Raw genomic sequence first — 55211 nt, 5'->3', positions numbered from 1 at the left:
TCTTCAAATAGACGATGAGGCGGAAGCGGCCGGTTGCACCGCCGATCTCCTCCAGTGCGGTATCGGTGATCCGGACGCCAGGTCTGCTGTTGATGAGAAAGAGCTGGCGTTCCAGCGTTGCCAGACGCGACGGTTGCTCCGCCAGAACCGGCCCAAGCATCGGTCTCACGCCGAACTGCTCGGCGCCGTCGCCTTTCAGCTTCGCCTGCACGATGGCGCCTTCGATCACCTGGATCCGGAGCAGGCCGTCCGCAATATCCTGCGGCGGCACGATCGCACGGCTCAAGTGAAAACCATCGGCACGGTAGAGATCGCTGATGGCGCCGGCGATCGCGGCGAGATCGGCCTGCGAAACCTTCTTGCCGACATAGGGCTGGTAGACCGCGGCGATGCGATCGGGGGAAACGGCCCGGGCTCCGCTGACATCGACGCCGCGCAGCACGAATTGAGGCTTGGTATCGCCGCCGGTGTTGGGCTGGCCGATCGTCGGTAGTCTGACTGGAGGACGCCTCAGCGATTCCCGCTCGGTTTGGTTTTCAAAATATTTCTCTGGTTGGCGCGGATCGAAGCCCGGCTGGTTCGCCTGTTGTGCGAAAGCCTGGGAAACTCCGGCGAAAAAAGGCGCCAACAGCACCATTGTGGTAATGAGATGCCGCTTCCCGACGCGCGCAACGCGCCGGTCCCCGTAGTTTGACGGAGATGTGCCCGTGAAGCGGTAAGGGTTCGTTAGCCACATGATTTTTCATAGTTTTTTATGGTCAATGAACCGTTAACGCGACCACTCCGCTGGTCGCTTCCCGCTAATCTCATGTTGAGTGATTTCGGATACCCCTCAAGGCCGGCTGTAACGCGGACTGAGGATCGTCATGCTGAACAATATTGGAATGCGGTGCGCCTTCGCGGCTGCGCTGATCCTGGGAACGGCTTCCGGCGCATCCGCCGCGGACGAGGGCGTCTGGTCGGTCGGCAAAGCCACTGGCGAGGTCTGGGTCGCCACCACTGGCGCGCAGCAGGTGTCCTTGAGCCAGCAGGAGGCACTCAAGCCCGGCGACACCATTCGCACCGGGCGTAACGGGCGCGTGCTGCTCGTCCGTGGCGAGGAAACGATCCTGATCTCTCCCAACTCGGTGGTCGGCTTGCCGACCGAGAGCAAGGAGGGCCTTTCGACCACCATCATCCAGCAGGCAGGTTCGATCCTGCTCGAGGTCGAGAAGCGCAACGTCAAGCACTTCGAGGTCGAGACGCCCTATCTCGCCGCCGTGGTCAAGGGCACCCAGTTCAGCGTCACCGTGAATGCGGGCAGCACCAAGGTCGGCGTGCTCCGCGGCCAGGTCGAGGTCTCCGACTTCAAGACCGGACAGATCGCCCAGGTCCTGCCGGGGCAGGCCGCCACCGTCTTCGAGCATGGCAAGTCTGGTCTCTCTCTGAGCGGCTCTGGAACGTTCAATCCGATCGAGCACGGCAAGCCGCGCGCCTCGAGCATCGAGCGCGTCCCCGTGCCGAAATCGGGCCTGTCGGCCCCGCGCAATGCCGCGAACGGCCGTGCGATCCATGCGCTCGGTCCGATCGACAAGGGCACCAAGGCGGCCGGCGCGCTCAAGCCATCGCAACAGGGGGCCGGAGCTCACGCGTCCAAGGGCGGTGCTGCCAAGTCTGATGCTGCAAAGCCTGGCGTCGTGCGCATCTCGAACTCGCTCGGCGAGGTCAAGCTGAACGTCCACAAGGTCACGCACGGGCTAGCCCACGGAGGCGGTGCCCCCGGACAGGTGCGCAACGCGCACGCTAGCACCGAGACGGTCTGGAGCGACTCGAAAGCGAGCACGACTGCGTCCAACAGCACCGTCCAGACTGCGGTCACGACGAGCAGCGGCGTGACGGCTGGCAGCAGCAGTTCGTCAAATCCCGGCGCCGCGATCGCCGCAGCGGCCGCCAACGGAAACGCTGGTGGCAACGGCAACTCCGGCAACGGCAACTCCGGCAATGGCAACTCCGGCAACGGCAACTCCGGCAATGGCAACTCCGGTAACGGCAATTCCGGCAATGGGAATTCCGGCAACGGCAATGGTAATGGCAACAACGGCGCCACCGGCAACGGCAGGGGCAACAACGGTAACGGCAATGGCAATGGCGGCGGCAACGGCAGCAATGGCCACGGCAATGCCTTTGGCCACAACAAGCACTGAGGCGATTTCCAGGGGATGAGGGGGCGTACCCGCAGAAGCGGGTGCGCGGGAGGATCGGAGTGAAGCGCTATCGTCCGCATATTCTAGTCGTGACCGCACTGGCGATCGTGCTGTCCACGGGGTGGCATGGTGCGCTTCGCAACGCGCTGACCGACCTGCGGTTCACATGGCAATCGCGCCCCGCGAGCGGCAACGTCGTCGTGGTGGCCATCGATGCGCCCTCGATCGACCAGATCGGCGTATGGCCTTGGCCGCGCCGGCTGCACGGCGAATTGTTGCGCAAGCTCGAGGCCGCGGGGGCGCGGGACGTCGCTTTCGACGTCGATTTCAGCTCGCCATCCGATCCGGCCTCCGACGAGGCTTTCGTCAACGCGCTGCGTGAGGCCGGCGGCTCGACCATCCTGCCGTCCTTCAAGCAGCCGACGCCGAATGGCGGCGCAGCTCACATCAATCGCCCCCTGAAGCCGTTCAGCAATCAGTCGTGGCCGGCGCTGGTCAATGTCGCGATCGAATCCGACGGGCTGGTTCGCCGCTATCCATTCGGCGAGAAGCTCGGTGATGCCCTGATGCCGTCAATGGCCGTCGTGCTGGCCGGACAGGACGCCAATCGGCGGCCTCCTTTCCTGATCGATTTCAGCATTCGGGCGGGCTCCGTTCCGAGTGTCTCGTATGTCGACGTGCTCCGCGGCAACACGGCAACTCTCGACAAGCTCAGAGACAAGAAGGTCATCATTGGTGCGACGGCGCTCGAACTGGGCGACCGCTTCAGCGTTCCAAATGGCCGCATCATCTCCGGACCCATCCTCCAGGCGCTGGCAGCGGAATCGATCCTCCAGAGCCGGATGCTGCGCTGGACCTCCGATACCGGCATGATCCTGGGTCTCGCTGTGATCTGCCTGCTGATGGTGTTTTCGTGGCGCCGCTTCGGACCGGGAATTCGCGTCGCGATCCTGATCTCGGCCGGGGCAGCCTTCGAGCTGGTTGCGGTCCTCGTGCAGGCAAGATGGCCCTTCATCATCGACACATCACTGTTCCACATCGCGATTGTGGCTTATCTGACGGCGATCGCACTCGACGAAATCGACTTCCGCGGTCTGTTGGGGCGCATCGCCGAAAGCCGCTTTCATCGTATTGCGATGTCGCTCGGCGATGGCCTCGTCTGCACCGACGAAGATCAGCTGATCACCGTGTGGAATCCCGGCGCTAGTGCGATCTTCGGCTATATGCCCGCCGAGATCATCGGCCGTCCGTTCGAAACGCTGTGCGCCGTGTCGGTGGACGGTGACGCGAGGCCGTCCATGCGCGACGCCGCGCGCCAGGCACTCCTGGTCCCCGGCGGAGCGGTCGTCGTTGAATTCGAAGGGCGGCGGAAGAACGGTGAAACTTTCCCGGTCGAGGCAAGCTTCTCGGGCTGGCAGGGAACGGACGGCTTCCAGTACGGAGCGATCCTGCGCGATATCTCGGTCCGCAAGCGCGAGGCCGAACGCGTCAGATATCTCGCCGAGTACGACGCGCTGACCGGTCTTGCCAACCGCAACACGCTGCATGCAGGACTGGTCGGCATGATCGCGGATGCGGCGCAGCGCCCTTGCGAGGTCGCGCTGCTCGTGATCGGGCTCGACGGCTTCCAGAGCATCAACGACATGCTGGGTCATTCGGCCGGAGATCTCGTGCTTCAGGCGGTCGCTGGTCGCCTGAAAGCCGAGGCGCGCGACGGCGCTGTCGTTGCCCGGCTTAGCGGAGACGAATTCGCCATTGCGCGCAAAGGCGCCGATGGCGACCCGCCAATCGCAGAGTTCGCCGAGCGCATCGCGCGCGCATTCGAAGCGCCGCTTGCGACCGGCACGCGGCAGCACCGCGTCAGAATCAGCATCGGCGTCGCCGTCCATCCGGAAGGCGGACACAGCGCCGACGATCTCCTGAGCAATGGCCATCTTGCGCTGACCAAGGCAAAGCTGACGCGGCGCGGCGGTTATGTGGTCTTCGAGAGCGCGATCCGGCAGGAGCTGGAGAACCGGCTGACGCTGGAGAGTGAACTAGCGCTTGCCGCGGATCGCGGCGAGTTCGAGCTGTTCTACCAGCCCCAGGTTCGCCTGATCGACGCGAGCCTGGTCGGGGCCGAAGCTCTCATCCGCTGGCGGCATCCCGTGCGCGGCTACGTTTCGCCGGGAGAGTTCATGCCGGTGGTCAACAGCTCAGCCCTATCCGAGCGGATCGGAAACTGGGTGATGGAGACCGCCTGCCGGCAGGCACGCGCCTGGGAATTGTCCGGCGACAGAGTGCGGGTCGCGATCAATTTGTCTCCCTCGCAGATCCACTCCGGCGACCTCGCGCATTCGGTTGCGGAAATGCTCGAAGCGACGGGGCTCACCCCGTCGCTGCTCGAACTCGAGGTTACCGAAGACATCCTGCTTCACGACGAAGCCCGCGTGCTCGACATGTTCAAACGCATCCAGCAGCTCGGCGTCCGCGTCCTGTTCGACGATTTCGGCACTGGCTATGCGAGCCTGAGCTATTTGAAGAAGTTTCCGCTCGATGGGCTCAAGATCGACCGGTCGTTCGTGCTCGGTCTGCTCGCGAACTCCGATGATGCCGCGATCGTCGGGTCGACCGTCGGCCTCAGCAAGCAGCTCGGACTGACGGTCGTGGCCGAGGGCATCGAGAACCGCGCTACGGCCGATTTCCTGGTGAGCATGGGATGCGAAGAAGGCCAGGGCTATTTCTTCGGCCGCCCGATGCCGTCGGAAGCATTCGAGCGGCAATTCCTCGCAGCCGAGCGCGACGCCGTCAGTGCCGCCTGAACATCCGCTGGTCTACCGCCGACGCGCAACTGCGACGCCGAACAGGAAAGCAACGAACAGGCTGGCAAGCGGTGCTTCGCGCGTAATCGCGGCGACGGTCGCGAGGGGCCGGCCCGGCTTTCGCGCTTCGTCGATAGCGGAGGTCATGCGATCGACAGCTGCATGCAGGCCACCTGCGACTTCACCGATGGTGCGGGATACGTCCGTCGCGGCATCGATGGCGCGCTCGGCCATGCCGGGATGTGAGGTGGACTGCGGGATCTCCGTGCTCAAGTGCGCGACCTCCGGGCTGATCATGTGACGGAGGCCGATACCTTTGGCTATCCGCGCGAGCGCTCGTTCTGAACAGCGGGTCGCATGACCTTTGGCTATCCGCGACAGGCGCCGTGGTTTTACGGCGGGTACCGGCCTTGCATGAGCAATTCGGCGCGCGGGCTTTTGTTCCGAGACGATGCGCCCCCGCGCGGACCGCCCCCGTGAAACGACGGATGCGAATCTCTGTTAGGCTGGCTCAATCTTGCGGATCTCAGGAGACAGCTGTGACCGACCAGACTACGACGGATCGAGCCCGGCGCATCGCCTTGCTCGGCGCTCCCATCGACATGGGGGCTTCGCAACGCGGTACCCTGATGGGCCCTGCGGCGCTCCGCACCGCCGGCCTTGCGACACTGCTCGAGAGCCTGGATTTCGAGGTCGTCGATTACGGCGATCTCTCGGTGGCCGAGCTCCGGGACCTCGCAGACAGGCCCCCGGAGAATGCCAATCACTACCGCGAAATCCAGCGCTGGACCCGCGTGCTGAGCCGCAGAGGCTACGAGATCGCGAAAACCGGCGCGCTGCCGATTTTTCTCGGCGGCGATCACACGTTGTCGATGGGATCGGTGAATGCCATGGCCCGACACTGGCAGGAGCGCGGACGCGAGCTGTTCGTGCTCTGGCTCGATGCACATGCCGACTACAACACGCCGGAGACGACGATCACGGCGAATATGCATGGCATGTCGGCGGCATTCCTGTGCGGCGAACCCGGCCTCGACGGATTGCTTGGCGATGATCCGCGTGCCCCGATCGGTCCCGACCGGCTCGACCTGTTCGGGGCGCGCTCAGTTGACAAGCTCGAAAAGGAGCTGATGCGCACGCGCCGGATCAGGGTTGTCGACATGCGCCAGATCGACGAGTTTGGCGTCGCCGTGCTGATCCGCCGCGTCATCGAGCGCGTCAGGGCCAGCAACGGCGTACTGCATGTCAGCTTCGATGTCGATTTTCTCGACCCCTGCGTTGCACCCGGCGTGGGCACGACAGTGCCGGGCGGCGCGACCTATCGTGAGGCGCATCTGATCATGGAGCTTCTGCACGATTCCGGCGTAGTCGGATCAGTCGACATCGTCGAGCTCAATCCCTTCCTCGACGAGCGTGGCCGCACGGCGCGCACCGCGGTCGAACTGATCGGCAGCCTGTTCGGCCAGCAGATCGCCGACCGGCCGACCCCGAGCAATGCGATCGCGCCGGGCGAGTGATGGACGAGCCGTTTGTGCATTGCGAAGAAGAGAACTGCCGCCGCGGCCGTCGGATTTAGATCAGTCGCGGTCGAAATGGCTCATTTTTGAAACAGCTGCGAATTGCAAATGCTCGTCGCAGAATGTTTCATGCGGTCGCGCTTCATCCGAGGGTCCGCACATGAGCAGCACGAGCGACGCCGACGACAAATCCGCGGGGACGACTCGCCGTCACTTTCTGCGCGCCGGCGCGGCGGCTGCGGGTGGCACTGTCCTGGGCGCCGGCGCATCGGCTGCCGCCGGGACCGACAACCTTCCACCCAACATTCCCGAATGGATGAAGGCGCCGGGCGAGCCGACGGGGGGCCAGCTCTATGGCGCGCCATCGCCGTTCGAGAACGGAGTCGTGAAGAACATCTCGAAGACTCTCAAGCAGTACATCTCGGCCTCCAGCCGGACTCCGTTGCAGGAGCTCGATGGCATCATCACGCCGAACGGCCTGTTCTACGAGCGTCATCATGGCGGCGTTCCGACCATCGATCCGGCCCAGCACCGGTTGATGCTGCACGGACTGGTCGAGCGCCCGCTGATCTTCACAATGGATGATCTCAGGCGTTTCCCGTCGGAATCGCGCGTCCACTTTCTCGAATGCTCCGGCAATCCCGGCTACACCAAGCCTTACGGCAAGACCGCGTCGGACCTAGTGGGTCTGGTGAGTTGTGCAGAATGGACCGGCGTCAGCCTCAAGCTGGTGCTCCAGGAGGCCGGGTTGAAACCAGATGCCAAATGGGTCGTGGCCGAGGGTGCCGACGCGGCTGCGCTGACCCGCAGCATCCCGATCGAGAAATGCCTCGAGGACGCCATGGTGGTCTACAGCCAGAACGGGGAGCGGCTGCGCCCGCAGCAGGGCTATCCGCTGCGGCTCCTCCTGCCGGGCTTCGAGGGCAATATGAGTGTGAAGTGGCTGCGGCGCCTGCATGTGACTGCGGAGCCGGTTTATTCGCGCGAGGAGACCTCGAAATACACCGACCTGCTGCCGGATGGCACCGCGCGTGAATTTTCGTTCTACATGGAGGCGAAGTCGATCATCACGCGGCCCTCGGGTGGCCAACGTCTGAGCGCGCCCGGCTTCCACGAGATCACCGGCATCGCCTGGAGCGGGCATGGCAAGATCGCGCGCGTCGAAGTGTCGGTGGACGAGGGAAAGAGTTGGCAAAGCGCCCAATTGCAGGAGCCGGTGCTGACGCGTGCGCTGACACGCTTTCGCCTGCCCTGGCGATGGGACGGCAAACCTGCCGTGATCCAGAGCCGTGCCGTCGATGAGACCGGCTATGTGCAGCCGACTCTGGCCGAACTGCTCGCGGTGCGCGGCGAGAACTATTTCTACCACAACAATGCGATCTGGCCTTGGCGCATCGCAGCTGACGGCGAGGTGACCAATGCGCTGGCGTGAGACTTGCGGCATTGCTGTCGTCATCTTGCTGTGTGCGTTTGCGAGCGGAGCGCAAGCACAAAGCCTGTACGGCTTCGGACGTGCCGCGACGGCTGCGGAGATTGCGGGCTGGAATATCGATATCGGGCGCGACGGCAGCAATCTGCCGAAGGGAAGCGGCTCGGTCAGCCACGGGCGCGAGGTGTTCGCCCAGCAATGTGCATCATGCCATGGCGACAAGGGCGAGGGCGGGCTGGGTGACCGGCTCGTTGGTGGGCAGGGCACGATCGCAACGCCAAAGCCGATCCGCACGGTCGGCAGCTATTGGCCGTATGCGCCGACGCTGTTCGACTACATCCGCCGCGCGATGCCGCAGAACGCGCCGCAATCGTTGAGCGATGAGGAGGTTTATGCAGTGTCCGCGTACATCCTGAACCTGAATGGACTGGTCGGAGCGGATGCGACGCTCGATGCCAAATCGCTTACAGCGGTCAAGATGCCAAACCGCGACCGGTTCGTCGGCGACGCGCGGCCAGATGTGAAACGCTGAGTGCTTATGGCGATCAGGTTCCACGCATTGACTTGGAACTTGCCTGGGCCTGGGGCGGAACTCGCGAGACCGGATTGAATTAACCTGCGATAGGAAAAACGTATGGGTTCCTCGATGGCAACGGATCGCTTCGCAAATTCCATATCCTCGGCGCTTCGCCATCCCGGCGTGATCGCGTTGATCGTGGCCGCGGTGACGATTGCTGCGATGCTCATCGTCGATCACGGACCATGGAATCGGGCCAAGACACAACCCGCCCACGTTGCGATGTACGCAACCACGGGTGAAGCCGCGCGCGCCGCAGGCGCCAAAATTCTCCCGACCGAACCGAAATCACCGATCGAGCCGGCGCGGCCGGGGCCAAAGACGTCGCCGACCGTCAATCCAGTGACGCCGTAAGACGCCCTAGCCCTTGCGGCCGTAGTTGAGCAATCCGCCGCTGGTCTTCGGCGGATGCGCGCGAAGGGCTTCCTCGTTCGGATCGGTGCCCCAGCCGGGCCGGTCCGGAATGACCAGATGGCCGTTCTGAATATCCGGCTCATGCGTGAACAGCTCACGGTCCCAAGCCAGGCGATCGATGTCGATCTCCATGATGCGCAGGTTCGGCACGGCGGCGCAGAAATGCGCGTTCATCATCGAACAGAGATGGCCGTAGAAATTGTGCGGGGCAACGTTGACTTCGAACGCTTCCGCGGCGGCTGCGATCTTCATCGACTGCCAGACGCCATTCCAGGGCGTGTCGATGATCGCGACGTCCATGGCCTGCTCGCGGAAATAGGGCAGGAATTCCCGCAAGCCCAATAGCGTCTCGCAGGACGAGATGGGATGCGGGCTTTGCCTGCGGATGTAACCGAGGGCTTCCGGATTGAAACTGTCGATCTCGATCCAGAACATGTCGAGGTCCGCAATGGTGCGCAGGATCTCCAGATAGCCCTCGGTCTTGGCGTTGAAGTTGCAGTCAAGCAGGATGTCGACGTCGGGGCCTGCACCGTCGCGGATCGCTTCCAGGTGCATGCGCAGGTCGCGCAGGATTTTGCGATCGACGTTGATCTCGGGGGTGAAGGGAGAGCCGAAGCCCGGTCGCCAACCGGTCGGCTTGCCGTCGTCGTAAGAGAAGATGTTAGTCTTGAGCGCGGTGAACTTCTTCTCGCGGACCTCGCGTCCTATCGCCTTGACGCCATCGAGGTCCTCGATCGGCGGCTTGTACCAGGACGGGTGATTGATCCGCCACGTCGCGCAATGCGACCAATAAACCCTGACACGGTCGCGGATCTTGCCGCCGAGCAGTTCGTAGCAGGGCACACCGAGACACTTCGCCTTGGCATCGAGCAGCGCATTCTCGATCGCGCCGAGCGCCTGCGCCACCACGCCGCCGGCGGCGGGACGTGTGGCCGCGAACAGTTCGGCGTAGATGCGCTCGTGCCGGAAAACGTTCTGCCCGACGACGCGGGCGGACAGGCGCTGGATCGCAGCACCGACACCGGGCGAGCCGAAGCCCTCGTCGAACTCGCTCCATCCGACGATGCCGTCCTCGGTCGTCAGCTTGACGAAGTGGTAGTTTCTCCAACCGGCATCGCAGGCGAGAATCTCGAGACTTGTTGCCTTTGATGATCTGGTCATGTCGCTCCCTGTGACCCGGCTGGGTCCCTTTTTTCATTGGCCGGCTCGCAAGCCCGGCTCCAGCTGCAACTGTTAGGCTAAGAGCCCTGCGCAGTGAAGCCCGGGGAGCTGCGCCGCGGCCGCTTTGCCGCCTTCTGCGGCGGAAAAGTCTGTGGAATCCGGTGGGGACAGCCATGATCTTGCCTGGGATCGTCCTGAAAAGGCACCACGCTCTGACGTTTTTGGCCACAATCGGGATCGACCTTCCGGCCATGAAATTTCTGGCTGTGATTTCGATCCTGGCGCTGCTCACGATGGGCGGAGCCGCCATTTCCGATCAGTTTCTGACGGCCGATCAGCACGCCGCGCACGGGGTGGAATAGCGCGGCGGGCTTATACGTTTTTTTGTCTTGGGGGAGACAGCGATGCTTTCGATCGACCAATTCCTGCGCTTCATCAGCGTGCCGGCCGTGTTCGCGGCCCTCGTCATCGCCTCGCAGATATCGGCAGCCTTGTCGCAAGGCTAGTCAGCCGATCGCGGACGAGCCGAGCAGAGCGAGCACGGCCAGCGCCATCAACGCGGTGCCGAGCCAGCCCAGCGCGACGAGCCATGACCGGCCCTTGAAGCGACCCATGATCGCCTTGCTCGAGACGATCAGCATCATCATGGCCATGATCGGAACGGCGACGATGCCGTTGAGCACGGCGCTCCAGACCAGCATATGGATCGAATCGATGCCGGTGAACCCCAGACCGAAGCCGATGATGGTGGCGGCCGCGATGATGGTGTAGAAGCCGACCGCCTCGTCGGGCTTCGCCTCCAGCGTCGCGCGCCAGCCGAAGATCTCCGCCACGCCGTAAGCGGCCGAGCCCGCCAGCACCGGAATTGCGAGCAGTCCGGTGCCGATGATGCCGGTCGCGAACAGGGCGAAGGTGAAGTCGCCGGCGAGCGGCCGCAGCGCCTCGGCGGCCTCCGTCGCCGAATTGATGTTGGTGACGCCGTTCGCGTGCAGCACCGACGCGGTGGTGAGGATGATGAAGAAGGCGATGCCGTTGGAGAGCAGCATGCCGGAGATGGTGTCGGCCCGGATGCGCGCGAGCTCCGGACTGCCGCCGCGCTTCAGCTCGCGCAGCGGCTTGTCGCGCTTGCCCTGGTTCATCTCTTCGACCTCCTGCGAGGCCTGCCAGAAGAACAGATACGGGCTGATCGTGGTGCCGAGCACGGCGACGACCATCATGAAATAGTCGGCGCTGACATTCGTCTTCGGCCACACCGCCGCGAGCAGCGCCGTGCTCCACGGGATCTTGACGGTGAAGGCGGTCGCGACATAGGCGAACAGCGCCAGGGTGAGAAATTTCAGCACCGGCGAATAGCGCCGATAGGGCAGGAAAACCTGCAGCAGGGTCGAGCCCGCCGCGAAGATCAGCGCGTGCTCGTGGTTGAGGCCGCCGATCACGAGCGAGAGCGCCTCCGCCATCGCGGCGATGTCGGCGGCGATGTTGAAGGTGTTGGCGGCGACGAGCATGGCGACGAGCGACAGCACCGCCCAGCGCGGCGCGATCTGCCTGACGTTGGCGGCCAGCCCCTTGCCGGTGACGCGGCCGATCCGGGCGCTGACGAGCTGGATGGCGATCATGAACGGCGTGGTCAGAAACACCGTCCAGAGCAGTCCGTAGCCGAATTGCGCGCCGGCCTGCGAATAGGTGGCGATGCCGGACGGATCGTCGTCGGCCGCCCCGGTGACCAGACCCGGCCCCAGCCTCTGCAACAGCGACGGCGCGGATTTCGTGGGGGTGAGGGCGCTGTCGGTCATCGCAGGAGGGACCTCGGTCGGGGCGCGTCCTTCACAAATGCTAACGAGGGAACAAGGTTCCCGAGCGCGGCGTAACGGGCTCCTCGCTTATTTTCTGATAAAGCGAATCTTCGTTTGACTCGTCGGGCAAAACACCTGTATAACTGCATCATCCAAGAACCCGGTGCAGCCTTTGCGCGCATCCCAAGCGCGACCGGCCCGCCATGGCCGGCAGTCCGCAACCCGTGTCCGCACCGGCGAGACGTATGTCCCCTGAGCGCGTGCGGTCGGACTATTTGATGCTGACGAACATGCCCCAGGCGCCGGCCAGCGCGGCGCCGGAAAAGACGATCAGCGGGTTGTCGCAGAATGCACTGCCATAGGTGCACATGGTGACGCCGAACGAGCCGATCTCGTGATGGCTCGCGGAGTAGAACAGTCCCGACAGCACCAGCAACGCGGCGGCGACGACATACATCGACGATCTCTCCGAGCTATCCCCGTTGCGTCTGTCGCAAGGGACGTGTTCCAGCATGGCGCGAACCCATTGCATCCTGCCGAATCCGCCCTGCTGCATTTGAACTAAAGTCGATCTTTCCCGCGAGATGCTGTCGTCGTCAGCTGCGATCCGTGCGCAATCTGCACGTGTGATCGCAGCCGGAACGTCTGCGCGGGAACGCCTGGACGGGCTCTTCATTAAGGCATGAACGGTTGGACCAACTGAGGGGAGTGGCCCATGGGAGCCGAGCGGATGCACCCTCCGCGGTACTGGCGGATGCGGGCGGAAGAATTCCGCACCAAGGCGGACAATTGCGAATATCCCGAGACGCGGGACGTGCTGCGCAAGGTGGCGGAAAATTACGACGAGCTGGCGCGCCGCGCCGCGCGCATCATCACCGTCGAGAGCCTGGACGAACGAGCGGGGGGGGGGGAGCCCGCCAACAGGAAGCGCGCTAGACCGCTCCAGATAATGCCGATGACGGCGCGCGACCATGGAGAGTCTGGCCCTCGCATGGGTTAGACGCGCCGCCCGCGCCATTTGGAACGAATGTCCACTTTGGCACTTAGGAACTCAGTCCTCCAATGAGGGATGACATGAGCAGCGAACAGCAAAGCCCGGCAACGAGGCCGGATCAGTATTTCAAGCCGGGGCCGGCCTGCCCCAAATGCGAGAGGGGCACGCGCTACCTGACGTCGATCTTAGACGTGAGGCGCGACTGCTCGGTCCTGATCTATCGCTGCGACTCGTGCCGCGAGGACGTCTGGATCTGAGCGAGGCCTTGTCCTCGGCGTCGGCCGACTTGCGGGATGGTGCGCCCCACATCGCACAGCAACGTCGCATAGGAACTTCCCCTGTTTCGGTTTATTGTCGGCTGCATCGACCACGCGGGCTGGGCAGCTTCCAACCATGCAATCACGCTACCCGTTGTTGAAGAAGTGGACAGCGGAAGAGCACGAGCGGCTGAAGGCGTTGGCCGAAGCCGGCTGGCGGCCGGACGAGATCGCCGCCGAGCTTGGTCGCAGCGAAGCCGCGGTGAGGGTACGGGCCTGGCAGCACGGCATCTCGCTGCGCCTTGTCACCCAGAAGCGCGGATCCTGAAAAGCAGCCCCGCGGATTTCGTCAACCGGCGATCGAGACATCCATCTGCTGAAATCCGCGGACCTGCGGCAGCGACATGAAGCCTGGTTTGGCGAAATAGTAACCCTGGAACAGCGCGATGCCGGCGGCCCGCAAGGACGTGAGCTCGGCCTCGCTCTCGACGCCTTCGGCCAGCACGGTGATGTCGAGCTCGCGCGCGATCGCGGCCACCGCGGAGACGATCACCTGCTTGGGATGGCTGAGCTGGATGTCTCGCACGAGCTCCATGTCGATCTTGATCAGGTTCGGCTGCAACCGGGCCAGCAGGCTGAGGCCGGCATAACCCGCGCCGAAATCGTCCAGTGCGGTCCAGAACCCGAAGGCCTTGTAGGCGCGGACGATGTTTTCGATATGCGCCGGATCGGACATCCGCTCGTTCTCGGTGAACTCGAACATCAGCTTCGAGGTCGGAAAGCTCGCGCGCCGCGCGGCCTCCAGCGATTTCTGGATGCAGGCGCGCGGCTCGTACACTGCATTCGGCAGGAAGTTGATCGAGAGCCGCGCCTCCGGGTCGTCGAACAGCGCGCCCGCGGTTTCGATCGCCATCACGCGGGCGGCCTGGTCGAAGCGGTAGAGCTGCTGGTCGGTGAGCTGGCTGAGGACGCTGTGCGCGCTTTCGCCGTTCGGACCGCGCACCAGGGCCTCATAGCCCCAGACGCGGTGTTCGACGACGTTGACGATCGGCTGAAACGCCATCTTGAACTGGAACGGGAGCTCGGTCCCGTCGGCACATCCCGCACACTTCACAGCCATCGCGCGAACCCTAAGCCCTCTCAAACCCGCGAAAAAAATAGGTGTCAGGCGTTAAGGAACAGCGAAGAGCAATAGAAACCTATCCCGCTGTGCCGCGTTTGCGCGCATGGCGAACCGAGACACCAGGTCGCGGCCGATGTGTGCCGCGTGCAACCAACCGATGACATTCATCGACGCGGTCAGTTCACCCGAGGGCGCGATTGCCATCTTCCGGTGTTCCGGCTGCAACAAGCTGTCCTGGGAGAAGCCCATGCGAGACCGGAACGCGCGCGCGCGTTGAATTTGCGCGGGGGCAAAAACGGCCCCAGCCCGGGGGGGGCGGGCTGAGGCCGTGGGGGGGGTGCCGGTCGTGCATCCGGACCGACGCCCCGATAACCCATTGACCCCAGGAGCTGTTCCTATTCAGGCGACCATGAACATCGCGCGCCACGATGAAACACGCCTGAAACAGTGCTGAAACCAGATTGTCTCGAACGCCCCGCCCGCTGTGCCCGACCAACCTAGCGAAAAGGAGATCATCATGATCCAGGTTGGTTCGAAGGAAGAAGTCGCGTTTTTGCTGGCGCTGTTCGGCTGCCACACCCAGCCGGTCAAGCGGCCGGCGAAATCGCGGCAGGCGTGAGGCGCTGATCCCATGCCAGGCTTGGCCGAATGCCAGAGCCTCTTGCGGCTTCTGATCGCAAGGGGTGACCCGAAGGCCATCCCGCTCGCAAAGGGCGCCATCGACCAATATCTGAACACGGCGCCGGCCTGCATGCGCGGCCGCGGCCTGCGCGTGCTCCAGCGCGACGCGCTCGACCAGCATGGGACTGCGGTCGGCGTGCAGCGCTCGTTCGCCGAAACGGTGGATGCCTATATCGTCGGGAAGCTTGCGGAGGAATGAAGGGCGCCGAATGTCGTGTCGCCCTGTCGCTTTCGCTCCCTGAAAGAGACCGCCACGCACGCGACAACTGCTGCTTCCGCGTCGCGCCAGCGGACGTCGGAGTTCCCGGAACCCGTTGATTCCACCAGATTTTTTCGCTGCCTTGGAAACCCTTTGGCCGCTTCGGACCTATTACGGGCAAAGGATGCCGCAATGCCCCGATATTATTTCGACCTGCGCGACGACACCGGTGTAGCGCTCGACGAGGAAGGGCTGGAGCTGGCCAGCTGGCGCGCCGTTCAGGCGGAGGCCGCCAAGTCGGTCGCGGACATGGCGCGCGATGCCATCCTCTCCGCGCCTGCCGCGGGCGGCAGGCAGACCATGGCGATCGACGTTCGTGATGCCAAAGGTCCGGTGATGCAGGTCAAGTTCTCGTTCGCATTCGAGACCTTCCGGACACCCTCCGCATCACGCGATCATTGACGCGTGAGAAATTCCGTCGGGGATGACTCGGGCTCGAGCACGGCGATCTTGCGGCCGAGCTGCCAGACCTCGACCTTGCCGTGCCGCGTGAACTGCTGCGCGAAGATGAGGGCGATCGCATCCGACGCGGCCTCGAAAGCTTCGGCGGAGCGGAACACGCCGTTGTCGCCGACCAGGTAGGCGCGATATTGCAGGGTCATGACGGTGCCCTCAGCCCTGGCGATTGCAGCCAGGCGTCGATGTGCATGGCGGTCTCGTCCTGCCGCGCGCGGCGCAGCAGCATTTCGCGGCGATGCCCGGGCGCGAGCGTGCGCGCTTCCTCGCGAAGCCGCGCGGCCTCCTCGGCGAGCCGCTGGGTGAGTGTCCTGGTCTGCTTGAAACGTCGTCGTGTCGGCATGCACATCTCCCTCGTTCGTGGGCGGGAGCGCTGTTGGGCGTTCTCATCACCGGCAGATGCCAATTGCCTTGCGGTGATGGATAAAGCTTAACTCCCCCGTCTGAGGGAGAGACATATCCTATGATATGTCGGCGGATTAAATTGCGGGAGCGGGTTGAGCCAGTTGAGGGACTTGCTCAGCTTGAGTGCTTGCGATTGCAATGTTCACTTTTGGACAGAAGCCAGCTCAGCTCGCGCGGGCAGGGACGCGCCGGATGATCAGCACGGGGTGTGAGATCTCTGCACCGGCTCGAGCGCTGCCGAGCTCAGCGCAGCAAAGCCGATGACGATCACGCGCGGGGGATCGCTCTAAGAACAACGTGCGCGTGGCCCGCCAACCGACGCGGGCGAGAGGATGAGTTGACACTGTTCGTGTTTTGTTCTAAAAATTAAAAATTCAACCTTTGGGCGAAGAGCAAGTGCATCTGGTCTCGCTCCCAAAATTTCTGTGGGGTAGCCGATGAGCAATTCACTGCTCGCTTTGGTCCTGTTGGACACGCCGGCAACGCCGGACATGTCGGCACTTGCGAAGGCCCTCCGCGCTCGACATCCTGAGCTGGCAACTGAGGTTGCGGAGAACGGAGACGCGCAACAGACTCAGGCAAACTCGCCGCTCATTCGCTGTGGCAACGAGCTTGTTGCCGTCATGTCGATGCCCGCGCGCATTCCTGACGATCCCGGTTTGTGGTCGCGCGCCGCCAGGATATGGCCAGAGAGTAAGTCGGTTGCGGCGCGGCATCGAGGGCACCTGATCGTCTCTGTGCTTGGCCAAAATCAGCGTCCGTTGCCCGCCGCTCGTCTAACGACGGCTGTTATCGGCGCATTGATCGCGACCGTGCCGGAATGTTGCGCTGTTGTATGGAATGGCAAGGTCGCACGTTCCGCCGATCTATGGTTGGACATGTCCAGCCAATCGTTTGCGCCGTATCCAGAGTATCCTTCTTCACTGTGGGTGGACATATTGCCGTTCCGATCAAAGACAGGCATCGGAGCAGTAACGATGGGATTGTCAGCATTTGCTGAGCGTGAAATCGAGTTCGAGACCCACAAGCTGACACTTCCAACGCTGATCAATAAGGTGGACGGTCTTGCCGTCTATCTGGTTGAGCACGGGCTTGTGGTCAAAGACGGCGACACGTTTGGTCGCGACTCGCGCGAGCGCTTCTCGGCTCGCTACCAGGCCTCCGATCGATTCGAAGGCTTGCCCGTTCTTTTCTGTACCGATGGTTCGGCATAATTGACTGTCACGATACGCGAAGAGAGTTGCGCGCGTCTCATTCATGATACGTCATTTGACACGTCGGGCAAAACACTGGCAGATTGGCATCATCGAGATGAATTTGGATCGAGCCCGCGGGGGTGCCGCGGGCTTTTTTATTGGCAGTTGATGGCAGTTCTTCGTCATGCCCCGATGGGCATGATGTTCAATGGGACGTAGTCATGGGCCAGGAAAGGGCAGTTTCTATTGCGAAACGACCCAGAGCGCGAAAGCATGATCTTTCTCGCAGAACATAGAGCACCAAGATCAACGGAGCCGCAGGTGACGCCCGCAATCCGGCAGGCCCAGTCCTCGCTGATCTAACGATGTTACTCTTGCCACCGTCAAAGTCGAGCAGACCATCATGAATGACAACGAGAAGGTTGGACCCCGTCGCCGAAGCGTACCGAAGGGGCAGTACTATGAAATGGCCATCGATTTCCGCCCCGCTCGCCCTCGTATGACCTGGGAGAACGCTGATGCTCTTGCTCCTGGCACGCAACTCCTTGCGCCGCCACCGGGCCGGCGGGGATTTCCGGAATACTTCGAGCCGCCGCGCTTCCTGTTTAAGAAGAAGCGAGTGCGACGACCTTTGGACATCAGGCACTTTCACTCCTTTTGGCTGGTGTCTGACCGAGCGAAGATGGTCTTTCAAGCTGTCGATCATGCCGGATTCGAATTCGCAGCATGCGACGTGAGTGTTTCGCGGGGGACCTACGATGGCCCGCGATACTGGTTGTGCGATGCCATTCGCGTCCTGGACGCACTGGACGAAGAGCAGTCACGGCTCGAGATAGGTATCCAAGACGACCCAAAGTACGAGGATTTCGGCAAGAAATATTACAACTTCCGGAGTGGCGCCAAACTCGTCTTCAACGAAGACGCGGTCGGGGGCGCGCATGTATTCCGAATGGCCTTCTGCTACAGGACGGTTATTTGCGATCAGGCGCTCAAGGATGCCTGCAAGGAAGCCGGCCTTCTCGGAATCCAATTCAATAATGCTTTGGACATTTGACGGCTCAAGCGGCCGCTGAACCCTCCTGAGGGACATCATGCGAAGTTCGATTCTATGGGGTCACCATATTATTCCGGAGCAATGTGCGCCCAACGAAGCCTTGCGTGGAGTAGATTTGGATGCGCCTGCAAATATCGTTTATCTCCCGAGAGATCGGCTGCTCGCTGCCGAAATGGGGATATCTCCTCATCCCGGTGGGCATCTCGAATCATACTACGCGGCTTGCAAAGAACTTGACGCGATTGCCAAGATCCCTGACGCTATTCTACGCTTGAAGGCCGTCGAGCGTCTGCAAGATGCGATGAGAATTGCGCTTGCAAATGGAGACCTTTACACGAACACGCCGAGTTCCGGCGCTGATGTAAATCCTGGCAATGGGAGCTTTCTTGCCGGTCGTGAAAAATATCTTGCCGATTACCCCGAAGAGCAGAACAGAATCCGTGAGCTCAGGCGGACTGGAAGTCATCTCATCAAATTCTCGCCGTACTTGGGCAATCTCGATAGGGAAAAGCAGCTCAGTAAGGCAATCGACGATAATCCTGGCGTTAACCTAACGCCCGGCAACAAAGACTTGAAGGAGACGCCTTGGTCCAAGTTCACACCCCTTGATCCCTCCTCAAGCATCTTTCGCATACCCGGCTCGACACCAGTCAACCCGAGCGAGTTTCCACCGCTGCCAGGCTACAGTTCGCCTTCTCTCGCAGGTCTGAACGCAACGGAAGGGTTTGCGCGGAGCGATCCACGCTTCGCAGGCGGAGTGCCGGCATTTCCGCTGCCTAGTCCAGATGAGCAGCGGCTCGGCAAACTGCCTCCCAGCACGGCTATGCCGCCGCCTCCGCAGGTTCTGCAATTCAATCCGGAGACTAGCGATCTGCTCAGGCGCTCGGACGGATCGCTATTGATGGGACCCGACCCGCATAATCTCCCCTACGATCCTGCCGACCGTCCGGCTGTTTTGCGCGGACTCGCGATTTTCGGGGGCGCGATGGTCGCACCCGAATTGTTGCCGCTCTTACAGGCTTGGCTGCCTATCGCAGGGGCTCTTGGGCTGACGGGGGCGGCGAGTTCTGCCGCTGGCGCCGAGCCCGCCAGCGGGAAAGAGAGCGGAGTATCTGCCGTATCGACGTCACACTCTGGTGCGCAGCAACCATCGGACAACTCGCTCGACCAAAATTCCGCGCGGGCGAGCACCTTTACCGATCGTTTCGGTCAATGGACCGAAGCGGCAGACGGTGCAACGCCCGCTCAGTCTTCGAGCGGAATTGAAGCGCCAGTTGCCCCTGGTGCTGGGGCTATCGCGCCCGAAGAGGTCCGCCGTCTCACCCGTGTCAATGAGTCGAATGCGGGCAGCGTTTTCAGGTCGGGAAGTGCGCCAGTCCCTTATCTGCCTTCCACGGAATTCAACGATCGGTTCGGCAACTGGACCATGCCGACCGCTAACGGCCAACAGTCGGAGCCGAGCCGGCCGATCGGCCCATTTGCGAATGAGCCAAGCTATTTCATTCCGCTACCGATCTTTGGAGTGGATGGCGCAGGAAGTCCGCACAACGACGCTGAGGAGTGGTACGCGCGCTGGATACGGCCGTTGCGTGGGCCGGAGTGAAATGCGGGTTATAGCGACGAGCGAATGTTGTTCGAGATCTGTCGTTTGACACGTCGGGCAAAACACTGGCAGAATAGCATCATCGAAAAGGTGCCTGGTTCAAGCCCGCGGAATTCCGCGGGCTTCTTTGTTTCGACGGAGTGTCGAACGTTCATGCCTCACGCCGCAGCAGGTCCGAACCACCTCGCCATCGCGTCCGCCAGTCCGCGTTGGCTCTCGTCTCCCACCCAGGCCACGTGCCCGTCGGGCCGCACCAGCACGGCGGCTGGTGCCGCGACTTGTCCGATCGCCGGAAGCTGCCACGGGCCGTCGCACTCGGCGTCGATGCGATCGACGCGATCTGCCCAGGGCGCGATGTCGGGGCCGCCTGTCTTGCCAAAATCGAGCAGCAAGCCGCGCGCGCCGTGCAGCAGCGTGAACAGTCGCAGCGGACGCCGGTCGACCGTCAAATCGAGATCGGGCATGCGGCGCCCGAGCAGCGCGTGGCCTTGGCCGAGATCGTAGTGCACGTCGAGCCCGCTCATCATCGCGCCAAAGCGCTTTCGCGCCGCGTCCATCGCGAGCAGCTCGGCGACGATTTCGCGCGCGGCCTTGAGGCCGTCCTCGCCGCGGCGGAGCAGGGCGATTTGCGCCATTGTGTTGCGCAAGGTCCGCGCGCCGACGGGGTGGCGCTCGGCGTGGTAGGTGTCGAGCAGGTTTTCGGGCGACAGGCCCTTGACCACCTGCGCGAGCTTCCAGCCGAGATTGACGGCGTCCTGCACGCCAATGTTGAGGCCCTGGCCGCCGACGGAGTGATGGATATGCGCGGCATCGCCGGCGAGCAGCACGCGACGCTTGCGATAGGACACGGCCTGCCGTGCCGCATCGGTGAAGCGGGAGATCCAGGACGGGTTGTGGAGCCCGAAGTCGGTGCCGTAGACGGCGACGAGGGCTTCGCTGAGATCTCGCGGACCGGGCGCGCCCGTGCGATCGAGCGTCGCTTCCGTCACGACCACCAGCACGCGTCCGCTCTCGGTCTTGCTGAGACCGTGAAAGCCGAGCGCGTCATGGCGCAGGCCCCATTCGGGCTCGTCTCGCATGTCGACTTCGGCCATCAGATTGCTCAGCGTCGGCTCGGAGCCTGCGAATTCGATGCCGGCGGCCTTGCGCACCAGGCTGCGGCCGCCGTCGCAGCCGACCAGATAATTCGCGCGCAAGGTTTCGCGACCGGAGAGCGTCACGTCGATGCCGGTTTCGTCCTGCGTGAATCCCGTGACCCCGCGGTTGCGATAGAGCGGCACCCCGAGCTCGCTGACCCAGTCGGCCAGGATGCGCTCGATGTGGCTCTGCCGCAGGGCGAGCCCGTAAGCGTGCCGGGTGGGGAGATCGCTGATGTCGAGCCTGGTCCAGGCGAAGCCCGCGAGCTGGGTGATCTGTCCTTCGCGCAGGAAACGATCCGCGACGCCGCGCTGGTCGAGGATCTCGATGCTGCGCGCGTGCAAGCCACCGGCGCGGGTGCCGACCAGTTCCTGATCGGCGCGCCGTTCGACCACGGCGACGTCGACATCCGCCAGCGCGAGCTCCGCGGCCAGCATCAGGCCGGTCGGTCCGCCGCCGGCGATGACGACGGCATGGTCTGTCATCGCCGGATTGTTCAGGGTGGCCTGTTGTTTCCGGCTGCGCGCCCGGGACGTCGGAAGCAATACGGACATGTCGTGACCCTCGACTTGTTGGCTGGGCCGAGGGTTCTACGCGATCACCGGGGACTTGAAGCAAGCCCGTTGCGCACCACATATCAGAATGGGAGGAAGAGCCTCGTCATTCGGGCTCGCTGGGCTAGTCGTCTTTCGAGAGATCGCCGGGCCTGGTGGGACAATCGATGGTTCGGCCCTCGCCGTGAACGAGATCGCGGTTCTGGTCCCCGGTTTCGTCAGCATCCGGGATGATGGCCTCTCGCGTGTCGCGCTCCCCGTCGATGCGCGGCTTCTGGCCCGGCAGATCTCGCGATGTTTTCGGTGTCGTGTTCAGCGTCATTGTCGATCCTCCTGACCGGCTAACGCGGGCAGGGACGGTTCGTTCGTCGACACGTCGGGCGAAACGCCGGCAGCCTGAATGGAATTGGCTTCCCGAAGGTTTCCGTCGGCTTTAATTCGCAAAAATCGAAATAGAGCTTGACCCGTCGGGCAAAACACCGGCATAGTGGCATTATCGAAGAGCTTGGTTCGGCCCGCACGGTACAACCCGTTGGCGGGCCTTTTTCATGGTCGCGACTGGTCGGAATCGGCGTCCCGAAGATGCTGTCGGATTCTACTTCGAAAAAACAGAATTACGACTTGACCCGTCGGGCAAAACACTGGCATAGTGGCATCATCGAAAAGTTCGCAACGCCCGCGCGGGACAAAATCCGCCGCGGGTTTTTTCGTACCCAGTTGTCGGAATCGGACGGCGGCCCACGCATCACGGCCACGCACTCGCTTGAAACGCGTTGAGGGAGCGCCGATCGGCGTGCCGCCGTCCGTACCATTGCTGGCCGTGCACGCGCGAACGTGCCGGCCCGCGGCGCGAGCGATCTGCTCGCGCCGCTGCGGTCTCCGGATGCGGAGATAGGGTTCGCGCCCGAAACGATCGCGCCTCATTCGCGATCTGCCGCGCATTTCTTTGTCGAGGAGAGACGATGACGGCCTATTTGATATCGCTCGCGCTCGCGGGCCTGGTTGCAATCGCGCTGTGGGAGACGTTGTCATGAGCGAGGACATGGAAATTGCGCTCGTGAGCGAGCCGGTCCGCGCGCCTGCGCGACGGAAGACGTCCAGCGCGCGCACCCTGACCGAAATCCGCTCGCTTGCGCGCAGCCACACCAGAACCGCGCTCAGCGTGCTGGTCGGCATCATGCGCAGCGACGACGCGACGCCGGCCGCCCGTGTCTCCGCCGCCAATGCAATCCTCGATCGCGGCTGGGGCAAGGCGGCGCTGCCGATCGAGAACAGCGAGGATGGCGTGCTGGAATTGATTCACCGGATCGAACGCATCATCGTGTATCCGGGGAGCGCGGGCGGCGGTGCCGCTGGGCGCGACGCGTGAGCCGACGGCTGTGAAAAATTGTTCGAGCTCAGATTAGCCCTTCTTCTTGGAGTCGCTATACATGCGCTACGCGTTGTCCGGACAATAGGCCATCGAGCCGCCGGATCGCTTGAACTTCCCGTCCTGGGTCTCGCGAGTGAAGATCGTCTTCTCGTCGATCTTCTTCATGAGAATGATCTCCTTGTACGGATGTCCTTCCCTGTCAGCGGACTCGCAGACCACGTCAGGTCTGATGCTGCCGGGAGCGGTATCCGATAATTTGGTAATCTTGCAGCCCTCCTCGCCTCCCGAGGTGAAATTATCGCTCCAGTCGATCCGCATGTCGCCGTACTCCCCGCATCTTGCATCGAAATTGGAGCCCGGCGTTGCATAGATGCCGTCCCTTGCGCCATTTGCCGGGCGAACTCATCTTGGGCGAACTCTTGGGCCCTTCCTGGGCCTGGGTAGGCAAGCCAGCACACGACAGCAAAAGCGCGGCAAGCATCGACGACGAGGTGAGGTGCTTCATCCGATTCAGTTTCACGAATCTGTTCCTGTGCGAGGTTTGCTGATGAGCAGTCAGAGGGGGCAAGCTCAGAATAGTCCATCTATCAGGGGTTGAGCGAGTAAGTGTGCAAATTGGCATTGCTTGGTTCGCCTCGTGGCGTGGATGGGAATTTATAACGTAGTTCCAAACGGACAGCAGGGGATCAATCTGAGGCATCCCGCATTGCGATCTCCGATTGATGGCATCGTGACGAATGCCGGCGAAGGATCTGCAGGTCGAACAGCGATCAGGGATGCGGATGGCGTGTCACACGAATTGCTGCACACGCGCAGGCAATATGTCAGCGTCGGCGATCGGGTTGTCGCGGGGCAGATGCTCGGCACGATGGGCAACATGGGCGTGGACAAGAAATACGTGGAAGGCGGGGATCATCATCTTCATTATCAATTGATCGACGCCGCCGGGAATCGTCTCGATCCTCAGGCATATTGGAAGCAACGAGAGGTGCCCTCGCCGAGCAAAGCGATTTCGAGAGGCGATTCGGATCGTGGCCTTCGCCTTCCGGCGCAGGTGTCTTGGCCGGCTCTAATCAGGCTCCGCAACGACCATCCAACACAGCAAACAACGAAGACTGGTCCACGATGTGGCGCAGGCGCACCGGCCTGCCCTAGGGTGAGCGAGCGCATCCATTGTCCATCCTGAAAATTCCGACGGCCAAGATCTTCGAGCCGCTGCTCAAGCCCGCGCGCTACAAGGGCGTTTACGGCGGGCGCGGCTCGGGCAAATCGCATTTCTTCGGCGAGCTTCTCGTCGAGACCTGCCAGGCCGAGCGCGGCACGCTGGCGGTCTGCATCCGCGAGGCGCAGCGGACGCTGGCGCAGTCATCCAAGCGGCTGATCGAGGGCAAGATCGCCAGCCTTGGCCTCGGCCACGGCTTCAACTTCTTCAGCGACAAAATCGAAACGCCTGGCGACGGGCTGATTATCTTTCGCGGGCTTCAGGATCACACAGCCGACTCGATCAAATCATTGGAAGGATTTCGCATCGCCTGGATCGACGAGGCTCAGTCATTGAGCGCGCGCAGTCTTGCGCTGCTGCGGCCGACGATCCGCGCAAAAGACTCCGAGCTGTGGGCGAGCTGGAATCCGCGCCGCAAGAGCGATGCGATCGACGATTTCTTGCGCGGGCGGCGGCCCGAAGGAGCTGTCGTCGTCAAGGCGAACTGGCGCGACAATCCCTGGTTTCCGGACGTGCTCACGGAGGAACGGTTGCTCGACCAGAAGCTCTATCCGGAGCGGTACGACCACATTTGGGAAGGCGAATATGCCCGCGCCTTCGAAGGCGCGTATTTCGCCTCGCTGCTGTCGGAAGCGCGCGCGCAGGGGCGGATCGGGAAGGTTGCGGCGGATCCTTTGCTGCCGCTGCGCGCCTTCATCGACATCGGCGGCGCTGGCGCCGCGGCGGATGCCTTCGCGATCTGGATCGTGCAGTGGGTCGGCAGCGAAATGAGGGCTGATTTTCAGCACCTGCGCCGATGGCGAACGAGCGTGGAGCAGGCGCAGAGCTACACTTTCAAAGCCGTCATTACGGTGATCGCCACCGGGCTGATCGGCGCGGTTTGGCTCGGCGTCAAGGTCGTGCTGGGCAAGTGAGCCTCAACGGGTACGACATTTCTGCACTCCATCCAATGGACCGTCCATGTACAGAATTCGCATCGTCGATGCATCCGATGACGACATCGTCGATACATTGGCCGACCTGCATCAGTCGACGTTCTTCGATGCGGCTCCCTTGCCACAATTCGAGTTAGGGGCGTGGTGGCTTGCCTATCACGGTGATGAGCCAGTAGCCTTCGCCGGTGTCGTGCCGTCAACCCACATTCGAAATGGCGGTTATTTCTCCAGGGTCGGTGTGTTGCAGCGGCACCGGGGGCGTGACCTCCAGTGCAGGCTGATGCGGGTGATCGAGGCAAGGGCACGGCGTATTGGATGGGACAGCATCGTCTCGGATACGACGGACAATGCGGTGTCTGCCAATAATTTCATCCGGGCGGGCTATCGGCTCTTCGAACCCCACGTGCCCTGGGCTTGGCCGCATACGCTTTACTGGCGAAAGCGGCTTCGCTGAACGAGTGGGCCAAGTTTCCCGTGGTGCGGAACGCGATTCACGCAACGTAAAAATGGTTCGCGCGAGATGAAGCGCAACACGGAACGTTCAAGGGCCCGGCAGCTTGACAGCTGCCGGGCCCTTCTTGCGTATTGAAGCGATGCGGGCGAAACACTTGCGAAGTCGGCGGTGCCGGGCTTTAAGTTTGCTCCTGCGGGAAATTCGGCAACGATAACCGATGTAAGGGAGCGCCGTCGATGCCCACCAAGCCTCAATTGCCGGAACGTTCGTCGCGGGCGACGGGCGCGCCTACCGCGCTCGATGGTCTGCTGGTCGTCGATTTCACGCGTGTGGTTGCCGGCCCGGCCTGTACGCAGACGCTTGCTGATTTCGGTGCGCACGTCATCAAGATCGAGAATCCAGACGGAGGCGATGACACGCGTGCGTATGAACACGCCGAGATCGGTGGAGAGAGTGCTGCCTATCTGAGCCTCAATCGCAACAAGCGTGGCATCGCGCTCGACCTTACCGTGCCGGAGGCTCGTGAGATCGCGCTGGATTTGATTCGCAAGGCCGACGTGGTCGTCGAGAACTTCTCCAGCGGGGTCATGAAGAAATTTGGCCTCGACTATGAAACGGTTGCGCCGCTCAATCCGCGGCTAGTCTATTGCTCGATCTCCGCCTACGGGCGCACCGGACCGTTTGCCTCGCGTCCCGGTTTTGATCCGATCACGCAGGCGGAAAGCGGCTTCATGTCGCTCAACGGATTTGCCGATGGCCCGGCGGTTCGCACCGGCCCGCCCATCGTGGACATGGCGACGGGGATGTCTGCCTGCAACGCCATCCTAATGGCGCTGCTGGCGCGGGATCGGCTCGGTCGCGGCCAGCATGTCGAGGTCGCCTTGTTCGACATCGCGATGGGGATGACGGGCTTCTACGGCATGGCTTATCTGATCAACGGCGAGAACCCTGGGCGGTTTGGTAACTCGCCGAGCGGGTCTCCTACTGTCGGCGTCTATGAGGCCTCCGATGGGCCGCTCTACATCGCGTGTGCCAATGACCGGCTCTATCGCAGATTGGTCGTCGAGGTGCTGAACAGGCCCGATCTCATCACCGATCCGCAGTTTGCAACGCGCAAAGCCCGCTCCGAGCACAAGGAGCTCTTGCGAGCAGCTATCGCGGAGGTCTTTGCGAGCGATACCCTCGAGAACTGGATGACCAAGATGAAGCTGGCCAATATCCCGGTCGGCTATCTCCGGACGGTCGAGGAGGGGTTCAATGCACCGGAGGCGCGAGAGCGCCATCGCTTGAACCGGATTCCGCATCGTACGGCGGGGTGGGTCCCGAACATCGAGCCGCCGATTGCCATGAGTTTGACCGGCCCGATTGACCCTGTGGCTGCTCCGTTGCTGGGCGAGCATACGGAGCAGGTCTTGCGGGACACCCTCGGTTACGACGAGCGCCGGATATCCCAGTTCACCCAAAAGGGCGTCTTTGGCTCGGGCAAGCCCTCGACGTCGGGCTGAGCCTGAGGGTTGAGTCCTGCAGGCCAGCCTCGCGCGACTGGCGGATCACGGTTTGGCGATGCCGCCACCTTCGCGGCATCGTATCTTCCCGGGCAGCCCGGGTTCAGGCGACCATACCCGGACAGCGCTGCCTCAGCTTGATTTGGCAAGGGTCTCGCCGCATAAATGTGTGAAAGCGAGGGATACGAATGGCGCCTGGTCAAGAGCCGAGCGTGGGCCGGCCCGGAGGGGCGCAATTCGATGAGCCTGCCCATGCGGCAATGGTCGCGAAGGCCCGCGCGCTCGTGCCACGGCTGCGAGAGCGGGCGGCGCGGACGGAGGAGTTGCGGCATTTGCCGCCCGAAACGGAGAAGGATCTGCACGACGCGGGCCTGTTCCGGATGCTCCAGCCCAAGCGCATCGGCGGCGCAGAACTCGATTATGTCGCCTTAATCGATTGCGCGGACCTGCTCGGACAGGCGGACGCATCGGTGGCGTGGAATCTGGCCAATTTGGCGAGCCATCACTGGATGCTCGGCATGTTCGAGCCGACGGCGCAGAATCTGGTCTGGAGTCGTGATCCGGACGCGCTGATCGCGTCCTCGTTCATTTTTCCCGCCGGACGTGCCACGAGAGTCGAGGGCGGATACCGGCTCCATGGCAGCTGGCCGTTCTCCTCGGGCGTTGCCTCCTGCGCATGGAACATGCTTGCAAGCGTGGTCTACTCCGACGATGAGGCAGACGGCATCGAGTATCGGATATTTCTGCTGCCGAAAGCCGACTACAAAGTCCTCGACACCTGGAATGTCGCAGGGCTGCGCGGGACAGGGTCTTGCGACGTGGAGGTCAGGGACGCTTTCGTGCCCGACGACATGACGGTCGCGGTCGGCGATCTTGACGGTGGGCCGACTCCGGGAAGCAAGCTCAATCCCAACCCGCTGTATGCGCTCCCGGTGTTCTCGCTGTTTCCCTACGTCCTCTCAGGCGTCGCGCTGGGAAACGCGCAGGCGTGTCTCGACGATTATGCGGAGGTCGTCCGTCATCGCATTTCCACCTATAATCACGCCAAACTGAGCGACTTTCAAAGCACCCAAATCAAAATCGCCGAGGCCTCGGCGAAGATCGATGCTGCCCGCCTGATCATGCGCTCGGCCTGTCTGAATGCCATGGAGGATGCAAGGCGGGGTCATATCCCCGATATGGCGACCAAGACCAGATATCGGCGCGACGGTGCTTTTTCAGTAAATTTCTGCACGGATGCGGTGTCGATGCTGTTTGCCGCGAGCGGAGCACGGGGCCTGTTCACGACGGGCGCGTTGCAGCGGCAATTCCGCGATGCGCACGCGATCAATTCGCATCTCGCGTTCAATTTCGATGCGGCCGGGACCAATTATGGACGCGTGGCGCTGGGCCTGCCGTCCGAGAATCTCACGCTGTGAGGCCGGCCGATGAATGATCTGCCGAAGCAGCCAGCCGTTCCCGATCCGGCCAACGAGTTCGCGAGCGACAGCTCGCCGATCGATCCCCGTGATTTCCGCAGTGCGCTAGGCACCTACGCCACTGGCGTGACGATCATCACGGCCGCGGCTCCTGACGGCAAGCCCTATGGCCTGACGTGCAATTCGTTCGCCTCGGTCTCGCTGAATCCGCCGCTGGTTCTTTGGAGCCTCGTCGTCTATTCCTCTAGTCTAACCATCTTCCAGAACGCCAGTCATTTCACCGTCAACGTTCTTGGCGTTTCGCAACAGGCGCTTGCGAGCAAATTCGCCAAATCGTCTGATGACAAGTTCACCGGTGTCGACTGGGCGCCGGGCCTCGGCGGCGCGCCGGTGCTCGCCGAGAGCGTTGCCAATTTTCAATGCCGCTCGGTCAATCGCTATTACGGCGGCGACCACGTGATCTTTCTCGGTGCAGTCGAGGCCTATACTTACAATACGAAGGAGCCGCTGCTCTTCGCTCGAGGTGCGTTTGGCCGATTTCTTGCCGACGACGAGCGCAAGTAGTCACTCCAAGCGTGCTTCAGCTCGCGCTCGACGGTTCAGCGGCCCCTGCCGAAAGCTTGTAGATTTCGAGCGCATCCGCGTCCGCGCCTCGCGCGGCCTTGGCGAGCCTGAAAAGTTGTCCGGCGAGCGAGGCCATGGGCACCGGCGTCGACGTCGTTTGAGCGACGTCGGCGACCGTATCGAGGTCCTTGAGCATTGTAGCAATGTGACCTAGCGGGGGTGAGTGAATGCCCTGGACCATCCGCGGCACGAACAGCTGCAACGGAATGGAGTCCGCGAAGCCGCCGGCGAGCGCTTCGGGCAACCGGTTGGCATCGATTCCGGCGTTCACGGCAAGGCGTGTTGCCTCCGCAAGAACGACCATCGCGCATCCGACGATCACCTGGTTGCATAGTTTTGTGGTCTGGCCGGCGCCGGTCAGGCCCATATGGGTAAACCTGCGTGCCATGGCCAGCACGTAGGGGCGGACCCGCTCGATGTCGCTGGCTTTTCCGCCGGCCATGATGGCAAGCGTGCCTTCCTCGGCGCCCTTGGTACCACCGGACACCGGCGCATCGATCCAGCCCGCGCCATTCGCTGCCAACAATCGCGTTGCAAGGTCCCGTGCGGCATCAGGATGGATCGACGAGAAGTCGACCACGAGCTTGCCCGCGCCAGCCGCGGTTGAGATGCTCGCGGGCCCGAAGATCACCTCTTCCACGGCAGCCGCATCCGTCACGCACATGAAGACGATGTCCGAACTCTCCATCAAGTCGCGGGGGGTGGCTGCGCGCCTGGCACCGGCCTCGACGAGTGCGGCCATCTTCCCTTCCGAACGGTTCCAGACTGTGACCTGATGGCCGGCGTTGAGCAGGCGCCGGCTCATCGGTGTCCCCATCAGTCCAAGGCCGAGATAGCCGAGCCGCTCGGCGCGTTGCGGGTTTGTCTTGCTTGCCTCAGCCATAGGTTGCCTCCATCTGCGCCGCGCGACGCTACGCTACCATACATGGCGTATCCCACGACGAAACCGCCCGGCCTGCATGGCTTGCTTGATTGTTTGAACCATGAAACATTTGCCGCGGTCGGGTTGGATGGCGCCGGTCGGCGCCTGGGCAGCGGAGTGGGCATGATGCGAACCGTTTCGAAGTGGATCCTGGTTTTGGGGGCGGCAGCGGCCGTGAGCGCCAGCGCGGGCCCGTCATGGGCGCAGCAGACAATTCGCGTCGGCTGGACCATTCCGGCCGAGGAATCCAAATACTGGATGATGCGCCGCCCGGCTGAGTTTCCCAATATCGGCAAGGCCTACAACATCGAATGGACCCAGTTTCAGGGCACCGCTCCGATGACGCAGGCGTTGGCGGCGGGCGCGCTGGATTGCGCGACGCAGGCGCCGCTGTCGCTTGCCAACGGCGTGGTTGGCGGCAACCTCAAGGCCTACATCGTGGCGCAGCATGTCTTCGAGAAGGCCGGTGGTTTCTCGGTCTACTGGGCTGTCATGGACGACTCCCCGATCAAGACGATCGCCGATCTCAAGGGCAAGACGGTCGGAATCTCCGTGATCGGCGGCGGCACGCAAGGCCCGTTCAATCTGTTGCTGAAGCAGAACGGCATCGATCCGTCCAAGGACATCAAGCTGGTCGAGGTGGGCTTTGCCGTCTCCGAAGATGCGTTGCGGCAGGGCCGCGTCGATGCGGTCAACATGAACCAGCCGTTTGCCGCACGCGCGGAGGCAAAGGGCGGCACGCGCAAACTGTTCTCGCTGTCGCAGGCGATGCCGAACATCGTGCACATCCTGGAAGCCTGCCGTGCCGATTTCGTCGACAAGAACCCTGAACTGGTCAAGGCTTACGTGCGTGACATTACCTCTGGCATGAAGAAAGCGCTCGCGAACCGCGAAGAGACGTTGAAGGTCGTCAACGAAGTCCTGAAGGCACCTATTCCGGTTCTCGAGACCTATCTGCTCAAGGACAACGATTTTGGCCGCGATCCGGGCGCGGCACCGAATTTCCCCGCGATCCAGAAGATGCTGGACATCTACGCGGAGACCGGGATGCTGCCAAAATTGGATGTCGCGCAATTCAAGCATTCGACGATTGTCGCTCCGCTGCAATAGGCGGTCGGTCGAATGAACCGAGCGAGAAGATCGCGGCGTCCAGAATGATCCGGGACGTTGCATGAAGAAGACGCACGTATGAAGAAGCTCCGATCTCGGATCACGACGGATGGTCTCGACCGGGCTCCGCACCGCGCGTTCATGCGCGCCATGGGGCTCGACGACGCCGCCATTGCCAAGCCGATGGTCGGCGTCGTCAGCATGAAGGGCGAACAGACGCCCTGCAACATGACGCACGACTTCCAGGTCGCAGCGGCCAAGACCGGGATCGAAGAGGCCGGCGGCACGCCGCGCGAGTTTTCGACCGTATCGGTTTCCGACGGTATCAGCATGAATCACGAGGGGATGAAGTTCTCGCTGTTTTCGCGGGAGCTGATTGCCGACTCGATCGAAGCCGTCGTCCATGGGCTCGCCTACGATGCGCTGATCGGTTACGGCGGATGCGACAAGACGCTTCCCGGCGTGATGATGGGCATGGTCCGGTGTAACGTGCCAGCCATTTTCATCTATGGCGGCAGCGCGCTGCCGGGCCGCGTCGATGGGCGGACCCTGACCGTGCTCGACTCCTACGAGGCTGTCGGCAGCTTCATGACGGGAGAGATCGACGGTGCCACGCTCGAGCGGATCGAGCGGGCTTGCCTGCCGACCATCGGCGCGTGCGCCGGGCAGTTCACCGCGAACACCATGGGGATGGTGTCTGAAGCGATAGGCCTTACCATTCCCAACGTGTCGATGGTGCCGGGTGTCTATGCCGAACGCGCGCAGATATCCAGGCGGGCCGGGCACCTCATCATGGCGATGCTGGAGCGCGGCGGGCCTTTGCCGCGCGACATCGTGACGCGGAAATCCCTGGAAAACGGTGCGGCAATCGTGGCTGCCACGGGCGGTTCGACCAATGCTGCGCTGCATCTGCCGGCGATCGCGAACGAGGCCGGGATCGCATTCACGATCGACGATGTCGGCGAGGTTTTTGCCAGGACGCCGCTGATCGGAAATCTGCGGCCGGGAGGCAAATATACGGCGAAGGATGTCTACGATATCGGTGGCGCCGCCGTGGTGATCCGGGAGCTGATTCAGAGCGGGCATATTGATGGCAGCTGCCTGTCCGTCACGGGCCGTACAATCGCCGAAGAATATGGCGCCGCCAATGCACCTGACGGAGAGATCGTTTACGCGGCTGGCGCGCCGATCATGCCAGATGGCGGCGTCGCGGTGCTGAAGGGAAACCTCTGTCCCGACGGCGCGGTCATCAAGGTTGCGGGCCTGAAGAGCCAGTTCTTTGAAGGCGTGGCGCGCGTTTTCGAAGACGAGGAGGCCTGCGTCGCGGCGGTTCGTGATCGCACTTATCAGGCGGGCGAGGTTCTCGTGATCCGCAATGAAGGGCCGGTGGGCGGCCCCGGCATGCGCGAGATGCTTGGCGTCACCGCGCTGATCTACGGACAGGGCATGGGCGAGAATGTGGCTCTGATCACGGATGGACGGTTCTCCGGCGCCACGCGCGGAATGTGCATCGGCTATGTGTCTCCCGAGGCCTTCGTTGGCGGTCCGCTGGCCCTGGTTCGCGATGGCGACAGGATCCGGATCGATGCCGCAAATCGGCGGATGGATATGCTGGTCGACGAGCAGGAACTCACTGCTCGCCGACAGGATTGGAAGCCGCGTCCGCCTCGTCACCGTGCTGGTGCGCTAGCGAAATATGCGCGATTGGTTGGCCAGGCACCGGGCGGGGCCGTCACACATGAGGGGCCCGCAGAATGGCCCTGGTTCGGATGACGCGACGAACCTGCCGGAAACAGCCACTGGTCTGGCAAGTTTCTTGCTAAGCTTGCGTCGCTGGCGGAGGATGTTCAGCGAGCGTGTTGCGCTGGGTTCGCGCGAATGAAGTGAGACGGGATGAAGGTAGTGCCTTCGAGATCGAGCGGATGGGTGAGACCGGTGACGCCGCAAAAGCCGGCTTCTGCAATCATCGAGATCGAGAGCGTCTCGCAGGTATTTCAGACCTCGGCGCGCAAGGACCATGTAGCGCTATCGGACATCTCCCTCTCGATCGAGGAGGGAGCCTTCGTCTCCATCCTTGGTCCGTCCGGCTGCGGCAAGTCCACGCTGCTTTACGTCGTCGGCGGCTTCGTCAGCCCGACCAGCGGTTCAGCGAAGATCAGGGGACGGACGATCAGGGGACCAGGGCCGGATCGCGGTCCGGTATTCCAGGAATTCGCGTTGTTTCCGTGGAAGACCGTGCTGGGCAATGTGATGTACGGCCCTCGCCAGCAGGGCGTGCGCACCACCGAGGCGGAAGCACAGAGCCGTGCCCTGATCGAAATGGTCGGGCTCAAGGGCTACGAGAACTTCTATCCCAAGGAGCTGTCCGGCGGCATGAAGCAGCGCGTGGCGCTGGCTCGGACGCTGGCTTACCATCCTGAGGTTCTGTTGATGGACGAGCCGTTCGGCGCGCTCGATGCTCACACGCGAACGCGCCTGCAGAACGATCTGCTGAATATCTGGGAGCGTGATCGCAAGACGGTGCTGTTCGTCACGCATTCTGTGGACGAAGCGGTTTTCCTGTCGGACAAGGTCGTGATGATGTCGAAGTCTCCCGGCCGGATCCGCGAGGTCATCGACATCGATCTGCCGCGGCCGCGCCGCCGCAGCGAGCTGCTGCTCGATCCACGGTACCAGAAATACGTCGTCGATATCGAGCGCATGTTCGACGAGGTCGAAGAGACGGGATCGGCGTCATGACATCGCTGACGGCCATGGCTAAGCGTGCCGCGCCGGTGGTTGCCTGCATCGGGCTTCTTGCGGCATGGCAGGTTGCGTCACTCGCGCTCAAGAACGACAGCTTCCCGACGGCGATCGAGGCAATCCGTGCAATCCCGGACATCCTCGGAGACAAGGAAGCTCTGATCAACATCCTGGCCTCGCTCCGCCGCATGGCGGTCGGGTTTGGCATAGCGGTATCGGTTTCGATCCCACTCGGCCTGTTGATGGGCCGCAGCCGGGCCGTCGCGGCCTTCTTCAATCCGCTCCTGATGGTGATCTACCCGGTGCCGAAGGCAGCCTTGATGCCGATCATCATGCTGTGGCTCGGCGTCGGCGACATCACGAAGACGCTGGTGATCTTTCTCGGCGTCAGCCTGCCCGTGATCTATCACAGCTTCGAGGGCGCCAGGGCGGTGGAAGAGAAGATGCTGTGGTCGGGCGCCGCGATGGGGCTTTCGCCTGCGCAACGGCTGGTCCGGATCGTACTGCCGGCGGCGCTGCCGGAAATTCTGACCGGTTGCCGCACCGGACTCGTGCTGGCGCTGATCACGATGATTACCAGCGAGATGATCGCGCGTCAGTCCGGCGCCGGCAATATCCTGTTCAATGCCCTCGACATGGGCCAATACGACACCGTCTTTGCGATGATCATTGTCGTCGGCGCGATGGGAATCTGCCTGGATGCGATCTTCGAGCGGGTCCGCGCCAGGCTGGTGCGCTGGTCTGAGCCTCAGTTCGATTTGCCGCTGAGCTTCTCATGATGCCGCAGCTTCGCTCCACCAGCATCATCCTCGGCCTCGCGCCGATCGTGCTGGTGATCGCGCTGTGGCAAGGCCTCGTATCATTTGGCTTTGCGCCTGCGGTCTTGCTGCCGCCACCGGGATACGTCTTCAGCAGGTTGCTGCAGCAGCTCGTGACATGGACGTTCCAGCAGGAGATCGCGGCGACCCTGATCCGGCTGTTTGCCGGCTTCGCGATTGCGGTCGTGCTCGGTGTCAGCATCGGCATCGCCGCGGCCGCCAGTCCGGCTATCAACGCCGTGGTCCGGCCGATCGTTCGCGTACTCGCGCCCTTGCCCAAGGTCGCGCTCTATCCAGCATTGCTGCTGCTGCTCGGCTTCGGTCACGGGTCGAAGATCACGCTGGTGGCGGCGGATGCACTCTTTCCCATTTTGCTCTCTACCTATTACGGCGCGTCGACGGTGGAGCAGAAGCTGATCTGGTCGGCTATGGCGGCGGGAACGCCGCGCTATGAGATCCTGTTCAAGGTGGTGCTGCCGGCCGCGATGCCGTCGATCTTGACCGGTTGCCGGATCGGCCTTGTCATTTCCTGCATCGTGGTGTTTCTGGCCGAGATGATCACGTCGAGCGACGGGCTCGGACATGTCCTCGTCACGGCGGCCCGGACTTTTCAGGCGGTCGATATGTTCGTTCCGCTGATCACGATCTCGCTGCTGGGCCTGATCCTCAATGGCCTGCTGGGGGCTGTGCGCGCGTATTTGCTGCGGGGTTTCCCCGAAGCATGAACTGACGAAGAAGAAACCAGAAGACCGGGAGTAGACCATGCTGGCTGATCGCATCGAGGCAAAATGGATCGACGCATTTTGCGAGATTTTTGAGCGATGCGCCGTCAAGGCCGGCGATACCGCGGCGATCCTCTCGGAAACCCAGTCACGTGCGCTGAATGTTCACCTGGCGGAGCTCGCGCTGCTGCGGATGGGCGCGCGACCGTTTCACGTGGTGATGCCGACCCCGCGTAACCGGAATATCGTTCCGGTTCGCTCGACGGGTGCGAGCGAGGCGATCCAGCGGCTTGGTCCGGTGATCACCGCGCTTCAGCAGGCTGGCTTTGTGGTGGATTGCACCATCGAGGGCCTGATGCATGCGGTCGAGACACCCGAGATCCTCAAAGCCGGCGCGCGCATCCTGGTGATCTCCAACGAGCATCCCGAGGCGCTGGAGCGGATGGTGCCGGTTCCCGCGCTCGAGAAGCGCGTTCGCGCAGCGGCAAAGATGCTGCGCGGGACCAAACGGATGCGGGTGACGTCAAAGGCCGGCACGGCGCTCGACGTCGATATGGTCGGCGCATCCACGGTCGGTGTGTGGGGGTGGACCGACAAACCCGGTACGCTGGCGCATTGGCCCGGCGGCATCGTCGTCAGCTTCCCCAAGAGCGGAACGATCAATGGCACGCTGGTGATGGCGCCCGGCGACATCAACCTGACCTTCAAGCGTTACCTGACTTCGCCGGTGAAGATGACACTGAAGGACGATTATGTTGTCGAGCTGGAAGGCGAAGGCACGGATGCCGCAATGATGCGTGCCTATCTTGCCGCCTGGGGCGATCGGGAAGCCTATGCGGTATCGCATGTCGGTTTCGGCATGAATCCGGGCGCGCGCTACGAGGCGCTGTCGATGTATGACCAGCGCGACACCAACGGCACGGAAATTCGTGCCGTCTCCGGCAACTTCCTGTTCTCGACCGGTGCCAACGAATTCGCCGGCCGCTACACGGCGGGCCATTTCGATCTGCCGATGATGGGGACGACGATCGAGCTCGATGGCGTCGCGGTCGTGCGTGAAGGAGTGCTGCAGGACGTTTTCGGCTAGCTCCGATCGAGCACAGGAGGCCGAGCCAGGTCGAAGTGACGGAGCAGGTCGACCATGGCCTGAAGCCGTTTTGCCCGATAGGCGTCGACGTCCATGCCGGAATAATCGAGAAAGCCTGCACCCGTGCGCAGGCCGATCCGGCCTTCGTGCATGTTCCTTGAAATCACGTCCGGCGCGCGATAGCGGTCGCTGCCGAGTGCGCCTTCGAGATAACGACTGGCGTAGTAGAGGATGTCGCCGCCACCCCAGTCGATGAATTCGAGCAGCCCAAGCACGGCGTAGCGGAAGCCGAAACCGTAGCGGATCGCCTTGTCGATGTCTTCTGCGCTGGCGACGCCTTCTTCGACCATGCGCGCGGCCTCGTTCATCGCCAGCGCCTGGATGCGCGGCACGATGAAGCCGGGTGTCGCCGCGCAGACCACCGGCACCTTGCCGATGCCTTCGAGCAGCCCCTTGACCTCGTCGATGACAGCGGGATCGGTAGCCTTGCCGGGCGAAACCTCGACCAGCGGGATCAGATAGGCGGGATTGAGCCAGTGCACATTGAGGAAGCGGCGAGGATTCACGATCGCGCCCGAGAGATCGTCGACGAGAATGGTCGACGTCGTCGATGCGATGATCGTATCGGGGCCGACTTGCTGTGAGGCCGCCCCCAGCACATCCCGCTTGAGCTCGACGACTTCGGGGACTCCCTCGAAGACTATTCCCGCATCGGATAGTGCCACATCGCTCAGGCCGGCCGGCACCACCGAGACCCGCGCGATCAGCGGATCGACATCCGCCTCGGTCAGTAGCCCCAGCTTCGACAGGCTGGCAAAGGTCGTCCCGACTTCGCCGAGCGCATCTGCCTCCAGCCTCGCGAAATCTTCCGCCGAGCGGTCCTTGACGTCGATCATCGTGACCGTATGCCCCGCGTAGGCAAACGCGACGGCGATGCCGCGGCCCATGCGGCCGGCCCCGAGACAGGCGATGATGGCTCGGCTGGTCATCGGTCAAATCCCCTGCGAAGAAGCGTCCGCAAAGCGGCCTTATCGAGATTGCCGAGCCCCAGCGTCTCGAGGGTTCGGCCGCCTTGCGCAAAGTCCTCACCGCAAACTGCGCCGCCAATGGCCAGGAACGCCTTGGCCAGCGGCGTAGCCACGCCCGCCAGGCCGGCGACGGAGACCAGCAGCGATAGCCCAAGCCGCAAATCTTCTCTCATATAACGGTGCTCGGTCAGCACGATCCGCTCGCGCCAGTCGCCGGAATCGGTCAACCGGTCATGCGAGCCGCGGCCATACATCCAGATCTCGCCTTCTTTGGCATAGTGATGGGCGAGCGGAAAGTGCGGTGCGCCATATCCGAGCGCCTCACGCACGGCGATCCGTTCGGCGTCAAGCGCGTCGGTGACCCGGCGAATCGCGGCTTGCGTTCCCTCCTTGTGGATGTCCCATCTCTCGAAATGCTCGATCGGGCCTGCATTCATCACGATCAGGGGCGGATGGATGATCGGGCCGGCGTTCATCAGCGCACCGGAGAGAGCATCTCCGCACGGCTCGATTGCGCCGGGGAACGCCTGTCCAATCACCGCAAGTGCACGCGGCGCCTGATCGAGTGGGAAAACGCCGACGGGCAGTCGCTTGGCGCGGATGGTGATCGCGACCTCGAATGGCCCGTGCTTGCGGGTCAGCCATGGCAACGTTCCGGTCTCGGCAAAGCTCGCCTTGGCGTGGTTGCCACAATCCCGCGCAGCCTGGGCGAAGATCATCGAGCCGAACGTGGCCGGTGGCAGAAACACGACCTGCCCATCCCGCAGATGTGGAGCAAGCAGGCGCGCAATATCAGGCTGCGCGAAGGCGGGTGCGGGGCACAGGATCAGCTCTGCGCCGCTGACGGCTTCGGCGATGTCGGTCGTGACCAGCGCGAGCTTGACGTCGTGACTGCCGTTATGATCCTTCACCAGGATGCGCGAGCCTGCGGCGCGATGTGCTGCGACCTGATCGGCGTCGCGGCGCCAGAGTCGGACCTCATGTCCCGACAGCGCAAAATCGCCCGCGGCCGCGAAAGAGCCGTTTCCTCCCCCCAGAACCGCAATCTTCAAGATGCTTCTCCTTGCGTGCGCGATTGCGCATCAAGCTGCTTCAGCAGGAAATGCTGAACCTTGCCCAGCGCAGTGCGCGGCAGGTCGGCGACGAAAACGATCTCGCGCGGAATCTTGTAGCGCGCGAGTTGGGCCTGAAGATGCGCTTTCAACGCGTCTGCTTCCAGCCGACAGCCGGATCGCGGGATCACGTAGGCGATGGGCACCTCGTCCCAGCGTGGATCGGGCCGGCCGATCACGGCGCATTCGCTGACATCGGGATGTTCGAGCAGGACGCGTTCGACCTCCGCCGGATAGATGTTCTCGCCGCCGGAAATGATCATGTTCTTCTTGCGGTCGCGCACCCAGAAATAGCCGTCCGCGTCGCACAGGCCGATATCGCCAGTACGATACCAGCCGTCGTGCAGAGCATCGCGCGTGGCGTCCGCATTGCCCCAATATTCGAAGAACACGTTGGGTCCGCGCACCGCGATCTCCCCCGGCGCGCCCGCCGGCACCTCGCTGCCGGCCTGATCAATCACTTTCGCTTCGCAACACAGGCCGGCAAGTCCGGTCGATCCCGCGCGCGAGAGATCGCCACCAAGCCGGGTGTAGACCGCTATCGGGCAAGTTTCCGTCGAGCCGTAGACCTGAAGGACCGGGACGCCGCGCGCGACGAAGCGGTCGATCAGATACGGCGGCACGATGGTCGAGCCGGTCGCGACGGCTTTGAGCGACGAAAGGTCGGTCGTGGTCCAGGCAGGATGCTCGCTTACGGCCTGGATGATTGCCGGCACCATCACGGTCAACGTCGGCCGTTCCCGTTCGATGGCTGCAAGCGCTGTGTCCGGCGTGAAGCGTGCGTGAACCGTGACCATCGCGCCGAGCTGCAGCGCCGCCGTGGTCTGGATGTTGAGGCCACCGACGTGGAAGAACGGCAGCAGCGTCAGCACGTGGTCATCGGACGTCATGTTGTGCATATGCTGGCTCATGACGCCGTTCCAGAACAGCGCCTCCTGGCGCAGCACTGCGCCTTTGGGCCGTCCGGTCGTTCCCGAGGTGTAGACAATGAGAAGCGGACAGGAGAGGTCAGTGTGCGGGTTGCGGCCGGTGCCCTCGCTACGGGCCAGCAGACTTTCGAGCGTCATGCCGCGGGGCGGCTCGAAATCGAGCCCGACAATTGCGGTGCCGTCCAGCTCGGCAAGAACCTCCTCAAATGCCTGCTCGAGCACCAGGACCTTGGCGCCGGCATCGGTGAGGATGAAAAGCTGCTCGGCGACAGCCAGCCGCCAGTTCAGGGGCACCAGCATCGCGCCGAGCCGCGCGCAGGCATAGAGCAGAACCAGATAGTCCGGCCGGTTCAGGCTGAGGATCGCAACGCGGTCGCCCCGGCCTACGCCGAGCTCCTGCTTCAATATCGCCGCCGTCCGCTCGATGCGTGCAGCGAACGCCGCATAGCTCAACCGTCCGCCTTCGAAGGCAATGGCCGTCTTGTCCGGCGCGAACGCCGCGTTGCGATCGATCAGACTGCAGAGATCCACCGTCAGTCGTCCGTTTCGCCGGCCTCGTACAGCGCCTCGCGCCCGATCCGGTCGAGACAGAGCTCGGCTGTCCAGGGCAGCATCAGCGAGCCGCAGCGGCTGTCGCGATAGATCCGCTCGAGCGGTAGCGAGCGGAGCATGGCCTGACCGCCGCAGGTACGGATCGCGAGCGCGGCGAGCTCATTGGCGCCCTCCATCACCGAATATTGCGCGGCATAGGCGCGCAGCACCTGCTCCTTGCTCGGATTGGCGCGCGCCTCGGTGACCGCCTGGAACCAGATCGCCTTGATCTGCTCGAGCTTGATCTGCATCTGCGCGACCGCAATCTGCTTGGTCGGATACATCCTGCGCTTGACCGGCGGCATGCCCGGCACTTCGCCGCGCAGATAGCGCACGGTGAAGTCATAGGCGGCTTGTGCAAGGCCCATATAGGTCGGCGACAGCGTCAGGAACATGTGCGGCCAGCGCATCGCGGCCTGGAAATAGACGCCCCGCGGCATCAGCGCCGAATCTGCTGGCACGAACACGTCCTTGAACAGCAGCGTGCGCGAGACCGTCCCGCGCATGCCGAGCGGATCCCAGTCACCGACGACCGAAACGCCTTCCGATTTTGCAGGAATGGCGAGGTAAAGCGTATTGCGGCGCGAAGCCTTCTCGCCTTCCTCGATCTCGGTGCAGAGAACGCCGTAATAGTCCGCATGGCCCGAGAGCGATGCAAAGATCTTCTTGCCGTTGACGATCCAGCCGCCCTCGACCGGCCTTGCTTCCGTGCCGAAAGCGACGCCGCCTGCGGCTGCCGCACCGCCCTCCGAGAAGGGCTGCGAATAGATCGCGCCGTCCTCGACGATGCGCTTGTAGTGGACTGCACGTCGCCCCTCGTGCTCGGCACGGGTTCTTGCATCCATGTCCAGATCGTCGGCGAGCGGGCCCGACCACAGTGTCGAGCAGACATGCATGTTCCATGTGAGTGCGGTCGCGCCGCAATAGCGGCCGATTTCGGCTGCCGCCAGTGCGTAAGTTTGATAATTCGCGCCGAGCCCGCCATGCTTCTTGGGCACGGCAATACCGAGCAAGCCGACGCGATGCAGGTCGCGATAATTCTCGGACGGGAAGATCGCCTCGCGATCGTAAGTCGCGGCGCGGCCAGCGAACACGTTCTGGCCGATCTCGCGCGCCCGCGCGATGATGCCGGCCTGCTCGTCGCTCAGGCGGAACGCGACGGGATCGAAGATCGGTGCATCCAACGCGACCTTGTCAGTCGCGCCGATGGTGTTGCTGACTTGCATGGTCATTGCGCAGTCACCTACGTTCTGGTCGCGACGGAATTCAGGAAGCGGCCGAGGGCCTCGTCAAAGGCATCCGGACGTTCGAGGTTGGCGAGATGGCCGACAGAGTCGAGTTCGACATATTCCGCGGAGGGAATGTAGGTCGCCGTCTTCGCCATCATCGGCGCTGGCGCGTTGTTGTCCTTGGAGCCGGACAGCAGCAGCGTCGGGATGGAAATGTCCTTGAGGGTGCTGCGTTGGTCGAAGCCAATCAAGGCCAGCATCATGGCGCGATAGCTCGCCTCGGGCACGCTTGCCATGCACTCGCGTGCAACCTCCATTCCCCTGGGATCAGGATCGTCGCCCACGAGTTCCTTCACCAAAGAGGGCGCCAGCGACTTCATCGTTTCACCGCGATCGAGCGGCCCGAGCCGTGCGGCGATAAACGATTTCTGCCAATCACCGTCGGCCTTGCCGAAGGCGGGGCTGGTCTGCGCCAGCACGACCGCGCGCGCCAGGTTTGGGGATTGCACCAGCCATTTCTGGACGATCATGCCACCGATGGAATGGCCGACCAGAATTGGCCTGCTCGCCCCAAGCTGCTCGATGAATCGCTGAAGCGCATCCGCCAGGGCAGCGATGCTGACGCTGGCGAGCGGTGCCGACCCACCATAGCCGGGCATGTCCCATGCAATCGCGTGGAAGCGGCCGCCGAATGTGGCAAGCTGCTGCCGCCAGGCCCGTGCCGCACCGCCGATGCCATGCAGGAAAATCAGAGGTGTCCCGCCCGGATCGCCCGCGGCTTCATAGGCGAAGCGGCCGTCCTTTGTTATCATTGGCGCAGGCTGCGACACGCGACATCCTTTTGCTCGGCCCTTCGATGCTAACAGGCCTGTGAGGGATGGGAAGAGATAATTTTATACTTAAAGCAATTTTCGGGCCGGCGTGCGGCCGTTCGCGGAGTCGCGTCGAGCTTTGTTTGCAAAAGTTTGAAGGTTAAAATATATCGAGAGAGCGATCAGCAGAATGCAAGGAAGCCAGCGCATGTCCGGATTACCGCATTCGCCGCACGCGCTGGTGACCGGTGGCGGTCGCGGCATTGGTCGCGCCATCGCAGCAGCGCTCGTCGAGGCCGGTGCTACCGTGACCGTCCTTGGTCGGAGCGCTGCGACGCTTGAAGAGGCTGTCAGCGCAGGGGCAGCGCATTTTGCGGTCGTCGCCGACGTCTCGAACGAAACTTCGTTGAAAGCCGCCATCGCTGAAGCGAGCGCGCGGCAGCCGATCGATATTCTGATCGCCAACGCGGGAAGTGCCGAGTCCGCGCCGTTCTCCAAATCCGACAGCGCCCTGTTCGCGCGCATGATGGACGTCAATTTCATGGGCGTGGTCCATGCTGTCAGCGCTGTGCTGCCCGGGATGAAGGATCGTCCCTATGGCCGTATCGTCGCGATCGCGTCGACGGCGGGGCTCAAGGGCTATGCTTACGTGAGCGCGTACACTGCCGCCAAGCACGCCGTGATTGGTCTCGTGCGCTCGCTTGCACTGGAGACGGCCGGCAGCAACGTGACCGTCAACGCGGTGTGTCCCGGTTTCACCGACACCGATCTGGTGGCCGGCAGCATCGAGAACATCATGAAAAAGACGGGGCGCAGCCGCGAGCAGGCCATTGCCGAACTCGCGAAACATAATCCGCAAGGACGATTGATCTCTCCTCGGGAGGTCGCGGATGCCGTGCTCTGGCTGTGCGGCGAGGGCGCCGGCGCAATCACCGGGCAGGCCATCGCTGTTGCCGGTGGTGAGATTTAGCGCATGGCTAAGGCGCGGAACATGGAAGCCAAGGAGATCGTATGAGCAGACCAGCCAATCCCGTGACCTTACCGCTTGCGGACTATTCGCCGCAGCACTTCCTGCTGGCCGTGGTCGATGGTGTTGCAACAGTTACGCTCAATCGTCCGGAACGGAAGAACCCGCTGACCTTCGAGAGCTATCGCGAGCTCACCGATTTCTTTCGCGCCTGCGCATTCGATGATGCAGTCAAGTCCATCGTCGTGACCGGCGCTGGTGCCAATTTCTCCTCCGGCGGCGATGTGTTCGAGATCATCGGTCCGCTCGTGAATATGGACACCAAGGGGCTGACGGCGTTTACGCGGATGACCGGCGACCTCGTCAAGGCGATGCGAGCCTGCCCGCAGCCGATCGTTGCCGCGGTTGAAGGCATCTGCGCCGGCGCGGGCGCGATCATCGCCATGGCGTCGGACATGCGGCTTGCGGCGAGCGGAGCCAAGGTCGCATTCCTCTTCAACAAGGTCGGCCTCGCCGGTTGTGACATGGGCGCCTGCGCGATCCTGCCGCGGATCATCGGACAATCTCGCGCCTCCGAGTTGCTCTACACCGGCCGGTTCATGACCGCGGAGGAGGGCGAGCGCTGGGGCTTCTTCAGCCGCCTCGTCACGCCGGAGCAGGTGCTGCCCCAGGCACAAGTGCTCGCCAAGCAAATCGCGGAGGGACCGACTTTTGCCAACACCATGACCAAACGGATGCTGGCCATGGAATGGGCCATGTCGGTGGAGGAGGCGATCGAGGCCGAAGCTATTGCTCAAGCGCTGTGCATGACGACGGCCGATTTCGAACGGGCCTTCGAGGCCTTTGCCGACAAGGTCAAGCCGGTCTTCAGGGGAGACTAAGCCGGGCTTTGCCGGCAGCCCACCGCAATGGGGACTTGCGCGAAATTATTTTAGGCTTAAAATAGTTTCGGCGGGTTGAATTGGCGAGGCTCCCATGAAAGTCGCGATCATCGGTGGCGGACCTGCGGGTCTCTACGCTGCAATCCTGCTGAAGAAGCAGCGACCGAGCGCCGAGATCGCGGTCTACGAGCGCAACCGCGCCGACGACACCTTCGGCTTCGGCGTGGTGTTCTCGGACGCCACGCTTGATAATTTCGAGAAGCACGACCTTCCGAGCTATCGCCGCATCACCCAGGAATTCGCCTACTGGGATGACATCGCCGTGCACTTCCGCGGAACGGTCCATCGGGTCGGCGGCAACGGCTTTTGTGGCTGCTCGCGGCAGAAGCTGCTCCTGATCCTCCAGGCGCGCGCGCGCGAACTGGGCGTCGTCCTGAATTTCGAGGCGGACGTCGAGGACGAATCCCGCTTCGCCGACGCCGATCTGATCCTGGTCGCGGACGGCATCAACAGCCGCTTCCGCGACAAATATGTCGATCATTTCGCGCCGGAAGTCGACCTCCGTACCAACAAATTCGCCTGGATGGGCTCGACCAGGCCGCTGGATGCCTTCACCTTCATCTTCCAGGAGACGGAGTGGGGGCCGTTCATCGCCCATGCCTATCAATATGAAGCCGGGCACTCGACCTGGATTTTCGAGACCGATCCGGAGACGTTCGAACGGGCCGGACTGACAGGGCTGAACGAGACCCAGTCCGCTGCGCGGATGGCCGAGATCTTCGGCTGGTTCCTCGATGGGCACCAATTGCTCACCAACCGCTCGACGTGGCGCAACTTCCCGATGATCCGCAGCAAGCGCTGGGTCAAGGACAACATGGTTCTGCTCGGCGACGCCAAGGCGAGCGCGCATTTCTCGATCGGCTCGGGCACCAAGCTCGCGATGGAAGACGCGATCGCGCTGGCTGACGCCATGGAGAAGGCGCCCAGCATCAAGGCGGCGCTGGACGTCTATGAGCACGGACGGCGTGAGGAGGTCGAGAAGACGCAGCACGCCGCTGACGTCTCGCTGGTCTGGTTCGAGCATGTCGACCGATTCTGGGATTTCGATCCCGTGCAGTTCGCCTTTGGCGTGATGACGCGCTCGAAGGCGATCACCTATGACAATCTGAAACTCCGCGCCCCCGACTTCGTGGCGGAGGTCGAAAGATCGTTTGCCAAGCGTGTTCGTGACAGCGGTTTCGACGTCGACACCGAGAAGCCAATGGTGCCGCTGTTCCAGCCCTTCCGGCTGCGCGAGATGGAGATCGCCAATCGCGCCGTGGTGTCGCCGATGTGCATGTATTCGGCGAAGGAGGGCGTGCCGACCGATTTCCACCTTGTGCATTATGGATCGCGCGCGATCGGCGGCGCCGGCTTGATCTTCACGGAGATGACCTGCGTTGCCCGCGACGCCCGCATCACGCCCGGCTGCGCAGGACTGTGGAATGATGAGCAGGAGTCGTCCTGGCGGCGCATCGTTGATTTCGTTCATGCCAATTCAGCCGCAAAAATCTGCCTGCAATTGGGGCACGCCGGGCGTAAGGGTGCGACCAGGCTGATGTGGGACGGCATGGACCGTCCGCTGGACGAAGGCGGCTGGGAGGTGACTTCCGCATCGCCGCTGCCCTATTTCCCCGACAGCCAGGTCCCGCGCGAGCTTGATCGCGCCGGCATGAACGCAGTGAGGGACGCTTTCGTCGAGGCGGCCGAGCGCGGCGAACGCTGCGGCTTCGACATGCTCGAACTGCACTGCGCCCACGGCTATCTGCTTGCGAGCTTTATCTCGCCGCTGACGAACACCCGCACGGATGAGTATGGCGGCTCGCTCGAAAATCGCCTGCGCTTCCCGCTCGAGATCTTTGAGGCGCTGCGGGCCGTATGGCCGTCGCACAAGCCGATGTCAGTGCGCATTTCCGCGACCGACTGGGCCGAGGGTGGCATCGGCGGCGACGACGCGGTGGCGATCGCGCGCGCTTTTGCCGAAGCCGGCGTCGACCTCGTCGACGTCTCGACCGGGCAGACCGTGCGCGATGCGCAGCCGATCTATGGGCGCATGTTCCAGACCCCGTTCTCCGACCAGGTCCGCAACGAGGCGCGCGTGGCCACGATGTGCGTCGGCAACATCACGACGGCGGACCAGGCCAACACCATCCTGGCTGCCGGCCGCGCGGACCTCGTTGCGCTCGGGCGGCCGCATCTGGTCGATCCCTTCTTCACCATGAGGGCGGCGGCCTGGTACGGGGCGGACGAGGCGTTCTGCCCGCCGCAATATCTTCCCGGAAAAGATCAGATTTTCCGCAACAGCGTGCGCGACCGGCAGGATCTCGAGGAGCTGAGAATTAAGGCTAAGCCCAAGACCCGGGCCGAGCTCAAGGCGGAGGCGACAAAGCCGCTTGCGGCCGAGTGACCGCCCGTGCGAATTTGGCCGTATTGCCTGGTGTGTACCGAGTGGAGTGAGGGCGATGAAGGCGATTATCGTCGGTGGCGGTATCGGTGGTCTCACCACCGCATTGATGCTGCGCTCGCGGGGCCTCGCTTGCGAGATTTTCGAGCAGTCCGACACCATCCGCGAGCTTGGCGTCGGCATCAACACGCTGCCGCATGCCATGCGCGAGCTGGCGGGCCTCGGTCTGCTCCAGCAGCTTGACGATGTCGCGATCCGCACCGACCAGCTCTATTACCTCAACCGTCACGGCCAGGAAGTCTGGCGCGAGGCCCGCGGCATCGACGCCGGCCACGATGTGCCGCAATTCTCGATCCACCGCGGCCGCCTTCAGGGCGTCATCCATCGGGCCGTCGAGGAGCGGCTCGGGCCGGAGGCCATCCACACCGGCTGCCGCCTCGGTGCCTTCACGCAGGACGAGAGCGGCGTCACCGCTTACTTCTTCGATCGCGCTGGCGCGCACATCCATACCGCGCGCGGCGACATCCTGATTGGTGCCGACGGCATCCATTCGCGGGTCCGTGACACGCTGTTCCCGAGCGAGGGGCCGCCGTGCTGGAACGGCCTGATGCTGTGGCGCGGTGCGCGGGATTGGCCGCTATTCCTCACCGGCAAGTCGATGATCGTCGCCGGCGGCCTCAACGCCAAGGTGGTGATCTATCCCATTGCGGAGGGGTCGAGCCCGGCGAGCCGTCTCACCAACTGGGCGGTGTTGGTGAAAGTCGGCGAGGGCAATGCCCCGCCGCCGCGCAAGGAAGACTGGTCGCGGCCGGGCCGTCGCGAGGAGCTGATGCCGCATGTGGCGCGCTTTTCGGTGCCTTACGTCGACGTGAAGAGCCTGATCTCGGCCACGCCGGAGTTCTACGAATATCCGACCTGCGACCGGGATCCGTTGCCCTATTGGTCGTCGGGCAGAGTCACGTTGCTCGGCGATGCCGCCCATCCGATGTATCCGGTTGGCTCCAATGGCGCCTCGCAGGCCATCCTCGATGCGCGCTGCCTCGCTGACGCGCTGGTGCGCGCCGAGCATCCGCGCCAGGCGTTGCTTGAATACGAGAAGAAGCGCCTGCCCATGACCGCGGACATTGTCCGCTCCAACCGGCGCGGCGGCCCCGAGGGCGTCATCGACGCCGTCGAGCAGCTTGCGCCTGATGGTTTCGATAATGTCGACAACGTGCTGAGCTATTCCCAGCGCGAGGCGATCGTGCGCGGCTATGCTACCAAGGCCGGCTTCGCCGCAGTGCCGGGACTTGCGGCGGTGCGGGCTTGAATCTAGCCGCCGGGAGGCGGTGGCAGGAAATGGATGTTGAACTCGGCCGCCATCGCCACCACGTCCTCGGGCTTCTGTTCCTTCATGTTGTGAAGGCCCCAAAACAGGTCGAATAGCTTGCGGGTCGGTGACACCCAGAACAACACCTTCGCGGTCTGCTCCGATTTGTTGAAGATGCCGTGCGGCACGCCCATGCCGAGCCGGATCAGGTCGCCCGCGGTCGCCTGCGACTCGGAATTGCCGAGCATGAAATCGAGCTTGCCCTCCAGCATGTAGAGATATTCATCCTGGTCGGGATGGATGTGCGGCGGCACGAACGTGCCCGGCGGCAGCGTCGCATGCCAGGAGAAGCTGTGCTCCGTGTTGCTCTTCGGCACATAGGTCTGGCCGAGGATATTCCAGGAGATGCCCTGGATCCCCTCATTGGCCCGTGTAATGCCGGTGATTTCGCTCTTCATTGTGATCCTCCCTCGACGCGACGTGCGGCCTAGTTCGCCGCTTTGCAGTCCTTGGCGTAGCGGTCGCCGTAATTCTCGAAGACTTTCTGGACGATCTCGGTCTGGAACTTGCCGTCCGCGCGCTTGGCGACCTTGGTCAGGTAGAAATTCTGGATCGGATAACCATTGGTGTTGAACTTGAAGGCGCCGCGCAGGGAGGTGAAGTCGGCCTTTTTCAGAGCGGCCGCGACCGCGTCCTTATTGGAAAGGTCGCCCTTCACGGCCTTGACGGCGCTGTCGATCAGCATCGCGGCATCGTATGCCTGGAAGGCGTAGGTACCGGGCACGCCGTTATAGGCGGCCTCGTAGGCGGCGACGAACTTCTTGTTCTGGGGATTGTCGAGATTGGGAGCCCAGTTCGCGCCGCCGAACATGCCGACCGCCGCGTCCTGCTGTGCCGGCAAGGTCGATTCATCCACCGTGAAAGCCGAGAGCACCGGAATGCTGTCGGCGAGGCCGGCCTGCCGGTATTGCTTGACGAAATTGACCCCGAGGCCGCCGGGCATGAACGTGAAGAGCGCATCCGGCTTTTGCGATGAAATCTTGGAAAGCTCCGGCTGGAAGTCCAGCGTGTTGAGCGGCATGTAGGATTCTTCGACGATCTCGCCCTTGTAGTCGAGCTTGAAGCCCGCGACCGAGTCCTTGCCGGCCTGATAATTCGGCACCATCAGATACATGCGCTTGTAGCCGCGATCCTGCGCGACCTTGCCGAGGATTTCGTGCACCTGGTCGTTCTGGTACGAGGTCACATAGAAGAACGGGTTGCAGTCCTTGCCGGCAAACGTAGACGGGCCGGCATTGGGGCTGATCAGGAAGGTTTTCGATTCCGTGACCGGCCGGTGGATCGCCTGGAGGATGTTGGAGAAGATCGGGCCGACCACGAAGTCGACCTTGTCACGCTCCAGAAGGCCCTTGACCTTGGTGACCGCTGCGTCCGGCTTCAACTCGTCGTCGACCACGACGACCTCGACATCGCGGCCGCCCATCTTGCCGCCGAGATCCTTCATCCCAAGCGCAAAGCCGTCGCGAACCTGTTGGCCGAGCGCGGCGGCAGGTCCCGACAGGGTCACGATCACACCCAGCTTGATCTTCTCCTGGGCGAGGGAAGGACTCACCGCGGTGCCAAGCAGCAAGGCGGCTGCGGCCAACGTCATTTGCGTCTTCATGATCTGTCCCCCGTGACAACAGGACTTGCGCTGCAAGCCGCTACTCCAATCCAAGTTTATGCCGATGATTGCTGCCGCGGCAAGCTAAGCTCAAGTCGTCATCCTGCGGGTAGCGGTGCATGCAAGCGGCGCGCCAATTATTTGAAGCCTAAAGAAATCGGCATGCGGTCGATTGGTGCGGCTTTAGGCTTGCGGCCGGCTTCGATTTATTTGAAGCTCAAAACGTTGGGATTCCGTGCCGGGCGCCCATGCCGGCCGAGAGTGACTGCATCAACATGCTCGATTCCGAGACCAAGGCCGTCGAAACGCCGGAGGATCACGCCGAAGAGCTTCGGCTGTGGCTGCGCCTCTTGACCTGCACGACCCTGATCGAGGGCGAGGTCCGTGGCCGGCTGCGGTACCGCTTCGACGTCACATTGCCTCGCTTCGATCTGATGGCGCAGCTCGACAAGGCGCCGGACGGCATGACGCTGTCCGACGTCTCCAAGCGCATGATGGTGTCGAACGGCAACGTCACTGGCCTCGTCGAGCGCCTCGTGGAATCCGGTCATCTCGACCGCCGCACGTCGGAGACGGACCGCCGCGTCCAGGTGATCCGGCTGACCAAACTCGGTCGGGCCGAGTTTCGCAGAATGGCCGCGGAACACGAGACCTGGATCGCCGATCTCTTCGGCGATCTGACGCCGAAGGATGTGCGCGAGCTGATGCGCCTGCTCGCCAAGACCAAGGCGTCGGCGCAGAAATCGGCCGCTCGCCGCCGGGCCTAGGTCCGCGGCTGAGGCACCCACAATCCCGTTTGCCGCCGGAAAAAGCATGGGATGCCCAAAATCCGCTATTGCGCGAAATTGCTTTAAGCCTAAAATGTTTCCGAGTTAGTGCTGCCGGGTGCTTTCCATGCTGAAAGGAGCGTGCGATGGCCAACGCCGCCAAGGTTCAAGTCTCGGGCTCGCGTGACGACGACGCCGCGACTGCCCATGTCGATGCGTTCGCGCGGCAGCATCTTCCGCCACGCGAGCTCTGGCCGGAATTCATCTTCACGCGACCGGAACTGCAATATCCGCCTCGCCTCAACTGCGTCAGCTATTTCCTCGACCGCTGGGTCGAGCAGGGACATGGCGACGCTCCCTGCGTGATCAGCCCCGCCGTCAGCTACACCTATCGTGAGCTGCAAACGCTCGTGAACCGCATCGCCAATGTGCTGGTCGGCAAGCTAGGTCTCGTCACCGGCGGGCGCGTGCTGCTTCGCTCGGCCAACAATCCGATGATGGTCGCGACCTATCTGGCGGTAATCAAGGCCGGAGGCATCGTCGTAGCGACCATGCCGCTGTTGCGTGCGAAGGAGCTGTCTTATCCGATCCAGAAGGCGGAGATCACGCTCGCGCTCTGCGATGGCAAGCTCGCCGAGGAAATGGAGAAGGCGAAAGCCGCAGGCCCCGGCCTCAAGCGCGTGGTCTACTGGGGCAACGGCGCCGGTGACTCGCTCGAGGCGCTGATGGGGGATGCAAGTCCCGAGTTCAAAGCTGTCGATACCGCCTCCGACGACGTCTGCCTGATCGCGTTCACGTCGGGCACGACCGGCGATCCCAAGGGCACCATGCATTTCCACCGTGACATGCTGGCGGTGTGCGATGGCTATGCGCGCAACATCCTGCGCGCGGAGCAGAAGGATCGCTTCGTCGGCTCGGCACCGCTCGCCTTCACGTTTGGCTTCGGCGGTGTGCTGTTTCCGATGCACATCGGCGCCTCCTTCGTCGTTCTGGAGAAGACGGCGCCCGACGACATTCTGAATGCGATCGAGCAGTACAAGACGACGGTCTGTTTCACCGCGCCGACCGCGTACCGGGCGATGATTGGCAAGCTTCCGGGCCGCGATATTTCCTCGCTTCGCAAATGCGTGTCCGCCGGCGAGACGCTGCCCAAGCCGACATTCGATGCTTGGCTGAAGGCGACCGGCATCAAGCTGATGGACGGCATCGGCTCGACCGAGCTGCTGCACATCTTCATCAGCGCGACCGAGGACGAAATCCGCCCCGGTGCGACGGGCAAGCCGGTGCCAGGATATGAGGCGAAGATCGTCGATGAGTCCGGCAATGATTTGCCGCCGGGCACGATGGGACGGCTCGCCGTCCGCGGGCCGACCGGATGCCGTTATCTCGCCGACGAGCGGCAGCGCAAATACGTCCAGAACGGCTGGAACATTACCGGCGACACCTATCTGATGGATAGCGAGGGCTATTTCTGGTACCAGTCACGCTCGGACGACATGATCGTGTCGGCGGGCTACAACATCGCAGGCACGGACGTCGAGGCGGCGCTGCTCACGCACCCATCCGTCGTCGAGTGCGGGGTCGTCGGCGCGCCGGACGAGGCGCGCGGCATGATTGTGAAGGCCTATGTCATTGCCGCACCGGGCGTAATGCCGGACGCCGAGCTCGTGACTGCGTTGCAGGAGCATGTCAAACGCGAGATCGCGCCATACAAATATCCGCGCGCGATCGAGTTCGTGACGCAACTCCCGAAGACCGAGACCGGCAAACTAAAGCGCTTTGCCCTGCGGCAACTGGTGCAGACCGCGGTGACGTCCTCCGGCGTCGCGGCGGAATGAGAAGGATAGAGAATTGTCTGTGACGACGCCGAAAGGCCCGCACCTCGCGGCGCTGCCGACAGCAGCCGAGGACGAAACCCGCGCCAGGGCGCAGGTGCTCCAGCCGTCCGGTTGGCCGGTGCCGAAAGGCTATGCCAACGGCATGGCCGCCGAGGGACGCATCGTCGTCACCGGCGGCGTCATCGGCTGGGATGCGGAGGAGCGTCTCGCGGAGGGTTTTGTCGCGCAAGTGCGCCAAACCCTAGGCAATATCGCCGCGATCCTCGCAGAGGGCGGCGCGCAGCCCGAGCATTTGGTGCGCCTGACTTGGTACGTCGTCGACATGGACGAGTACCTGGCGAACCTGAAAGAGCTCGGCAAGGTCTACCGCGCCATCTTCGGCACCCACTATCCAGCGATGGCGCTGGTTCAGGTCGCCCGCCTCGTCGAGAAGGCGGCGCGCGTCGAAATCGAAGCCACCGCCGTCATTCCGCGCTGAGCTGCGATCGGGCGCGCGCTCAGCTTGCCTTGGTCAGCTTGCTTTGGCGAGGTCATCATCCTCGGGCGAGTTCAGATATATTCCTGACATGGTGTCGACCCAGCAGAGATGGTCATGCACCTTCTTCACGCCGTTGACGTTCTCCGCTGCGACGACCGCGGCCTGTCGCGCGCGCTCCTCGGTGATGACGCCGCTGAGATGAACGATGCCGTCGCGGACGATGACATTCAGCCCGAACGGGCACCAGTCGTTCTTCTCCATGGTATCGATGATGCGGCTGCGAATGTGATCGTCGTCCGCGGTCGGGTCGGGTACGTCCCGGGCGAGGTCCGCCACCGCCTGGAGCAGGTTCGCCCGCGACACGATGCCGACGATTTTGTCGCCGTGGATCACCGGCAGACGCTTCACATTGTTCCGTTCCATGAGGTCGACGATCTCGGCAAGTGCCGTATCCTCGCTGATGGTCACCGGTGAAGGGGTCATCACCTCCGAGACCTTGCGGCCGTGCTCGTGGATGAAGTCGTTGGCCGATTTGCCGGATCCGAGAATGAACCGCAGCCAGCGCCCGCGCTTGCGTCCCGTGCCGATTTCGCTGCGGCGGATGAAGTCGCCTTCCGAGACCACGCCGATCAGCTTGCCGGCGCCGTCCACAACCGTGAGACCGCTGACATGCCGCTTCAGCATGATGTTTGCCGCCTCGACGATGCTGGTGTCGGGGGTAACCGAGATGACCGACCGGGTCATGATCTGATGGGCACGCATGGCAGTCTCCGCTGGCTTTTGATGACTCTGAAGTTGAGCTTAATCTCGGCATGGCGATTGGATTTGACGCAGGTCAATCAAGGAAAGTCCGCCGCGGCGAGTAGCCCGACTTGATGCAGCTCAACGTTTCCGGCCCGGTTGACTGTACCCTGATGGAGAAGCGCCCCTTGTGGGTGATCAGGAGCCTGATCGTGAGTGAGCTCGTCCAGTTGCAAGAGCCTGCGGCCGAACCGTTGCCCTCCAATCCAATTGCAGGGCTGGCCAGCGCGAACCAGCGTGCGCTGGATACCGCCCTTGGAGCGCAGGGGCTCATATTCGAGGAGGTCGTGTTCATGGCCAACGAACTCCTGGACCGAACGCAAACCGAGACACATTTGTTCGCGGAGTTCGTGTCGAAACTGGCAGGCTCTCACTCCGTGAAGGATTGGACAACCATGTACCGGGAATGCAGCCAGCATCAGCTCGACTTCATTCGTCGCGACTGCGATCGGTATTTTCGGCATGGCGAACGGGTCGCGGCAGCCATCCTTGGCATGCTGAACGAGCGGCCGCGGCTGACCAGCGCTGTCGCTGACGGAAAATCCGAAACGCCTAAGAATATCCAGCCATGAATGTCACGCAGGCATCGAACCTCCTGCTAGCCGAAGGGCAACTGGCGTCCGAGCCGCCCGTTGATCTGGTAAAGGGTTCCGCAACGCCGGCCGCGACCGTTCAGGAGCGTATTCCGGCTGGCGATGCGCCGTCCGTGCCCGAACCATATCCGCTCGATCGGGCCTTCCATGCGATGCTGGCGCGATTCACCGGCGGCATTTCGCCATTAGCGCTGTCGCTCGCCTATCTCGATTGGAGTTCGCATCTTGCAGCAGCACCGCAGCGCCAATTGGAGAGGACGCGCGAGATCGTTCGGGACACCAGCCGGTATTTCGACGCCGTCGCGCATGCCGCTGCACCAGGCCAAAACCTTTGGTCGGTGATCAAGCCTCAAGCGCAGGACCGTCGCTTCGCAGGGCCGTTATGGCAAAGCCCTCCTTTCAACTTGATGGCGCAGTCGTTTCTCCTCGGAGAACGGTGGTGGCACGATGCTGCGACGGGTGTGCGTGGCGTCGCCCCCACGAATGAAGCAATCGTCGAGTTCTCGGGACGCCAGATGCTCGACATGCTTGCACCATCGAATTTCGCTGCCAGCAACCCCGAGGTCCTTCAGAAGGCCTTACAGAGTGGGGGAGAGAATTTCGTACTCGGGTGGCAGAACTGGTGCAGGGACTTGATGCGCATGCTCTCCGCGGGGAAGTCGACCGGCAACGAACAGTTCATTGTCGGCAAGACCGTTGCGACGTCGCCCGGCAAGGTCGTCTATCGCAACGAGCTGATCGAGCTGATCCAGTATCATCCCACTACCGAAAAGGTGCGGCCGGAGCCGATCCTGATCGTGCCCGCATGGATCATGAAATACTACATCCTCGACTTGTCGCCGCGGAACTCGCTCGTCAAATATCTGACCGGCGAGGGCTTCACCGTATTTGCGATATCCTGGCGCAATCCGAACGCGCCCGATCGCGACGTGGCGTTTGATGACTATCGCACATCGGGCGTCCTTGCTGCGCTGGATGCGATCGCCTGCATCTTGCCGCGCCGGAAAGTTCATGCGCTTGGCTACTGCCTGGGTGGCACCTTGTTGTCGATCGCGGCCGCAGCGATGGCGCGCGACGGCGATAATCGGCTGAAGACAATCACGATGCTTGCTGCGCAGACGGATTTCACAGAAGCAGGCGAGCTGACGCTTTTCATCAACGAGAGTCAGGTCTCGTTCCTGGAAGACATGATGTGGGAGCGAGGCTATCTCGATACGACGCAGATGGCCGGCGCTTTTCAGCTGC

Annotated in this window: 55 protein-coding genes and 3 pseudogenes (2 of these 58 only partly in view); 38 read left to right on the top strand and 20 right to left on the bottom strand. The window is 62.9% G+C overall.

The genetic code is table 11. The features are described 5' to 3' along the window. On the bottom strand, positions 1–736 hold the beginning of the coding sequence (locus BRA471DRAFT_RS26325) for a ShlB/FhaC/HecB family hemolysin secretion/activation protein (RefSeq protein ID WP_007612794.1). The gene continues 1061 nt to the left of window position 1, outside the view; only the first 736 of its 1797 coding nucleotides appear in the window; its start codon is at positions 734–736; its stop codon lies beyond the left edge, outside the window. A gap of 130 nt (positions 737–866) precedes the next feature. Here BRA471DRAFT_RS26325 and BRA471DRAFT_RS26320 point away from each other — a divergent pair, with 130 nt between their 5' ends. Together BRA471DRAFT_RS26320 and BRA471DRAFT_RS26315 are read left to right on the top strand one after the other, a co-directional pair. Beyond that, complete coding sequence (locus BRA471DRAFT_RS26320) at positions 867–2183, top strand: FecR domain-containing protein (protein ID WP_007612792.1); 1317 nt, start codon at positions 867–869, stop codon at positions 2181–2183. 59 nt (positions 2184–2242) lie between these two features. Next, positions 2243–4984, top strand: coding sequence for an EAL domain-containing protein (locus BRA471DRAFT_RS26315; RefSeq protein WP_007612790.1), 2742 nt, complete (start codon positions 2243–2245; stop codon positions 4982–4984). A gap of 12 nt (positions 4985–4996) precedes the next feature. Here the strand turns inward: BRA471DRAFT_RS26315 and BRA471DRAFT_RS26310 are convergent, their stop codons facing one another. Then, the gene (locus BRA471DRAFT_RS26310; RefSeq protein ID WP_007612789.1) at positions 4997–5281 is read right to left on the bottom strand and encodes a hypothetical protein; all 285 of its coding nucleotides are present in this window, start codon (positions 5279–5281) and stop codon (positions 4997–4999) included. A 242-nt stretch (positions 5282–5523) separates the two neighbouring features. Between BRA471DRAFT_RS26310 and rocF the strand changes: the two genes are divergently transcribed. The 4 genes from rocF to BRA471DRAFT_RS26290 all read left to right on the top strand — a co-directional run bounded on the left by rocF (position 5524) and on the right by BRA471DRAFT_RS26290 (position 8861). Next, entirely contained in the window at positions 5524–6501 is a 978-nt protein-coding gene (gene rocF / locus BRA471DRAFT_RS26305; RefSeq protein WP_007612787.1) for an arginase, read from the top strand. 160 nt (positions 6502–6661) lie between these two features. Next, the gene (gene soxC, locus BRA471DRAFT_RS26300) at positions 6662–7933 is read left to right on the top strand and encodes a sulfite dehydrogenase (RefSeq protein WP_007612785.1); all 1272 of its coding nucleotides are present in this window, start codon (positions 6662–6664) and stop codon (positions 7931–7933) included. Further along, on the top strand, positions 7920–8462 hold the full coding sequence (locus BRA471DRAFT_RS26295) for a c-type cytochrome (protein ID WP_007612783.1): 543 nt from the start codon (positions 7920–7922) through the stop codon (positions 8460–8462). Before soxC ends, BRA471DRAFT_RS26295 begins: the two co-directional genes overlap by 14 nt. Before the next feature lie 102 nt (positions 8463–8564). Next, on the top strand, positions 8565–8861 hold the full coding sequence (locus BRA471DRAFT_RS26290) for a hypothetical protein (protein ID WP_007612779.1): 297 nt from the start codon (positions 8565–8567) through the stop codon (positions 8859–8861). 6 nt (positions 8862–8867) lie between these two features. Here BRA471DRAFT_RS26290 and BRA471DRAFT_RS26285 read toward each other — a convergent pair whose 3' ends face one another. Beyond that, positions 8868–10082: a mandelate racemase/muconate lactonizing enzyme family protein gene (locus BRA471DRAFT_RS26285; protein WP_007612778.1), complete on the bottom strand. Its 1215-nt coding sequence runs from the start codon at positions 10080–10082 to the stop codon at positions 8868–8870. Between the two features lie 173 nt (positions 10083–10255). Here BRA471DRAFT_RS26285 and BRA471DRAFT_RS26280 point away from each other — a divergent pair, with 173 nt between their 5' ends. Then, on the top strand, positions 10256–10444 hold the full coding sequence (locus tag BRA471DRAFT_RS26280; RefSeq protein ID WP_007612777.1) for a hypothetical protein: 189 nt from the start codon (positions 10256–10258) through the stop codon (positions 10442–10444). 144 nt (positions 10445–10588) lie between these two features. On the opposite strand, the gene BRA471DRAFT_RS26275 is transcribed toward BRA471DRAFT_RS26280, so the two are convergent. Both BRA471DRAFT_RS26275 and BRA471DRAFT_RS26270 read right to left on the bottom strand, forming a co-directional pair. Further along, a complete protein-coding gene (locus BRA471DRAFT_RS26275; protein ID WP_007612775.1) occupies positions 10589–11875 on the bottom strand; it encodes an NRAMP family divalent metal transporter in 1287 nt (428 codons plus the stop codon). A gap of 271 nt (positions 11876–12146) precedes the next feature. Beyond that, positions 12147–12332: a hypothetical protein gene (locus BRA471DRAFT_RS26270; protein WP_007612773.1), complete on the bottom strand. Its 186-nt coding sequence runs from the start codon at positions 12330–12332 to the stop codon at positions 12147–12149. A 273-nt stretch (positions 12333–12605) separates the two neighbouring features. On the opposite strand from BRA471DRAFT_RS26270, the gene BRA471DRAFT_RS26265 reads away from it, so the two are divergent. The 3 genes from BRA471DRAFT_RS26265 to BRA471DRAFT_RS26255 all read left to right on the top strand — a co-directional run bounded on the left by BRA471DRAFT_RS26265 (position 12606) and on the right by BRA471DRAFT_RS26255 (position 13454). Then, the gene (locus BRA471DRAFT_RS26265) at positions 12606–12875 is read left to right on the top strand and encodes a hypothetical protein (RefSeq protein WP_245266040.1); all 270 of its coding nucleotides are present in this window, start codon (positions 12606–12608) and stop codon (positions 12873–12875) included. Positions 12876–12949: 74 nt separating this feature from the next. Next, the gene (locus BRA471DRAFT_RS39100) at positions 12950–13126 is read left to right on the top strand and encodes a hypothetical protein (protein ID WP_007612770.1); all 177 of its coding nucleotides are present in this window, start codon (positions 12950–12952) and stop codon (positions 13124–13126) included. 136 nt (positions 13127–13262) lie between these two features. Beyond that, positions 13263–13454 carry a helix-turn-helix domain-containing protein gene (locus BRA471DRAFT_RS26255; RefSeq protein ID WP_007612769.1) on the top strand — a complete coding sequence of 64 codons (192 nt, stop codon included), beginning with the start codon at positions 13263–13265 and terminating at the stop codon, positions 13452–13454. A 21-nt stretch (positions 13455–13475) separates the two neighbouring features. On the opposite strand, the gene BRA471DRAFT_RS26250 is transcribed toward BRA471DRAFT_RS26255, so the two are convergent. Next, positions 13476–14246, bottom strand: coding sequence for an EAL domain-containing protein (locus tag BRA471DRAFT_RS26250; protein ID WP_007612768.1), 771 nt, complete (start codon positions 14244–14246; stop codon positions 13476–13478). A gap of 634 nt (positions 14247–14880) precedes the next feature. On the opposite strand from BRA471DRAFT_RS26250, the gene BRA471DRAFT_RS26240 reads away from it, so the two are divergent. Together BRA471DRAFT_RS26240 and BRA471DRAFT_RS26235 are read left to right on the top strand one after the other, a co-directional pair. Then, on the top strand, positions 14881–15129 hold the full coding sequence (locus BRA471DRAFT_RS26240) for a hypothetical protein (protein WP_007612758.1): 249 nt from the start codon (positions 14881–14883) through the stop codon (positions 15127–15129). A gap of 192 nt (positions 15130–15321) precedes the next feature. Next, complete coding sequence (locus BRA471DRAFT_RS26235) at positions 15322–15591, top strand: hypothetical protein (RefSeq protein WP_007612755.1); 270 nt, start codon at positions 15322–15324, stop codon at positions 15589–15591. Here the strand turns inward: BRA471DRAFT_RS26235 and BRA471DRAFT_RS26230 are convergent. Continuing rightward, on the bottom strand, positions 15585–15791 hold the full coding sequence (locus BRA471DRAFT_RS26230) for a hypothetical protein (protein ID WP_007612754.1): 207 nt from the start codon (positions 15789–15791) through the stop codon (positions 15585–15587). The genes BRA471DRAFT_RS26235 and BRA471DRAFT_RS26230 overlap by 7 nt on opposite strands. Beyond that, positions 15788–15988: a hypothetical protein gene (locus BRA471DRAFT_RS26225; protein ID WP_007612753.1), complete on the bottom strand. Its 201-nt coding sequence runs from the start codon at positions 15986–15988 to the stop codon at positions 15788–15790. Before BRA471DRAFT_RS26225 ends, BRA471DRAFT_RS26230 begins: the two co-directional genes overlap by 4 nt. Before the next feature lie 499 nt (positions 15989–16487). Here BRA471DRAFT_RS26225 and BRA471DRAFT_RS26220 point away from each other — a divergent pair, with 499 nt between their 5' ends. The 3 genes from BRA471DRAFT_RS26220 to BRA471DRAFT_RS37125 all read left to right on the top strand — a co-directional run bounded on the left by BRA471DRAFT_RS26220 (position 16488) and on the right by BRA471DRAFT_RS37125 (position 19903). After that, positions 16488–17264 carry a DUF4261 domain-containing protein gene (locus BRA471DRAFT_RS26220; RefSeq protein ID WP_007612752.1) on the top strand — a complete coding sequence of 259 codons (777 nt, stop codon included), beginning with the start codon at positions 16488–16490 and terminating at the stop codon, positions 17262–17264. A gap of 385 nt (positions 17265–17649) precedes the next feature. Next, positions 17650–18300, top strand: coding sequence for an imm11 family protein (locus BRA471DRAFT_RS26215; RefSeq protein ID WP_007612751.1), 651 nt, complete (start codon positions 17650–17652; stop codon positions 18298–18300). 115 nt (positions 18301–18415) lie between these two features. Beyond that, positions 18416–19903: a hypothetical protein gene (locus BRA471DRAFT_RS37125; RefSeq protein WP_231170967.1), complete on the top strand. Its 1488-nt coding sequence runs from the start codon at positions 18416–18418 to the stop codon at positions 19901–19903. A gap of 158 nt (positions 19904–20061) precedes the next feature. On the opposite strand, the gene BRA471DRAFT_RS26205 is transcribed toward BRA471DRAFT_RS37125, so the two are convergent. Together BRA471DRAFT_RS26205 and BRA471DRAFT_RS26200 are read right to left on the bottom strand one after the other, a co-directional pair. After that, the gene (locus BRA471DRAFT_RS26205) at positions 20062–21594 is read right to left on the bottom strand and encodes an FAD-dependent monooxygenase (RefSeq protein WP_007612748.1); all 1533 of its coding nucleotides are present in this window, start codon (positions 21592–21594) and stop codon (positions 20062–20064) included. 124 nt (positions 21595–21718) lie between these two features. Beyond that, positions 21719–21916 (bottom strand): hypothetical protein, encoded by a 198-nt coding sequence (locus BRA471DRAFT_RS26200; protein WP_007612747.1) that lies wholly within the window; start codon positions 21914–21916, stop codon positions 21719–21721. Between the two features lie 708 nt (positions 21917–22624). Between BRA471DRAFT_RS26200 and BRA471DRAFT_RS26195 the strand changes: the two genes are divergently transcribed. Then, on the top strand, positions 22625–22963 hold the full coding sequence (locus BRA471DRAFT_RS26195; protein ID WP_007612744.1) for a hypothetical protein: 339 nt from the start codon (positions 22625–22627) through the stop codon (positions 22961–22963). Positions 22964–23029: 66 nt separating this feature from the next. On the opposite strand, the gene BRA471DRAFT_RS26190 is transcribed toward BRA471DRAFT_RS26195, so the two are convergent. Next, positions 23030–23284 (bottom strand): hypothetical protein, encoded by a 255-nt coding sequence (locus BRA471DRAFT_RS26190; RefSeq protein ID WP_007612743.1) that lies wholly within the window; start codon positions 23282–23284, stop codon positions 23030–23032. Positions 23285–23612: 328 nt separating this feature from the next. On the opposite strand from BRA471DRAFT_RS26190, the gene BRA471DRAFT_RS40440 reads away from it, so the two are divergent. From BRA471DRAFT_RS40440 to BRA471DRAFT_RS26160, 7 genes and pseudogenes are all read left to right on the top strand, one after another. Then, positions 23613–24152: a M23 family metallopeptidase gene (locus tag BRA471DRAFT_RS40440; protein WP_083843270.1), complete on the top strand. Its 540-nt coding sequence runs from the start codon at positions 23613–23615 to the stop codon at positions 24150–24152. Further along, positions 24140–24760 (top strand): annotated as a pseudogene (locus BRA471DRAFT_RS40435) (PBSX family phage terminase large subunit); the annotation flags it as partial. The gene BRA471DRAFT_RS40440 and the pseudogene BRA471DRAFT_RS40435, both read left to right, overlap by 13 nt. Positions 24761–24952: 192 nt before the next feature. Further along, positions 24953–25102 (top strand): annotated as a pseudogene (locus BRA471DRAFT_RS40430) (terminase); the annotation flags it as partial. Positions 25103–25148: 46 nt separating this feature from the next. After that, positions 25149–25577, top strand: coding sequence for a GNAT family N-acetyltransferase (locus BRA471DRAFT_RS26175; protein WP_007612739.1), 429 nt, complete (start codon positions 25149–25151; stop codon positions 25575–25577). Positions 25578–25813: 236 nt separating this feature from the next. Then, a complete protein-coding gene (locus BRA471DRAFT_RS26170) occupies positions 25814–27082 on the top strand; it encodes a CaiB/BaiF CoA-transferase family protein (RefSeq protein ID WP_007612735.1) in 1269 nt (422 codons plus the stop codon). A 188-nt stretch (positions 27083–27270) separates the two neighbouring features. Then, on the top strand, positions 27271–28500 hold the full coding sequence (locus BRA471DRAFT_RS26165; protein WP_007612734.1) for an acyl-CoA dehydrogenase family protein: 1230 nt from the start codon (positions 27271–27273) through the stop codon (positions 28498–28500). A gap of 9 nt (positions 28501–28509) precedes the next feature. Then, the gene (locus BRA471DRAFT_RS26160; protein WP_007612732.1) at positions 28510–29064 is read left to right on the top strand and encodes a flavin reductase family protein; all 555 of its coding nucleotides are present in this window, start codon (positions 28510–28512) and stop codon (positions 29062–29064) included. A gap of 16 nt (positions 29065–29080) precedes the next feature. Here BRA471DRAFT_RS26160 and BRA471DRAFT_RS40425 read toward each other — a convergent pair. Then, positions 29081–30022 (bottom strand): annotated as a pseudogene (locus tag BRA471DRAFT_RS40425) (NAD(P)-dependent oxidoreductase); the annotation flags it as partial. A 150-nt stretch (positions 30023–30172) separates the two neighbouring features. On the opposite strand from BRA471DRAFT_RS40425, the gene BRA471DRAFT_RS26150 reads away from it, so the two are divergent. From BRA471DRAFT_RS26150 to BRA471DRAFT_RS26125, 6 genes are all read left to right on the top strand, one after another. Next, the gene (locus BRA471DRAFT_RS26150; RefSeq protein WP_198287911.1) at positions 30173–31156 is read left to right on the top strand and encodes an ABC transporter substrate-binding protein; all 984 of its coding nucleotides are present in this window, start codon (positions 30173–30175) and stop codon (positions 31154–31156) included. Positions 31157–31234: 78 nt separating this feature from the next. After that, positions 31235–32929, top strand: a complete 1695-nt coding sequence (ilvD, locus tag BRA471DRAFT_RS26145; protein WP_007612729.1) for a dihydroxy-acid dehydratase — start codon at positions 31235–31237, stop codon at positions 32927–32929. A gap of 120 nt (positions 32930–33049) precedes the next feature. Then, a complete protein-coding gene (locus BRA471DRAFT_RS26140) occupies positions 33050–33895 on the top strand; it encodes an ABC transporter ATP-binding protein (RefSeq protein ID WP_007612728.1) in 846 nt (281 codons plus the stop codon). Continuing rightward, complete coding sequence (locus tag BRA471DRAFT_RS26135; protein WP_007612727.1) at positions 33892–34677, top strand: ABC transporter permease; 786 nt, start codon at positions 33892–33894, stop codon at positions 34675–34677. The genes BRA471DRAFT_RS26140 and BRA471DRAFT_RS26135 overlap by 4 nt, the downstream gene beginning before the upstream one ends. Then, positions 34674–35441, top strand: coding sequence for an ABC transporter permease (locus tag BRA471DRAFT_RS26130; RefSeq protein WP_007612726.1), 768 nt, complete (start codon positions 34674–34676; stop codon positions 35439–35441). Before BRA471DRAFT_RS26135 ends, BRA471DRAFT_RS26130 begins: the two co-directional genes overlap by 4 nt. Before the next feature lie 37 nt (positions 35442–35478). Next, positions 35479–36525 carry a hypothetical protein gene (locus tag BRA471DRAFT_RS26125; protein ID WP_007612721.1) on the top strand — a complete coding sequence of 349 codons (1047 nt, stop codon included), beginning with the start codon at positions 35479–35481 and terminating at the stop codon, positions 36523–36525. Here BRA471DRAFT_RS26125 and BRA471DRAFT_RS26120 read toward each other — a convergent pair. Genes BRA471DRAFT_RS26120 through BRA471DRAFT_RS26100 form a run of 5 tightly spaced genes read right to left on the bottom strand, consistent with a single transcriptional unit; the run spans position 36522 to position 42226 of the window. Further along, on the bottom strand, positions 36522–37514 hold the full coding sequence (locus BRA471DRAFT_RS26120) for a 3-hydroxybutyryl-CoA dehydrogenase (RefSeq protein ID WP_007612720.1): 993 nt from the start codon (positions 37512–37514) through the stop codon (positions 36522–36524). The genes BRA471DRAFT_RS26125 and BRA471DRAFT_RS26120 overlap by 4 nt on opposite strands. After that, positions 37511–38605 (bottom strand): NAD/NADP-dependent octopine/nopaline dehydrogenase family protein, encoded by a 1095-nt coding sequence (locus BRA471DRAFT_RS26115; RefSeq protein ID WP_007612718.1) that lies wholly within the window; start codon positions 38603–38605, stop codon positions 37511–37513. The genes BRA471DRAFT_RS26120 and BRA471DRAFT_RS26115 overlap by 4 nt, the downstream gene beginning before the upstream one ends. Next, on the bottom strand, positions 38602–40125 hold the full coding sequence (locus BRA471DRAFT_RS26110; protein ID WP_007612716.1) for a class I adenylate-forming enzyme family protein: 1524 nt from the start codon (positions 40123–40125) through the stop codon (positions 38602–38604). The genes BRA471DRAFT_RS26115 and BRA471DRAFT_RS26110 overlap by 4 nt, the downstream gene beginning before the upstream one ends. A 2-nt stretch (positions 40126–40127) precedes the next feature. Continuing rightward, positions 40128–41417 carry an acyl-CoA dehydrogenase family protein gene (locus BRA471DRAFT_RS26105; protein WP_007612714.1) on the bottom strand — a complete coding sequence of 430 codons (1290 nt, stop codon included), beginning with the start codon at positions 41415–41417 and terminating at the stop codon, positions 40128–40130. Between the two features lie 11 nt (positions 41418–41428). Then, positions 41429–42226: an alpha/beta fold hydrolase gene (locus BRA471DRAFT_RS26100; protein WP_050992663.1), complete on the bottom strand. Its 798-nt coding sequence runs from the start codon at positions 42224–42226 to the stop codon at positions 41429–41431. A 208-nt stretch (positions 42227–42434) separates the two neighbouring features. On the opposite strand from BRA471DRAFT_RS26100, the gene BRA471DRAFT_RS26095 reads away from it, so the two are divergent. The 4 genes from BRA471DRAFT_RS26095 to BRA471DRAFT_RS26080 all read left to right on the top strand — a co-directional run bounded on the left by BRA471DRAFT_RS26095 (position 42435) and on the right by BRA471DRAFT_RS26080 (position 47826). Beyond that, positions 42435–43196 carry an SDR family NAD(P)-dependent oxidoreductase gene (locus BRA471DRAFT_RS26095; protein WP_007612710.1) on the top strand — a complete coding sequence of 254 codons (762 nt, stop codon included), beginning with the start codon at positions 42435–42437 and terminating at the stop codon, positions 43194–43196. Positions 43197–43237: 41 nt separating this feature from the next. Further along, positions 43238–44074 (top strand): enoyl-CoA hydratase family protein, encoded by an 837-nt coding sequence (locus BRA471DRAFT_RS26090; protein ID WP_007612708.1) that lies wholly within the window; start codon positions 43238–43240, stop codon positions 44072–44074. Between the two features lie 94 nt (positions 44075–44168). Continuing rightward, entirely contained in the window at positions 44169–46520 is a 2352-nt protein-coding gene (locus BRA471DRAFT_RS26085) for a bifunctional salicylyl-CoA 5-hydroxylase/oxidoreductase (protein WP_007612706.1), read from the top strand. A gap of 55 nt (positions 46521–46575) precedes the next feature. After that, complete coding sequence (locus BRA471DRAFT_RS26080; protein ID WP_007612705.1) at positions 46576–47826, top strand: flavin-dependent oxidoreductase; 1251 nt, start codon at positions 46576–46578, stop codon at positions 47824–47826. 2 nt (positions 47827–47828) lie between these two features. Here BRA471DRAFT_RS26080 and BRA471DRAFT_RS26075 read toward each other — a convergent pair whose 3' ends face one another. Both BRA471DRAFT_RS26075 and BRA471DRAFT_RS26070 read right to left on the bottom strand, forming a co-directional pair. After that, complete coding sequence (locus tag BRA471DRAFT_RS26075) at positions 47829–48284, bottom strand: cupin domain-containing protein (protein WP_007601580.1); 456 nt, start codon at positions 48282–48284, stop codon at positions 47829–47831. 29 nt (positions 48285–48313) lie between these two features. Continuing rightward, positions 48314–49489 carry an ABC transporter substrate-binding protein gene (locus BRA471DRAFT_RS26070; protein ID WP_007612704.1) on the bottom strand — a complete coding sequence of 392 codons (1176 nt, stop codon included), beginning with the start codon at positions 49487–49489 and terminating at the stop codon, positions 48314–48316. A gap of 248 nt (positions 49490–49737) precedes the next feature. Between BRA471DRAFT_RS26070 and BRA471DRAFT_RS26065 the strand changes: the two genes are divergently transcribed. The 3 genes from BRA471DRAFT_RS26065 (at position 49738) to BRA471DRAFT_RS26055 (ending at position 52572) form a co-directional block, all read left to right on the top strand. Beyond that, positions 49738–50256, top strand: coding sequence for a MarR family winged helix-turn-helix transcriptional regulator (locus BRA471DRAFT_RS26065; RefSeq protein ID WP_007612703.1), 519 nt, complete (start codon positions 49738–49740; stop codon positions 50254–50256). Between the two features lie 146 nt (positions 50257–50402). Further along, complete coding sequence (locus tag BRA471DRAFT_RS26060; protein WP_007612699.1) at positions 50403–52094, top strand: benzoate-CoA ligase family protein; 1692 nt, start codon at positions 50403–50405, stop codon at positions 52092–52094. Positions 52095–52113: 19 nt separating this feature from the next. Continuing rightward, a complete protein-coding gene (locus tag BRA471DRAFT_RS26055; protein WP_035974277.1) occupies positions 52114–52572 on the top strand; it encodes a RidA family protein in 459 nt (152 codons plus the stop codon). A gap of 33 nt (positions 52573–52605) precedes the next feature. Here BRA471DRAFT_RS26055 and BRA471DRAFT_RS26050 read toward each other — a convergent pair whose 3' ends face one another. Beyond that, complete coding sequence (locus BRA471DRAFT_RS26050) at positions 52606–53334, bottom strand: CBS domain-containing protein (RefSeq protein WP_007612688.1); 729 nt, start codon at positions 53332–53334, stop codon at positions 52606–52608. Between the two features lie 110 nt (positions 53335–53444). Between BRA471DRAFT_RS26050 and BRA471DRAFT_RS26045 the strand changes: the two genes are divergently transcribed. Beyond that, positions 53445–53945, top strand: a complete 501-nt coding sequence (locus BRA471DRAFT_RS26045) for a hypothetical protein (protein ID WP_371258290.1) — start codon at positions 53445–53447, stop codon at positions 53943–53945. Further along, positions 53942–55211: the 5' portion of an alpha/beta hydrolase gene (locus BRA471DRAFT_RS26040; RefSeq protein ID WP_007612686.1), read on the top strand. 581 nt of this gene lie beyond the right edge of the window; the window shows 1270 of its 1851 coding nt (coding positions 1–1270); it begins with the start codon at positions 53942–53944; its stop codon lies beyond the right edge, outside the window. Before BRA471DRAFT_RS26045 ends, BRA471DRAFT_RS26040 begins: the two co-directional genes overlap by 4 nt.

Source organism: Bradyrhizobium sp. WSM471, assembly GCF_000244915.1.
Lineage (GTDB): Bacteria > Pseudomonadota > Alphaproteobacteria > Rhizobiales > Xanthobacteraceae > Bradyrhizobium.
This window is presented reverse-complemented; position numbering and strand designations above follow the sequence as displayed.

Bases quoted from the DNA above. Each gene is read 5' to 3' on its own strand.
- BRA471DRAFT_RS26075 (WP_007601580.1), bottom strand. From the start codon at position 48,284: ATGAAGAGCGAAATCACCGGCATTACACGGGCCAATGAGGGGATCCAG.
- BRA471DRAFT_RS26265 (WP_245266040.1), top strand. From the start codon at position 12,606: ATGCACCCTCCGCGGTACTGGCGGATGCGGGCGGAAGAATTCCGCACC.
- BRA471DRAFT_RS26250 (WP_007612768.1), bottom strand. From the start codon at position 14,246: ATGGCTGTGAAGTGTGCGGGATGTGCCGACGGGACCGAGCTCCCGTTC.
- ilvD (WP_007612729.1), top strand. From the start codon at position 31,235: ATGAAGAAGCTCCGATCTCGGATCACGACGGATGGTCTCGACCGGGCT.
- BRA471DRAFT_RS26235 (WP_007612755.1), top strand. From the start codon at position 15,322: ATGCCCCGATATTATTTCGACCTGCGCGACGACACCGGTGTAGCGCTC.
- BRA471DRAFT_RS26130 (WP_007612726.1), top strand. From the start codon at position 34,674: ATGATGCCGCAGCTTCGCTCCACCAGCATCATCCTCGGCCTCGCGCCG.
- BRA471DRAFT_RS26215 (WP_007612751.1), top strand. From the start codon at position 17,650: ATGAATGACAACGAGAAGGTTGGACCCCGTCGCCGAAGCGTACCGAAG.
- BRA471DRAFT_RS26125 (WP_007612721.1), top strand. From the start codon at position 35,479: ATGCTGGCTGATCGCATCGAGGCAAAATGGATCGACGCATTTTGCGAG.
- BRA471DRAFT_RS26060 (WP_007612699.1), top strand. From the start codon at position 50,403: ATGGCCAACGCCGCCAAGGTTCAAGTCTCGGGCTCGCGTGACGACGAC.
- BRA471DRAFT_RS26190 (WP_007612743.1), bottom strand. From the start codon at position 23,284: ATGCGGATCGACTGGAGCGATAATTTCACCTCGGGAGGCGAGGAGGGC.
- BRA471DRAFT_RS26270 (WP_007612773.1), bottom strand. From the start codon at position 12,332: ATGTATGTCGTCGCCGCCGCGTTGCTGGTGCTGTCGGGACTGTTCTAC.
- BRA471DRAFT_RS26120 (WP_007612720.1), bottom strand. From the start codon at position 37,514: ATGACCAGCCGAGCCATCATCGCCTGTCTCGGGGCCGGCCGCATGGGC.
- BRA471DRAFT_RS26285 (WP_007612778.1), bottom strand. From the start codon at position 10,082: ATGACCAGATCATCAAAGGCAACAAGTCTCGAGATTCTCGCCTGCGAT.
- BRA471DRAFT_RS26175 (WP_007612739.1), top strand. From the start codon at position 25,149: ATGTACAGAATTCGCATCGTCGATGCATCCGATGACGACATCGTCGAT.
- BRA471DRAFT_RS26205 (WP_007612748.1), bottom strand. From the start codon at position 21,594: ATGTCCGTATTGCTTCCGACGTCCCGGGCGCGCAGCCGGAAACAACAG.
- BRA471DRAFT_RS26230 (WP_007612754.1), bottom strand. From the start codon at position 15,791: ATGACCCTGCAATATCGCGCCTACCTGGTCGGCGACAACGGCGTGTTC.
- BRA471DRAFT_RS26220 (WP_007612752.1), top strand. From the start codon at position 16,488: ATGAGCAATTCACTGCTCGCTTTGGTCCTGTTGGACACGCCGGCAACG.
- BRA471DRAFT_RS26090 (WP_007612708.1), top strand. From the start codon at position 43,238: ATGAGCAGACCAGCCAATCCCGTGACCTTACCGCTTGCGGACTATTCG.
- BRA471DRAFT_RS26170 (WP_007612735.1), top strand. From the start codon at position 25,814: ATGCCCACCAAGCCTCAATTGCCGGAACGTTCGTCGCGGGCGACGGGC.
- BRA471DRAFT_RS26100 (WP_050992663.1), bottom strand. From the start codon at position 42,226: ATGATAACAAAGGACGGCCGCTTCGCCTATGAAGCCGCGGGCGATCCG.
- BRA471DRAFT_RS26195 (WP_007612744.1), top strand. From the start codon at position 22,625: ATGAGCGAGGACATGGAAATTGCGCTCGTGAGCGAGCCGGTCCGCGCG.
- BRA471DRAFT_RS26165 (WP_007612734.1), top strand. From the start codon at position 27,271: ATGGCGCCTGGTCAAGAGCCGAGCGTGGGCCGGCCCGGAGGGGCGCAA.
- BRA471DRAFT_RS26160 (WP_007612732.1), top strand. From the start codon at position 28,510: ATGAATGATCTGCCGAAGCAGCCAGCCGTTCCCGATCCGGCCAACGAG.
- BRA471DRAFT_RS26080 (WP_007612705.1), top strand. From the start codon at position 46,576: ATGAAGGCGATTATCGTCGGTGGCGGTATCGGTGGTCTCACCACCGCA.
- BRA471DRAFT_RS26085 (WP_007612706.1), top strand. From the start codon at position 44,169: ATGAAAGTCGCGATCATCGGTGGCGGACCTGCGGGTCTCTACGCTGCA.
- BRA471DRAFT_RS26280 (WP_007612777.1), top strand. From the start codon at position 10,256: ATGATCTTGCCTGGGATCGTCCTGAAAAGGCACCACGCTCTGACGTTT.
- BRA471DRAFT_RS26050 (WP_007612688.1), bottom strand. From the start codon at position 53,334: ATGCGTGCCCATCAGATCATGACCCGGTCGGTCATCTCGGTTACCCCC.
- BRA471DRAFT_RS26240 (WP_007612758.1), top strand. From the start codon at position 14,881: ATGCCAGGCTTGGCCGAATGCCAGAGCCTCTTGCGGCTTCTGATCGCA.
- BRA471DRAFT_RS26140 (WP_007612728.1), top strand. From the start codon at position 33,050: ATGAAGGTAGTGCCTTCGAGATCGAGCGGATGGGTGAGACCGGTGACG.
- BRA471DRAFT_RS26150 (WP_198287911.1), top strand. From the start codon at position 30,173: ATGCGAACCGTTTCGAAGTGGATCCTGGTTTTGGGGGCGGCAGCGGCC.
- BRA471DRAFT_RS26135 (WP_007612727.1), top strand. From the start codon at position 33,892: ATGACATCGCTGACGGCCATGGCTAAGCGTGCCGCGCCGGTGGTTGCC.
- BRA471DRAFT_RS26310 (WP_007612789.1), bottom strand. From the start codon at position 5,281: ATGATCAGCCCGGAGGTCGCGCACTTGAGCACGGAGATCCCGCAGTCC.
- BRA471DRAFT_RS26065 (WP_007612703.1), top strand. From the start codon at position 49,738: ATGCCGGCCGAGAGTGACTGCATCAACATGCTCGATTCCGAGACCAAG.
- BRA471DRAFT_RS26105 (WP_007612714.1), bottom strand. From the start codon at position 41,417: ATGACCATGCAAGTCAGCAACACCATCGGCGCGACTGACAAGGTCGCG.
- BRA471DRAFT_RS26070 (WP_007612704.1), bottom strand. From the start codon at position 49,489: ATGAAGACGCAAATGACGTTGGCCGCAGCCGCCTTGCTGCTTGGCACC.
- BRA471DRAFT_RS26200 (WP_007612747.1), bottom strand. From the start codon at position 21,916: ATGACGCTGAACACGACACCGAAAACATCGCGAGATCTGCCGGGCCAG.
- soxC (WP_007612785.1), top strand. From the start codon at position 6,662: ATGAGCAGCACGAGCGACGCCGACGACAAATCCGCGGGGACGACTCGC.
- BRA471DRAFT_RS26095 (WP_007612710.1), top strand. From the start codon at position 42,435: ATGTCCGGATTACCGCATTCGCCGCACGCGCTGGTGACCGGTGGCGGT.
- BRA471DRAFT_RS26225 (WP_007612753.1), bottom strand. From the start codon at position 15,988: ATGCCGACACGACGACGTTTCAAGCAGACCAGGACACTCACCCAGCGG.
- BRA471DRAFT_RS39100 (WP_007612770.1), top strand. From the start codon at position 12,950: ATGAGCAGCGAACAGCAAAGCCCGGCAACGAGGCCGGATCAGTATTTC.
- BRA471DRAFT_RS26275 (WP_007612775.1), bottom strand. From the start codon at position 11,875: ATGACCGACAGCGCCCTCACCCCCACGAAATCCGCGCCGTCGCTGTTG.
- BRA471DRAFT_RS40440 (WP_083843270.1), top strand. From the start codon at position 23,613: ATGGGAATTTATAACGTAGTTCCAAACGGACAGCAGGGGATCAATCTG.
- BRA471DRAFT_RS26320 (WP_007612792.1), top strand. From the start codon at position 867: ATGCTGAACAATATTGGAATGCGGTGCGCCTTCGCGGCTGCGCTGATC.
- BRA471DRAFT_RS26295 (WP_007612783.1), top strand. From the start codon at position 7,920: ATGCGCTGGCGTGAGACTTGCGGCATTGCTGTCGTCATCTTGCTGTGT.
- BRA471DRAFT_RS26255 (WP_007612769.1), top strand. From the start codon at position 13,263: ATGCAATCACGCTACCCGTTGTTGAAGAAGTGGACAGCGGAAGAGCAC.
- BRA471DRAFT_RS26290 (WP_007612779.1), top strand. From the start codon at position 8,565: ATGGGTTCCTCGATGGCAACGGATCGCTTCGCAAATTCCATATCCTCG.